This is a genomic window from Candidatus Chloroploca sp. Khr17 (genome assembly GCF_004138165.1).
GTDB lineage: Bacteria > Chloroflexota > Chloroflexia > Chloroflexales > Chloroflexaceae > Chloroploca.
In genome coordinates, this window is sequence record NZ_RYFF01000030.1 from 1 (window position 1) to 57,331 (window position 57,331).

Sequence of the window (57,331 nt, forward strand, 5' to 3'; positions counted from 1 at the left end):
ACCGCCCTCGGGGACGGTGGCCGATAGGTTGCCGGATGAACCGAGAAGCCCAATTCTTTAGAATTGGGAGTTGTCACCTTGATGCGTATCCTGCCTGGGCGCCTTCAGGTGAAGCCATCGCTTTTCGCAGCAACCGACGAGGCAGTAAAGATATCTATATTCTTGATCTTGCAACTGGGCAGACGCGCCTCTTTACGCCTCATCAGGCTGATGATGATCAGCCTTCATGGTCGCCTGACGGAACGCGGATCGCTTTTATCTCTAACCGTAGCGTTGCTGGTTCCTCAAGTGGGAGTTACGATCTCTATATCAAGAACCTGGAGGGCGGCGGTCTGGTTCAACTTACGGCAACCACCGACGATGAGCAATTTCCTCATTGGCGACCCCGTTGACGAGCAGTGCATCTTTTGCCGTTGCCGTACACGGCTTGGCTCATGGTCAGCCAAGGTTATCTTGCTGGCCTCATCACATTGGCGTAGGCCGGTTCAGAGCTATGTTTGTTGTTGCTGGGCCCCTACGCTACCCGCACGACCGGCAAATGCAGGTTGCCGCGCATCGCGAGCACGCGCAAGACGACGATCAGGCCAAAGCCTGACCAGAAGGCGATGTCGTGCGCAACGGTAAAGTAGTCAAGAGCCAGGTAGAGCACAATGCCACTGATCGCTGCCGTTGCGTAGATTTCGCGTTGCAAGATCAGTGGCACGCGCGCCGTGATGACATCGCGCAGCACGCCGCCCGCTACGCCCGTCATTGTACCCATGATGACCACGATCATCGGGGCGTGGTTGGCCGCAAAGGCCAGTGTGGCTCCCGACATAGCAAACAGGGCCAGCCCGAGCGCATCGGCAATCAAGAACAGGAACCCGGGGGCTGGCCGCCACCTCAGGTAGAGGATGGTCACGAGCGTCGCTGCAATGATCGTGGTGAGGTACCACGTATCAACGATCCAGAAGATGGGATGGCGATTGAGCAGGAGATCGCGGATGGTGCCACCGCCAATCGCGGTCAGGGTTGCCACAATGATCATCCCAAAAATATCGAGCTGACGATCACGCGCCGCCAGCACGCCACTTGCCGCAAAGACCGCCACGCCGATCAAGTCTAGATAGTAGAGTAGCACAGGATCTCCTTATTCCAATTATTTTTGAGGCGTTCCACGAATGGGGCCACGAAGGAACGAGAATCCTGCACAGAGCCGCCCATATTCGTTTATTCGTTACCAATATTCGTGGTCGGCGGTGCGACCGGGAAACTTTTGTTCCACACTGTCGAGATACGCTGCGCTCAATCGCCAATCGCCCTACCTCCTGATCACCGGCATCCACGTAAACGGTTCGTGCGCGTAGGGCACAATGTCGGGTGGCACGGCAAAGCGGATGATCGCCCCCGGGCCGACGCTGTGTGTTGCTCCATTGCTGTTCAGTTTGTAGATCGCCCGCGCCTGCGCAGTCCCGGTCTCCCCACTCACCATGCCGCTCGCCCGTACTTCAACGCGGTAGTAGCCGTCACTCGCGCTCGGGTCGGTGACAAGGATCAGTTCGACTTCGCCGTCGCCCAGGCTGGCGACGATGCCCAAGTCGCTGCCGTTAATGCTCAGCCGTAGTTCGCTGTATGGCTCGAAGTTAGTTCCCTGAACCAGAATCTCGCTGCCCGGCGTAACTTCGCTGGCACTCAAGGCAAGCACCGGTTGCACCACTGGCTCTGGCGTCGCCGTGGGCGATGGGGTCACGGTGGGCGTCGCGGTCGGCGAAGAGGCTACGGTGGGCGACGGGGTCGGCGAGGGCTCGGCAGTCACGGTCGGCGATGGGGTCGCCGTTGGTGTGGGTTCTGGTACCCCCGGCGGCTCTTGGTCAAGCCAGAGCCAGACACTTGCTACGCAGCCTTTGTACGCTCCGCCAGGCCCAGGCCCGAGCGGACACGGGTCAGGCCCTCCGCCGTACCACCCCATCGGGTTGGTCTGGCGACCACCGTAGCGGACTTCAAAGTGGATATGCGGTAGCCCGCCCGCAGTGCCGCTCAAGCCAAGCGTTTGCCCCTGCGTAACCGCCACCCCCACCTGCGATCCCGGCTGGCCGATGTAGACCGCGCTCATGTGCCAGATGACTATTTCATACGCTCCGCTAACAATGATCAGGCCGCCGTCGCTGGCGCCACTCGGGAGCCGGTTGTAGAGCAGGCCGCCCGCCGGGGCGATGATCGGTGTGCCAATCGGCATGCCAAAGTCGTCTCCGTCGTGCGTGTCGTACGAAGTTGTCGTGCGACCTAGGTAATCCAGCATCCCAGGGATGTTCGGGCTTTTGTTGTTGTCAACCGATGGGTAGGTGTGGTCATAGTAGGCCCGCGAGAGCAAGGGAACATTGTAAGGGCGGATCAAGAACGGCTCGCGGGTCTGCTGCGGCACAAATTCGTCGACCGTCGGATCGCCGAAATGGGCGCGATAGAGCGTCAGAAAGCGTTCTTGCCACGGTGCGACGTTGCCATCTTGCGTCAGTGGGCTCAGCAACAGGGCCAACCCGAGTTCAGCCGTCTGGCTGACGGGCATGATCGCGCCGTGCTCACAATCGCCTACATACACATAGGCACCTGCATGCGGGCCAAGCGCTGCCCGCGTACGGGCAATCTGCACCGCCAGCCAGCGCTGCCACGCCGCTTCGTCGTGCGCCGGTGTAGCCTGGTCAAGCACGGCCATCACCAGCAAGAGGCGGGTATTGACGCCGTGAAGGATCGCCGCTTGTTCCAGCGTTTGCAATTGGTCTGGCGTCAGATCAAGCCCAAGCTCTTGCGCCGCCCTGCTCAGTGGTTCGCCGTACCAGCCGTTGCTGTAGAGCAGCAGCGTATCGGGATAGGCCGATGCTGCACTGGTTGTTGTTTCGCTCGCGGCTGGTGCCGGTGCGGATGTGACATTGACCAGGCTTGTCGCGGGTGGTGCATTGGCCGTAAAGAGGCGTGCGGTCGGTTCGTCCCACGCTGGATCATCAAGCGGTACGGTTGGTAGGCACTGGGTCGCCTGGGTTGCGGCAACCCGCTGCATTGCGACCCGCTCGTCAGGCAAACGCAACGTGGCGACCAGGCCAACGGTAAGGAGCAGGCCGATGGTGACTGGTAGGGTGTAAGCGGCTGAAGCGAGACGTTTCATCGTTGTTATCCTGCATGTTCTTGCTTGAGCACGTGCTTCTGGACTTTGCCCATCGCATTGCGTGGCAAGGCGGTGAGAAGCCGGATTTGGCGGGGGCGTTTGTAGGCCGCCAGCCGTTCACGGCAAAAATGTTCGAGTTCGGCATCTGTCGGGGGATTGGCCGGATCACGAGGCACAACTGCTGCAACGACCTGTTCGCCAAAGGTCGCGTCAGGCAGTCCAAAGACGGCACACTCGGCAAGGCCAGGGTGATCCAGCAGCACCTCTTCGACCTCACGCGGATAAATATTGTAGCCCCCGCTGATGATCAACTCTTTGGCACGCCCGGTGATCGTATAGTAGCCATCGGCGCTACAATGACCCAGGTCGCCGGTGCTAAACCAGCCATCCTCGCCCAGCACTTCGGCGGTCGCCGCCGGGTTGCGCCAGTAGCCGGCAAAGACGTGTGGCCCTCGCACCTGAATTTCGCCAATTGTGCCCGCCGACACTGGCTGCCGACTCTGTACCTCAACAATGCGCGCCTCTTGTCCTGGGAAGGGGCCGCCCACACTGCCCGGACGACGCTCGCCCGCATACGGGTTCGTCAGGTTCATCCCGGTCTCGGTCATGCCATACCGCTCAAGGATCGGCTGACCGGCCAGCGCCGCAAAATCGGCAAAGGTCTGCGGGCTGAGCGCCGCCGAGCCTGAGACAAAGAGCCGGACATGCTTGCCTGCGTCGCGCAGCGCCTCGCCCGCCCCAACGGTGTCGATTAGTCGGGTATAGATCGTCGGTACGCCAAAAAACATCGTACACCGCCCCTCGCGCAGCGTCGCCAACGTCTCTTCAGGCTCAAACCGGGGCCGCAGCACCAGACTCGCCCCGCGCAACAGGGTGCCATGCACGCCAACCCCAAGCCCGTGAATATGAAAGAGCGGCAGCACGAGCAGCAAGCGATCACTCGCCTGCCAGTTCCAGGCCGTACACACCGCCTCGCTATTGGCAATCAGGCCACCATGGGTCAGCATCGCCCCCTTCGAGCGCCCTGTCGTCCCCGAGGTATAGGCGAGGATCGCCAGATCCTCGGGCCTGGGCAGTTCCTCGTTGATCGACAACGGTGCATGCTGCTCAAGGGCAGCAGCCAGTTGCCCCTCAGGGTCGCTCATTGAGCCCGGATCATCGACGGTATGCTCGCCACGGTGATGAGGCAAGGTGCCTGGCGCGAGCTCAACGAGCGCAGGCTTCAGCCGGGTCGGGTCGGTCAGCAATTGCGCCCAGGGTCGTGCAGCGAGTTCCCCCAGATGCATTGCCCCTTCGGCATCACACACCACCACGCGGGGTTCGCTATCGCCGAGAATATGATCCAGTTCAACCCGGCGATACTGCGTATTGATCAGCACCACCGCCGCCCCCGCCAGATGAGCACCCAGGTACGCGCCGAGAAAAGCCGGTCCACCGGCGAGATAGAGCCCAACGCGGTCGCCACGGATGACCCCGTGCTGCCGATAGTGCAACGTCCAATACCTGGCAGCTGCGATCAGATCCCCATAGGTAATCGTCGTGGCCTCCCAGATAAGACAAGGGCGTTCAGGATCAGTCTCACCATACGCGACGGCTGCCGCCAAAAGAGAGGAGAATTGGCTCATCGCTTAACCAAAATCTTGTAAAAGCTTAACAAACCGGCAAACATTTGTTAGTATGAGGCACGTAGGATTATGGTTCATGGAACTACCCCGATATGGTTATCGGGATCAAAACCTACCAGTAAAAGGGAGTATAGCATGACCAGGATGTCACGTCGCGCATTTTTGCGTGGCACGGTTGCGCTCGGTGCCGGGGCTATTCTCTATAAGTTTACCAATGGATGGTCAATTGCCACGGCGGCCAATGGTGACGAAGCCTATCAACTGCGCATTGTGCATACGAATGACCATCATGCACGGATCGAGCCGACCGCCAGTGTCACGATTGCCTCGGGGGTTACCCGGGACCTTGGCGGTGTTTCGCGCCGGAAGACACTTTTTGATCAGATTATTGCCGACAATACACCTCCTGTCGGTATTCCACGCGATCTGCTCTTCCTCGATGCTGGCGATGTCTTCCAGGGTACGCTCTATTTTAACCAGTATCAAGGCCAGGCCGATCTTGAGTTCTACAATCAGCTTGGCTATGCCGCGATGGCCATCGGCAACCACGAGTTTGACTCGGGCGATCAGGTGCTGGCCGATTTCATCGCCGGGGCGAATTTTCCTATTCTCGCCGCCAATATCACCGCCGGCGCGGCCTCGCCCCTCGCGGCGCTCTATGAAGAAGGCAGTGTCACAGGCGGCAAGTGGGGCCCCTGGACGATTATTGATAATACCACTACTGGTGGCAAGAAGATTGGTATTTTTAGCCTGACGACGGCTGATACGGCCAATATTAGCAGCCCCAGTGCGGCCGTTACCTTCAATGGCGATTATATCGCTGTGGCTCAACAGCGGATTGACGCGCTCCGCACGACCCTCGGGTGTGAAATCGTCATTGCCCTCACCCACATCAGTTACCTCGATGATGTTGCGCTCGCCCAGGGTGTGCGTGGGCTCAACCTGATCGTCGGTGGTCACTCGCATTCGTCGCTGCTCAGCGCTGCGCAGAGTACGCAACCCACCGGGGCCCCTCGGGTCGATGGCCCGTATCCTACCGTCGTTGAAGATCTCGACGGCAAGAGCGTGATCGTCGTCACCGACTGGGAGCATGGTAAGTGGGTGGGCGATCTGCTCGTCAGCTTTACCGCTACCAACGAGATCCGCGAGGTTGTCGCAGCTGACACCTTGATCCGTCCGGTCTGGGCCGGTGGAATCAGAGATGGACGCGAGCTGATCGCGGATGAAGGCGCTGAAATCGTGCCCAATGCAGCCTTCGAGACTCGCATTGCTGAACTGGCCGGTCCGCTTGATGAGTTGCGCCGCACGAAGATTGGTGAGACTACCGTGCTGCTCAGTAACGCCGCCTCGGTCGTTCGCGAGCGCGAGGCTCCGCTTGGCAATCTCGTCGCCGACGCGCTGCGCGAACTGGCGTTGGGCTTTGGCGGCAATCCTCAGAACCTTCCGATTGTGACGATCATCAATGGTGGTGGTTTACGCTCAACGATCCCGGTTGGTGATATTACCATTGGCAGCATGCTCGAAGTCTTGCCCTTTGGCAATACGGTGGCTCTGGTAGACCTGACGGGGGCGCAACTCTTGGCGGCTCTCGAGAATGGCGTCAGCGCCCTGGGCGGAACTGCCGGGACGGGACGTTTTGCCCAGGTCGCCGGTCTGCGCTTCAAGTTTGCGCGCACCCGTCTGCCAGCCATTCAGGGCAATCCCACAGGAACGCCGCCGGTCGCAGCTCAGCGTGGTGAGCGTGTGCTGAGTGTCGAGGTTCGCGAAGGCACTACCTTCCAGCCGCTCGATCTCCAGAAAGTCTATCGCGTGGTGACGAATGACTTTATGGTGCGCGGGGGCGACAGCTACTTTGTCTTCACTGAGGGTGGCGATCGCGCTGACCCGACGGTTGGGGGCGGAACCAATCAGGTTGACACCAAATTGCTGATGGTTGATGCCGTGATTGATTATATTCGCGCTCAAACAGGTGGCATCGTCAGCCCGGAAGTCGAAGGTCGCATCACCGAAATTCGGTACGCGTATCTCCCCTTCGCGGCCCAGCCGACTGTCGCTGCCCCAGAGTTTGTGACCGTCCGCTAACCGACGAGGTACGCTGACTCTACCATAAGTGACGCAGAGGTTCTACCGTTTGCTAGCACCTGTCGTTCTACGACAGGTGCTAAAATTATAACCATTTACGTGAGCGAAAAAAGATCAAAAAACCTACTCCAGTAGCAATCATTAAAGCAAGTGCCCAGAGATACCCAAAACGCCATTGTAACTCGGGCATGTGGGCAAAATTCATGCCATAGATGCCGGCGATGAGGGCGGCTGACATCAGGATGATCGAGGTGATGGTAAGGACTTTGACAATCTGGTTGAGTTGATTTGATTGCACCGAGAGGAAGGCATCAAGCGCACTGGAGAGTAGCTCACGGTAGGTGTCAATGCTATCGGTGATGCGGACGATATGATCGTAGATGTCCTGGAGATAGATAACGGTCGTGTGTTCGAAGATGGGCACGTCGCGGCGGATCAAGACATTGAGCACATCGCGTTGTGGCGCAACAATGCGACGAACATGGAGCAATTCGCGCTTGAGGGCGAAGATATCGCGCACAACGTCTTCGCGGAAACGGGCAAAAATTTGTTCTTCGATTGTCTCGATGCGTTCGGCCAGTTCATCAATCACGGGAAAATAGTCATCTACGATTGCATCAAGCAATTCGTACAAGATGCCGCCACTCCCGTGGTTGAACTGCTGTTCGTTGCGCTGCCAACGGGCAAGCGTCTGGTCAAGCACCGCCATTGTCCCGGCGTGAATGCTGACGATATAGTTTGCGCCGACGAACAGATTGAGCGCCTGCGTGACCAGTCGTGTATTTTCAGAGTCGTAACCGATCGCATAAAAGACCAGAAAATAATAATGGTCGTACGCATCGAGTTTTGGCCGTTCATGGTGGCGGGTCGCATCCTCAATGGCGAGTGGATGGAAGCGGAATTCTTCGCGCAAAAGCTGGATATCTTCTTCTTCGGGGTTTTGCATATCAACCCAGATGAAGACATCCGGATCCATCAACACATCACTAATCGTCTTGAAATCGTTTATAAGGTTGATCTGCCCATAACGCCGACAGAGCATAATCCGCCGCGGCTGTGACCGATCGGGCAACGCTGCTCGTTCGATCCTATCGGTCATATCATCCGCAAGCGACCGGCTTGTCATCGCGCGACCCTCCAACAGTGGTGGCTATGCTCTTCTGATCTACAGACGAAGCTATTTGGTACTCCGCACCAGCAACACAACCCCGCCGATCAGACTGATCAGCAAGCGAATGCTAAACACGGTGAAGGCCAGGGCGAGCGCTGTGGCATCGGGTACGCCTGCTTGCCGTAAATAGAGCGTAAAGACAAGATCACGTGCGCCAACATTGTTGAAAAAGATCGGTACCATCCCAATAATATCGGTCAAGGGTACCATCAACAGATAGAGCAACCATGCCGCCTCGATGCCAAGCGCCCGGCTTGCAATGACGTGCATACCAATCCAGAGGGCATGCACCAGCAGCGAGATCATCAGCACCGCGAGCAAGGTGCCTCGGCTGTGACGATACTCATCAAGCGCCTGCGCAATTGTGCTCAAGGGTTGCCGTACCAGCACGGGCAGCCAGTGTCCAAAGCGCCGCAGCAGCCACGGTGCCGCAAAAGCCCCGCCGGTTGCAACCAGCGCCACCAGCGCAAAGCCGGCGGTTGCTGTGATCAGGGTTGGTTCGGTGACGGGTTGGCGCGCAACAAGCGCACTTGCCCCGACCAGCAGCGCCCCGAGCGCAATCAAGCTCAATGCCAGCAAGCCCGTCAAGCGTTCCATAAAAACCGAAGCGCTCGCCTGAGCATAACTCCCGCTCTTTCGCCCCAGCGCCACGACCCTCATTGCATCGCCCCCAACCGAGGTCGGCAGAAAATTATTCGCAAAGAGGCCGAGAAATGAGGTTGCGAGCAACCAGCGATAGGGTTGGGGCCGTTGGTTCGCCTGCAACAGCAAAGCCCACTTCCAGCTACTGAGGGCAATGCCCCCCAGTTGCACCACTACCGCCAGCAGCAACAGGCGCCAATCCGCCTGCTGCCACTGAATCCAGATCGTCCGTGGATCAGCCCGCCAGACCAGATACCCCAGGAGTCCGCCACTCACGCCAAAGCGCAAGAGCAGCCAAAGCAAAGAGCGTAACGAACGACTACTCCCAGTTTGCAAACGTCAATCCCCCATCCTGCGAGCGCGGGCGTCCCGCCCGCTGGCGCTCCCGAAGCGGGCGGGACGCCCGCGCTCCCAGGAAGGCCAGAAAACTTAGGTTACAGACTACAAAACCTTGACGTGCCTAACCTCACAAACTTTGCGCCTTTGCGCCTTTGCGTCAAAAGTTGATGTTAGATCAGCTCAAAGCCAAGCTTTTGCAATGCCTCACGCAGCCGATGGCGTCCTGCTAGGCTCTCGGGGCCGGCGACCCGGCGGGCCGAATGCTCAACCCAATCACCCTCCACCTTCATCTGTTGTTCGGTGTAAAACGCGGCCATCGTCGCACTGTACGCACTGATCTGGCTATCCTGATCAGCCTGATACTGCTCACGATGGAGCACAGCGTCGAGGGGCAATCGTGGTTTGACGGCAGCGGGCCGTTCGGGATCAGGGTAGCCAACGGCCATCCCAAAGACCGCGAACGTACGTGGTGGCAACCCGAGCTCAGCCGCGACCTCTTCAGGCTTATTGCGCATCGCCCCGACATACACCATGCCAAGGCCAAGGCTTTCGGCGGCGATGGCGGCATTCTGCGCGGCAATGGCCGCATCAACCGACCCCATCAAAAAGGTTTCGAGATAATCAAGCGCCTGATGCGGCATCTCACGGGCCTCGGCGGCGCGGGCCACGCGGCCTAGATCGGTGAGCCAGACCAGAAAGAGCGGGGCGCGTGCAATGAAATTTTGCTTGCCACCGAGCTCAGCAAGCCGCGCCTTGCGCTCGGGATCAGTCACTGCGATCACACTCCACGATTGGAGATTCGACCCCGTCGAGGCCGACTGTGCGGCGGCAATCATCACTTCCAGCGCACCCTCCGGCACCGGCTCGTTGCTATATGCACGCACCGAACAATGCCCCAACAAAACATCTACCGTTTCGTTCCAGAGTTCGGCTGGCAACGCCAGGCCACTGCCGTAGCGTGCCGTGGTTGCTTCACTAACTCCCATGGTTGCATACTCCTTATCAGGCGAATTCTTCTGTTGCGCAGTATACCATAGGGCTGTTGCCCTCAAAATCCATCCCAAACCTGGCTGCTTGCGCTAAACACTAGTCAGCCTCTAAGCATCCTTCCCCACCCTGGCGGCTTGCGCTAGTACAGCGTTCCATCCGCCCGCCCGAAGTTGCTGGGAGCGCGCGCGGCCCGCCCGCGTTCCCAGGCTGCCAAGCCATCCTATGGTCGTGGCAATACGACCAGCACTCCCTCTTCGGTATGGCCTGGCACAGAACAAGCAAAGCGAAACCTTCCAGCTTGATTAATTGGAAAGGTCATAATCGCATCAACCCCTACCTCAGCTGCAACAATGCGTGTGCCGGTTGGCAACTCAAGCATTAGGGCGTGGGCAATCGTATCGCGGTTGCGAAAACGGATCGAAACAATTTCACCTACATACGCCTCGATTTCGGCTGGTTCGTAGCCTGAAGAAGTTACGGTCAATTCGATCAACCGTTCGGGTGGTAGGGCTTGACCACAACCAGCGAGCAGCATGAGCAGCATCAGACCGATGACGACACGACGGACATGGTTCACAGAGACACAAAACATAACGCAACCTCATCATGGCTTGCAAGAATACCGAAAAAGTGTAGTACAATACTGCACAAGATCCCCTTTTGACAAGAAGAAATAGTCTCAAGCAGACCGACCTCTCTGGCGGGCGCGTGTAAAGCAAAGGGTTGGTCCGTGTATGATTGTGAATGCATAGAGGATCATCATGCTGTTGTGGATTGTACTGTTTGCGTTGGTCACATCGCCGCTTGGCCTGCTCGGCCGGCGGACACCGCGTCCACTGATTGGATGGGGGCTGGCGGTGCTGCCGTTGAGCCTCTTTGTCCTGCTTGCCCTGCAGATTCCCTTGATCGCCAGTGGCGGTCGTCTTGACGAGGCGGTACCCTGGGTGCCGGCGATGGGGCTTGAGTTGCGCTTTAGCCTGGACGGGTTGGGCATGCTCTTTGCCCTGATTATTACGGGTATTGGTACGCTCATCGTGGGCTATGCCGGGGCCTATATGGCGAACGATGCCGGTCTGGGGCGTTTCCTCGTCTACATGTTCCTCTTTATGGGGGCGATGCTTGGCGTGGTGCTCGCGGGCAATATCCTGACGATGTTTGTCTTCTGGGAGTTGACCTCGATCACGTCGTATCTGTTGATCGGGTACAAACACGACTACCCCGATGCCCGGCGCGGTGCTCAGCAATCGCTCTTGATTACCGGCATTGGCGGGCTTGCGCTGTTGCTCGGCCTGCTGATCCTCGCTGCGGCAGCCCAGCAGGTCGGGGTGTCCGTCGCCGATTCTTATCGCTTTGATGCCCTGATTGCCGCTGGTGAACAGATCCGTCAGACGGCACTCTATGCGCCAGCCGTCGCGTTGATCTTTCTTGGCTGCTTCACCAAATCTGCCCAGTTCCCGTTTCATTTCTGGTTGCCCGGTGCGATGCAGGCTCCGACGCCCGCCAGTGCGTTTTTGCACTCGGCCACCATGGTCAAGGCCGGCATCTATCTGCTGGCGCGCCTCTCGCCAGCGCTCGGTGAGACGCTGCTCTGGAATGGGACGCTGGTGGCTGTTGGTGGCTTTACGTTTGTCTTTGGTTCGATTGTGGCCTTCCGCCAGTATGATATCAAGGCGTTGCTTGCCTATACGACCCTCAGTATGCTGGGTGGCCTGGTGATGATGATCGGGCTTGGGGGCAAGTATGGGGCCGAAGCCGTGGTGACAGGTATTCTCGCTCACGCGCTCTATAAGTCTTCGCTCTTTATGGTGGCGGGTATTATTGACCACGAAGCTGGCACCCGTGATCTCAATAAGCTTGGCGCATTGCGGCGCTATATGCCGATCACGATGGTCGTGACGGCGATCGCGTTGCTGTCGCAGATGGGTATTCCGATTCTGATGGGCTTTGTCTCCAAAGAGTGGATGCTCAAAGCAGCCCTTGAGAGTTCACTGCCAGCTCCTTGGCCTCTGGTGGCTCTCGTTGCCCTTGTGATTGGTGCCGTTGGCTATATTATCGCTGCATGGCGACTCTTTCGCAATGCGTTTCTCGGCGAACCTTCGCCCACGGTGCAGAAGCATCACCTCGTCGATCCGAAATGGTCGATGCTCTTGAGTCCGGCGGTGCCGTCGGCGCTCTCGCTGATCCTGCCGCTCGGGTTGTTGCCTGCCGTTAGCTCGTTGCTCAGCCCGGCCGCCTCGGCGGTCTATGGGGCTCCCTTTACCTTTGAACTCTACCTCTATCGCGAGGTCAATACGGCGTTGCTCATTAGCCTTGGGGTCATTGCGGTTGGGGCGCTGTTCGCAACCCAGCAGCAGCGTTTGGCCGCCCACAAGATCATTGCCTCGATTGATGGGGCGGTGGTCTTCGATAAAATGATCGAAGGGTTGCTGGCCTTCGCGACAGGCATGACGCGGATGATCCAGTCGGGGCGCCTGCGTACCTATCTGCTCTACGTTGTCCTTGTCTTTATGCTCTTTGTCGGAACACCTTTTGTGGCCTATGGCCTTGATGATATTCGTTTTGTCCTTGATGAGAATCTGCGCTTCTATGAGGTGGTGATAACCGCCTTGATTCCGATCTCGGTAATTGCTACGATTGCGGCCCGCTCACGCCTTGGGGCGATTATTGCGATCGGGGTGGCCGGGGCGATGGTTGCCCTGATCTTTGTGCTCTTTAGTGCGCCTGACCTCGCGCTGACCCAGTTGCTGATCGAGGTGCTCTCGACCGTCTTTTTGCTCTTTGTCTTTTCGGTTTTGCCCTCGCGCTTTGCGAGTTTGTCACCTGCGTGGGTGCGCTGGCGCGATGCAGTCATCGCGACGGTGTTTGGGGTGATGATGGCGCTGCTGGTGCTGGCTACCTCATCAAATACCGACTTCCCGTCGCTGGCACCCTGGTTCCTCGCCAATAGCCTGAGCGAAGGCAAAGGGGCTAATGTCGTCAATGTCATCCTGGTCGATTTCCGTGGTTTTGATACCCTCGGTGAGATCACGGTGCTCTTTATTGCTGTGCTTGGTATCTATGGTTTGTTACGCTTCCGACGAGTAAAACCGGATGAGCGTGCTTCGGGACGTGATGCGCAGACGATTATGCCCGGCGAGGATCTGAATCTCTAGTCCAGAGAAGGACGCAAACGATGTATGAGTCAGTGATTTTGCGTACGGTCGCCCGCGTGATGATGCCGTTGCTCTTGCTTCTGTCGGTCTTTATGTTGCTGCGTGGTCATAATTTGCCTGGTGGGGGTTTTATTGGTGGTCTACTCGCTTCTGCGGCCATTATTATGCAGATTATTGCCTTTGGGCCGACGTTTGCGCGCAAGGTCATCCGCGTTGGCTACCTAAATATGGCCGCTTTCGGAGTCTTTTTTGGGGCGATCTGGGGCCTTCCCGCGCTCTTCTTCAATCTGCCCTATATGGATGCCTTCTGGATTAATGACCCGATCCCTGGGATTGGCAAGATTGGTACACCCGTACTCTTCGATCTCGGGGTCTTTTTTACGGTGGTTGGGGTGACAACCCGCGTTGCGCTCTTGCTCGCTGAAGAACCTGAACTCTTTCCAATGTATGTCCAGGCTGAAACTGAAGAGTAGTCAGAATAAGAAGAGGCATCTCGATGAGTATTTTGCTTCCCATAGCGATTGGCTCCCTCTTTGCCGGCGCAGTCTATTTGCTCTTACGCCGTAGTGTCGTCAAGCTCTTCCTGGGCCTGACCCTCTTGAGCCACGGCGTTAATCTGTTGATTTTTAGCATGGGTGATGGCCTCCGCCGTGGTGTGCCACCGATTACCGCCGCTGATGGTACGACTCTTCCAGGTACCACCGATCCGCTGGTGCAGGCCCTGATCTTGACGGCAATTGTGATCAGTTTTGGCATCTTGGCCTTTATCCTCGCCCTGGCCTATCGGGCCAATCAGGCGGTGAAGAGTGACGATCTTGACGATATGGTGACAACGGATCGACTGTAACTACGGAATTTTGATCTATGGCAAATCACCTGTTTCTTCCAATTGTTTCATTGATGGTCGGGGCTTCACTGACGGTGCTCTTTGCGCGCCAGCGTTGGCTTGCCCGGGGCATTGTTGTCGGCAGTGTGCTCTTTCACTTGATCTATAGCCTCCGGTTGCTCTGGGTTGTGGCTGCGCACGGCCGTCAGGTGAGTCAGGCGGGTGGCTGGCTGGCCCCCTTTGGCATTACGTTCGTCGCCGATGGTGCGACGGCGATTATGCTCGCAGTGGCCTCGCTCTTGACGCTGATGACGGTGTTGTATAGTTTTGCCTCCCTCGACGAGGGCTACGAGCGCTATTTTTACTATCCGTTGATCTTGCTCCTCTTGCTGGGGGTCAGTGGCGCCTTTATGACCGGCGATCTCTTTAACCTCTATGTCTGGTTTGAGGTGCTGCTGCTTGCGTCGTTTGGCCTGATTACGCTTGGTGGTACCCGCGCCCAGCTCGAAGGTGGCCTCAAGTATGTGGTGCTTAATCTGATGGGTAGCATTGCCTTCCTGATTGGGTGCGGTCTGGTCTATGGGGTTGTCGGTACCCTCAATATGGCCCACATTGCCGAACGAATGCAGACGATCCAGCAACCAGGGATTATGACGGCGATTGCCTGTATCTTTCTCTTTGCTTTTGGTAGCAAGGCCGCCATCTTGCCACTCTTCTTCTGGCTGCCGACTAGTTACCATACGCCTCCTGTGGCCGTTACTGCGATTTTTAGTGGCTTACTCACCAAGGTTGGCGCGTATTCACTCTATCGCGTGTTTGGTACGGTGATGCAGAATGAGTTGATTCACCTCGCGCCCTGGATTCTGACGATTGCCTGGCTCACGATGCTCGTCGGGGTCTTTGGGGCAATGGCGCAGATGAATGTGCGCCGGATCCTCAGTTTCCATATTGTGAGCCAGATTGGCTATTCGGTGATGGGCCTTGGCCTTGCGAGTTCGCTCGGTCTCGCCGCTGGTCTGCTCTTTACCGCCCACGTGATGATTGTCAAAACGGCGCTCTTCTTCATTGGTGGCGCCGCCGAGCAGATCTATGGCACCGGTGATATCAAAAAGATGGGTGGCCTCGCCCGCCGTGAACCGGCCCTCGCGATGTTCTGGTTCCTTGGCATTATCTCGTTGGCTGGCCTGCCACCCATGAGTGGCTTCTTTGGCAAGCTTGCCCTCTTGCAGGCTGGGGTGACCCAGGGGGCCTGGCTCGTAACCGGTGTGGCAACCCTGACCGGCATCCTTACCCTCTTCTCGATGCTTAAGATCTGGAATGAGGTCTTCTGGAAGAAGTCCTATGCCGATGTAAGCAAGTTGCCCAGGGTTTCACCTGGTTTGCTGCTGCCCGGGGCGCTGCTTGTGATCGTGAGTCTTGCCCTCGGTCTCGGGGCCAGTGTGCTGGTTGATTATACGACGGTTGCTGGGATGCAACTCTTTGATCAGGCCGGCTATATTCAAAGTGTCTGTGGCCTTGATGGCTGTGAGGCTGTCTTTCAGGCGGCAATCAGGTGATCCTGCGCTAGTGGTGGAGGCGAATTGTGCTGGTATTGAATTTTGTCTTTGCGCTGATCTGGATGGCCCTCAAAGAGGAGTTTAGCTTTATCGACTTCATTGTTGGCTTTAGCCTTGGCTTTGCCATCATTGCTCTCTCGCAAAAGGTGCTGCAAGATCAGATTATCCGTACCACCAAATTACGCTCTGATGGCAGCTATATCAGCTATCCCGAGCGCACGATGAAGACGTTTAGCCTGATGGTCTTTATGTTCTGGAGCATCATCAAGGCGAATATTGACGTTGCCCGCATTATTATTCGCCCGCGTCTTGATATTCAACCGGGGATCCTCGCGATTCCGCTTGATGTCCAGAGCGAGATTGGCATCACGTTGCTCTCGAACCTGATTACGCTCACCCCCGGTACGGTGACGCTCGATATTTCGCATGACCGCAAGACGCTCTACGTCCATGTTATGGATATCAAGGATCCCGATGCGGCTCGGAAAGAGATTAAAGAGGATTTCGAACGTCGGGTGATGGATATCTTTCCCTAAGATGGGCCTTCGCGCTATGCGCTATGGTTTCAGGCTACTTTAGAGTTCTGAGGGAGACATCGTATTCTGATGCGTTCGGCCTATTTTCTCTTTGCTAGCTCCTACATTCTTGTCTGAGGTGAAGCATGTCCCTCTTTGAGACTATTATTGCTGTCTTGATGGCGATTACGTCGATCTCGCTGGTGATGACGACGATACGCCTGTTGCTCGGGCCGACCATTCCCGATCGGGCCGCCTCATTTGATCTGGTGATGAGCCACGTGGCCGCGCTCGTTGCGCTCTATGTGATCTTTGTGCGCCAGGAGATTCTGATTGATGCCTTGATTGTCATCGCGATCCTCGGTTTCCTCGGTACGGTTGCCGTTGCTCGCTATATTGAGGAGGGACGTAGCTAATGACCATTCTTGAGATGCTAACGGTCTTTTTTGCTACGGTCGGGGTTGCTTTTATGCTGCTCGCCTCTTTTGGTGTGCTGCGCCTGCCTGACCTCTATACGCGTGTCCACGCGGTTGGTAAAGCAGGTACCCTCGGGGTGATCGGGGTGCTGCTTGGGGTCGGTTTTTATTTTGGCAGTCTGCTGGTGCTCGCCAAGATGCTGGCGCTGATTGGCTTTTTTCTCTTGACGTCACCCGTTGCGGCGCATATGGTTGATCGGGCTGCCTATCTGACGAAGGTCAAGGCTATGCCAAGCAAGGCCCCCGATGAGCTTGCCGGTCGTTATGATGAGCGTGGCCGTTTGTCGTAGGGGCGCTTTATCGGCGGCAGGTTATTGTACCGCGCTGCGCCCTGACCTGCTTGGCGGTCGCCGCCAGTGATTGATCAGCAAACCGACGACGCCTGCACTCATCAGCACCAGGCTGATGACCTGCGCTGCGCGCAATGGCCCGAGATAGAGGCTGTCAAGGCGTAACCCTTCGATCCAGAAGCGTCCCGCTGAGTAAAAGATGGCGTAGATGAAGAAGAGATCGCCCGGGCGTAACCGGCGCTCCTTGACAGGCGCACCATGGCCGAGCCGCTGATCGAGCAACAACAACAACCCGAGCCCGATGAAACTCCAGACCGACTCGTAGAGGAACGTTGCGTGAAAAACGGTGTCGAGCGGGTATTCTTGCAGGTTGGTGTAGGGCGGTAGCCGATAGTTGGCGTCAATCCGTACCCCAAACGGCAGATCCGTCGGTCGCCCGTAGGCCTCCTGGTTAAAGAAGTTGCCCCAGCGCCCGATCGCTTGCCCGAGCACAAAGCCGGGTACGCAAAGATCCAACCACTCCCAGAAGGGCAGGCGGTTCCAGCGCGTGTAGATCAAGACCGAGAGCACCGCGCCAATCAAGCCACCGTGAATCGCCAACCCACCTGTCGTCAGGTTGAGCACACTCCACGGATTCGGCGCAAAGCGATCCCATTCAAAGATGACATAATAGATGCGTGCCCCGGCGATGCCCATGATCAACCCGAGCATCAATTGGTTCCAGACATGATCGGGGTCATAGCCACGGGCTACCGCCCGACGCGAGGCCAGGTAGGCCCCGAGCAGCGCCCCACTCATAATCAAGACGCCATACCAACGCACTGCGATGGGCAGACCAAAGAGCGTAAAATAAAACAGAAATGGATCGTCAGGCGGATAGAGTATCATAGCCTCGTCTATAAAGCTGCGGCGTAGCGCACCGCATTGCGAAAGAGCAGCAAGCCGTCACCTTCGTCGCGGGCCTCTTCACGGGTCCAGCGTGGATGTTGTTGTGGCAAAATGGCATTTTCGGGATGCGGCATCAGGCCGAGCACATTGCCCTGCGCATTGCAAAGCCCGGCGATATGGCCGACCGAGCCATTCGGATTGGCAGGATAGCTGATGGCTTGATCGCCCATTGCGGTCGTGTAGCGCAACGCAATCAACCCCTGAGCTTCAAGCAGCGCCAGCGTGGCTTCGTCGCGTAGGGCGATCCGGCCCTCGCCGTGCGCGACAGGAACTTCGATTGGGCACGTGAGATCGCGGACAAACGAGCAGCGTGTCCCAGGGTTGGCTTCAAGCGTCACCCAACGGCACTCAAACTGTTCCGAGGCATTGTCGGTCAACGTAACCGCCGGCGCACAGTCAGGCTCAGCAAGGCATCCCGGCAACAGGCCCGCCTTGACGAGCACCTGAAACCCATTGCAGATCCCGATCACGGGGCGACCATCCTCAACAAAACGGTACAAGGCTTCACCAAGCCGATGCACCAGATCAATCGCGAGGAGCCGACCGGCCCCCAGATGATCGCCATACGAAAACCCACCAGGGATCAGCACCATCCCATAATCGGCGAGGCGAACAGACCCCTCGGCCAACTGGTTAATATGAATGCGCTCAGGGGATGCCCCAGCCAATTCACAGGCAAGCGCCGCATCGCGATCACGGTTGATGCCAGGGGCGCGTAGGATCAAAGCTCGGACTTGCATAATTAACTCCAGCGGAACTCGATCTCAACTTCACCAATCTTGATCCGATCACCCTGACGCAACCGATGCGCAATGCGTGGGGTGATCAAGGTGCCATTGACCAGGGTGCCATTGGTACTCCCCAAATCAGTGACCGTATAAAAATCACCATCGCGCCGGATCGTAGCGTGGTGGCGTGAGGCAATGCCGCGGTCATGCTCGGCGAGATCAATTTCAGGATAATGATTCTGGCGTGGGTCACGGCGCCCAATCCGCATAGGCGTACTGCCGAGCTTCAACTCCCAGGTGCGATGGGGTGAACTGACAAGCAGGCGGGCGGTTGCCGGCGGCGCGAGCGGTGTGCCACAGGTTGCGCAAAAACGGGCGCGGGGCTTATTCAACCGCCCACAACTCGGGCAGGCAGTGGTGGTTGCTGTGTCAAAGACCGGGACTGGTTGCGGTGTAGGTGCTGTTACCGGCGGGATCGGCAGCGGTGCTGGTCGTGGGGGCACCGGGGGCGCAGTTTGTGGTGCCGGGGGGGGCGTGGCTGGCACAGGACGAACCCGCTGCGTCGGATCAACAAAAGGCCCATCGAGGCACTGCAAGAGTGCCTGTTCGACTTCGACACAACTCGCAAAGCGGTTCTCGGGCTGCAAGGCCATTGCCTTGATCACCACCGCCTCGGTGCGCTCGTCCACCGAAGGATTCAGCTTGCGGAGCGAACCCGGCAGGGGGCTTTGCAGGGGTACCGGCGGCAGGTTGGTCAACAGATGCAACAGGGTCGCACCCAGCGCATAGACATCGCTGCGCGCATCAGTCTGCCCGCGCCCATACTGCTCGGGTGGTGCATAGCCCGCCGAGCCCATCGCAATTGTATCCTTCTTTTTGCCCTGCTTGTGGGTTCGCGCCACCCCAAAATCAAGCAACTTGAGCACGCCCTCAGGGGTCAACATCACATTCGAGGGCTTCAAATCACGATAAATGATTGGTGGCGTCTGGCGGTGAAGATAGGCCAGCACCCGGCAAAGCTGGATGCCAAAGCCAATGACGTCACGCCTGAGCAGCGGGGCATTGGCATCGTGGATGCGTTTCTCGAGCGTCTGCCCGGGGACAAACTCCATCACCATGGTTGGGCGTCCCGTGTGCTCAAAGAGTTCCAGCACGACAGGCAAGGCCGGATGCTGCAGCGACTTGAGCAGCAGCGCCTCACGCTCAAACAACTGGCGATTATCCGCTACCTCTTCGGGCGAAGGTTCCCCCTGGGGGCGCATCTCTTTGAGTGCCCAGATGGTACCATCGCTCGCACGGGTGACGCGATAGACAACCCCCATCCCGCCACGACCAATCGTATGAAGGATCGTATAACGATCAATACCACCCTGTACCACCGTGTTTGGGGCAAGCTGATCCAGTGTTATCAAAGCTCTCGTCCCGGGCATAGACTGACAATGGGCAACTCCGCGGGCATTATACCATGCCCCTTCTGGGAAGATAAGCCGCTGAAGGCCTTTGCCTAGGGGGATTGCCGATTGCCGATTGGGCGCAGCGCATCTGTCGCCAACCTAGGGCAATTGCATCTTGCGTTGGTGCGTGCCACCATGCTCGCGGATTGCCTCCATCCACCCCACCGTCGCCGTCAACGGCTCGGCTACCGCATACGAAGCCGGCCTTTGCCGACTGGATCAGGCCACGCAGGTGGCCTTCGCTGCCTAAGAGCCGAGCCGTGTATGGCGATGGCAGAAGATGCAAGCGCCCTGTGACTCCCTCATCTTTGAAACCTTGCCTGCGCTAACTTCGCGTATAATGCATTGATATGCTACCACCTGTGCTATCGGAGCCTGACATATGTATCGCCAGCATAGCTATTGCTCATTTTGCGGACGCCCCTTCCTTGACGGTCAGCGCTGGCCCCGTGTCTGTGCGCACTGTAGCAGCACGACCTATCGTAATCCACTGCCGGTGGCCTTGATTCTTCAGCCCGTAGATGATGGCATTCTGGTGATTCGCCGTGCGGCAACACCTCGGCAAGGGCAACTCGCCTTGCCAGGCGGCTTTATCGAGATGGGCGAGAGTTGGCAACATGCGGCGGCCCGCGAACTTCGCGAAGAGGCTGGCGTTACGGTTGCGGCGGAACAGATTACCGATTTTGGTACCCGCAGTACCCCAGATGGGTATCTCCTCGTCTTTGGCCTGGGGCCACAACTCCACAATAGCGATCTGTCACCCTTCCGGAGCAATCGCGAAGCCGAAGCACGCCTGATCATCACCAATCCGGTCGAACTGGCTTTTCCATTGCACACCGAAATGGTGCATCGTTTTTTTGCCCGTCGTTCCTAGTAGCGGCACGGCGGCGCCGTGCCCCCCGTGCCCTGGCCCCCGCCCCACGGTCACGGCGCCGCCCCCTGTCGCGTTACGTCACTGACTGCTCAAGCGAGCTACTGTTTGTTTCACTCCAGATCCGTACATTATTCCGTCCGGCATCTTTGGCAGCATAGAGCGCTTGATCAGCCCGGTTGATCAGTTCATCGAGGTGCGTATTGTGGAGGCTTGTCTCCACGACAACGCCAATACTCGACGTGACCTGGATCTCGTGTTCGTCGACCGAGACACGCAGGCTTTCGATCGCGTGCCGAATCCGCTCAGCCACGCGGGCGGCTCCTTCAAAATTGGTATTGGGCATCAAGACGGATAATTCTTCCCCTCCATAGCGCCCGACAAGATCGTCGGCCCGTACGCACGCCTGACAGGTCTGGGCAACACTCTGTAAGACGCGATCGCCTGCCTGGTGCCCATAGGTGTCGTTGATGAGTTTGAAGTGATCAAGATCGAGCAAGAGCAGCGCAAGCGGCTGGCGTTGTCGCCGTGCGGTCAAGATGGTCTGCCACATCACGGCGAAAAAATGGCGCCGATTCGCTAGGCCCGTCAGCGGATCGGTCGTTGCAAGCCGCTCGACCTCGGCAAAGAGCGTGCAATTCTCCATCGCCGTTGCTACATGCGAGGCAAGCAGATCAAAGAGGGCCAGATCATCGTCAGTATACGCAAAAGCCTGCGGGTTATGAATGACCATCATGCCGATGACATCTTCGCGCCCATGCAGCAGCGTGGCCAGCACGGTGCGGCTCGTGAGCCTGAAGCCTGGGAGTTCGGGGTGGAACTCGGTATCATTGAGATGTGTGAGGCACCAGGTTTGACCGCGAGTCACCAGGGTTTCGGCAAAACTATTGGCAAAGGCATAACAACCGCCCTCGCGACTTTCACGCGGATCAGCGATATAGAGATCGCAAACCTCACTGCACGCGAGGTCAAAACGGCTGATCACGAGGACTTCAGCCCCCAGGAGGCCCTCGACCGCACGATAGACTTCGTGAAAGAGGGCCGCCGGGTTGGCGCTATGGGCCGCAATCTGGCGGGCCGCCTGTTGCAATTCGGTCAGGCGGCGCTGCATGCGCACCTCACGCCCGTACATCTGGGCTTGCTCAAGGGAGACCGCGACGTGGCTGGCAAACATCCGCCCGATACTCGCGTCTTCTTCGGTGAAAAAATTCGGCTGCTGGCTGTCAATCGTCAGAATGCCGATCACCCGCTCGCCAACAATCAGGGGCAAGGCGAGCCACGAGCGGATGATCATATCAGGCGGATGGGTAAACTCAGGATGTTCTAGTTTGGTGTCGGCCAGTCGGATTGTCTCGGCTCGCTCGTAGATGGCCTCTTCATAGCTCCCTGGTTTGATCGGAAAACGCAGGCCTTTGACCTGCGCTGGATGGGCAAAACCGCGGCAATCGAAGATTTCACTGTATCCGCCGCGCCGGAGTTGCACCGATGCGCTGTCATAAGGCACGACGTGGGCCAGTTGCTCCATCATCCGGCCAACGGCTTCGTTAGCATCTAGGGTGGCGGCGACCGTGGCGACAGCCTGCCGTAAGGTTTCGACCTGATCGGCCCGCTTCTGGGCCTCTTCATAGAGACGGGCATTCTCAAACGCGAGTTCACGAAAGGCTCCTTCACTCTCCCGCAGCGCCTCGTTCGCTTCGGCCTGCGTCGTAATATCGCGCAGCACGACCAACATCCCTCCGACCCTGCCCCAACGGTCGTGTAGGCGCGTGACAACGGCTTCATAGAGCACCCGTTCGCCGCTGGCTTCCGTATGGTTCAGGTTTGTGACGAGCAGATCGCTGTTGTTCGGCTTCGTCGTCGGCCCGAGCTCTGGCAGCAGGCTCGTTAGGCTGACGGGTAGGCGTTGTTTTGCCCCCAGGCGCTCGTATCCCTTTTGATTCATTGCCACGACCTGGTTGTGCTCATCAAGAATGAGCACACTATCAGGCAATTTCTCAAAGAGCATATCATAGGCAATGGGCATCAACTCAAAGAGCCGTTTGTAAAAGATGCTCCAGGCCATAATCGGGTGGGCCACCAGAAAACTGATTGGTGAAACCTCAAAGTCGGGGATGGCTGGCATCGGGACGATCTGCATCACGACCAGGATCGAGATCAAGGCGGGCAAGAGCAGGCTCAAGGGCAAGGCCCAGGCTTCCAGTCGGGCATGGCGCGTTGCCTTCGCCGCAGCCTCGGCAAGAATCAGAATGGCTGTACCAATTAAGAGGTATTGATAGCTTGTTATGACCCAGAACCATGGACCGTAGCTGTAGAAGAGCCAGGGGAACGCGCCATCAGTGAGCATCGTAACATGAGTGCGTACCAGGCCGTGGAACGCATCCGTCCAGATGATCAGGACATTGAGGAATGGAATGATCATCAGCAGGTAGCGTAGCTGACGGGCCAGTTCTTGACGCCCAGTATAGCTGAGGGCAAAGAGCAAGGCCCCGACAACCGTCAGGTCAACCGCGAGAAAGATCAGGTTATCCCAGATGATCTGTCCTGTGAGGGTAGGGGTTAAGGTTTTGCCGAGGGCAAAAGCTGCCCACGCGCTCTGGCCGCCGAGCATCAAGCTAAACGAGACGGCGCCGGGCATCGCCCGGTGGCGTAGGGTATAGAGGGCCAATAAAAAGGCCACGATGGATGATAAGGTAAGAAGTAAGATGATCATGCTATTGATTGACATGGCCTCAACCTTGGTTTGCCAAGACTGTGCCTATTGTAACATATGGCCTTTACCACAACATAATTCCTTGTGAAAAAAGGTCTTTATTATGAATAGTAGCAAGCCCTAAACATTGGTTTACCTCGTCAGAATGGCAAATAGCATCTGAGGATGAACCTTGCACAGGTTTTGCATATACACATGCAATGTTGACTATAGTGCTATAATCTTGTTGCACGAACGTAGTTTGCAGTCTGCACTACGAAACCTGTCTGGAAGTGTGGGTGGTCTATGGATCTGGTTCGGCACAAGGCTCAGTTGCGCCAGTATTTCAATGGAGTAGGTTTTGAACGCTGGTCGGCAATTTATGGCCAGGCCGAACTTTCACCGATTCGACGGTCGATTCGGCAAGGCCATACCACCATGCTTGCCGTTGCTAGTCAGTGGCTCGACGCAACGGCTATGCCGGCTGATGCGACAGCCCTTGACGCAGGTTGTGGCACCGGGCTCTTTACCCTCGAGCTAGCCCGCCGTGGTTTTCAGGTCACGGCGACTGACCTGGCCCCTCAGATGGTCGCGGCAACCGCCGAGGCCGCAACTCAGGCAGGCCTCGCTCAGCGCGTCACGACTCGCGTGGCCGATGTCGAAGAGTTGCAGGAACGCTATGACGTGGTTGCCTGTTTCGATGTCCTCATTCACTATCCAGCCCAACCCTTTGCCTTGATGTTGGCCCAGTTGTCCAATTGCTGCGAACAGACTCTCCTCTTTACCTATGCACCTCACAGCACGCTGCTCGCTGCACTCCATCGTGTTGGTGGGTTTTTTCCCCGCAGTCAGCGTCGCACGACTATCCAGATGATCCCTGATGCGCTGGTGCGCTCAACCCTTGCTGATGCCGGAATGAAGGTGTGTCGCGCCCAGCGCATTAGCTGTGGTTTCTATCACGTAACGCTGGTGCAGGCCCAGCGCTAGCCGGGGTTCCGTCGGATTGATAGACCTTTTCAGGCGAAATAATCATTGGCTTAAAATGTTGCTGTAGTTCACAGTCTGAACTACGATCATCCTCTCGGGGAAGGGTTTGCGCATGCGGATTATCTTTCTCACCATTGATGGCAATCACGCCGCGGCTCTGCACGCTGCCGCTGCCCGGATCAAGGCCGAGCACGGCGTTGAGGTGCATGCCGCCTGTTACGACGCCGCTTCGCTTCGCGATGAGTCGGGTTGGCAGCGCCTTGAGCGTGATCTCAAGGGGGCTGCGTTGGTCTTTGGGGCACGCCTTTTTGGTGAGGAGTATGTGCGCCCCCTCGAGCGTTTGCTTGGCGCGGCGTCGTGTCCGGTGCTGGTTATTACGTCCAATCCGGCGCTGATCCGTCTGACCCGCATCGGCAAGTTTAGCCTTGCCCCCCAAGCCGAAGAGTCGGGCGGCATGCTGCGTCAGTGGGTCAAAAAGCTTCGTCCTCAGGGTGGGGCCGGCGAGGCTCGTCGCCAACTGGCGGTGCTCCGCAATCTCAGCAAGGTGCTCAAGCTCATTCCCGGCAAGGCGCGTGATCTCTATACTTATATTGTTGCGCATCAGTACTGGACGAATAGCTCGCCCGAGAATGTCTATCGCCTCGTCTGTCTCTTGATCGAGGCGTATGTGCCAGGCTATAAGGGTAAGTTGCCCGTGCTCGATCCTGTGACCTACCCCGACCAGGCGCTGATCCATCCTGATGCCCCGGCCCCCTTTGCGACGCTTGAGGAGTATCAGAAGTGGCGGCGTTCGCTGCGAGGCAATAAGCGGGTTGGTGAGCAGGGCAGTGTGGGGATTCTGGCGATGCGTACGGTGGCGCTCAGTGGCAATACGGCCCACCTCGATGCGCTGGTACGTTCACTTGAAGCCCGTGGCATCGAGGCGCGGATGGCCTATGCGACCGGCCTTGATATGCGGCCTGCCATCACGACCTTCTTTCAAGCCCACGGCCATAGCAAAGCGAAAAAGGCTGCCCCTACGACCAATGGACACGCTGCGACTGTCGATCTCCTGGTGAATGCGAGTGGTTTTGCCCTCGTCGGTGGCCCCGCCGAGAGCCGTCCCGCCGATGCCCGCGCTGCGCTCGGCGCACTCGATGTTGGCTATCTTGCGCCGGTGCCGCTTGCCTTTCAGCGGGTGGAGGATTGGCGGAGTGACTGGGCCGGGCTGTCACCGGTGCAAGCGGCACTGAGTGTGGCGGTGCCTGAACTCGAAGGGGCCGCTGATCCGCTGGTCTATGGTGGGCCCACCGCGGCTGGTGATGGCTTTGTCCCGGCGACGGCTGAGGTTGAGTTGCTCGCCGGGCGGATTGCCCGCCGTTTGGCGCTGCGCCGTACCCCTAACCATGCCAAACGACTCGCTCTGGTGCTCTTTAGCTTTCCCCCTAACCTGGGTAACCTCGGCACCGCTGCTTACCTTGATGTCTTCCGTAGTCTCCATAAGCTGCTGCAGGCGCTCAAGGAGGAAGGCTATCAGGTGGAGGTGCCTGACGATGCCGAAGCCCTGCGCAATCTGGTGGTTGGCGGCAATGCGCTGGCGCACGGGGCTGATGCCAATGTGGCGGCGACCTTCCCCGTCGAACACTATATGCGCCTCTTCCCCAGTTATACCGAGATTGAGCCATGCTGGGGGCGGGCACCGGGTGAGTTGTTGAACGATGGGCGCCGCTTCCGCATCCTCGGGCGGCAATTGGGCAATATCTTTATTGGGGTGCAGCCGCCGTTTGGCTACGAGCGCGATCCGATGCGGATGCTGATGGCTCGTGATGCGGCCCCCAACCATGCTTTTGCCGCTTTTTATACCTGGTTGCGCCATACGTTTGACGCGCATGCCGTGGTGCATATCGGTACCCACGGGGCGCTCGAATTTATGCCCGGCAAGCAGGTTGGCCTCGGTGCTGATGATTGGCCTTCACGCTTGATTGGCGAACTGCCCAACTTCTACCTCTATAGCGTCAATAACCCGAGTGAGGCCGCGATTGCCAAGCGTCGCAGTGCGGCTACACTCGTCAGTTACCTGGTGCCCCCCTTGCAGCAGGCCGGTCTCTACAAGGGGCTGCGTCAACTTAAGGATAGTATCGACGCCTATCGCCAGCGGCCCGACCCCGGGATGCTCGACGTGATCCGTGAGCAGGCCGCTAAACTGGGCATGCAGCAGGCCAAGGCGACCTTGCAGCACGGTGTTGGTGAGGCGCACGCGACGCTTGAGGTTGCGCCAGATACCTACCTGGCCGCGTTGAGCCACGAGTTGCTGCAGATCGAAGAGCGCATGATCCCTGCTGGCCTGCACGTCTTTGGGCAACCCCCCGAACCAGTGGAGATGGTTGATCTGCTGAGTCTGACCGCCACCTTCCATCAGTTCCCGTTGCGGGGTGCGCTCGTGACCTTCCCAGCGTTGATCGCACGCAGCCTCGGCCTGGAATATGCTGCCCTCCGCGAACGCCTCGCAACCGATCTTGAGGCACAGACTGACTGGCAGCGGATCGAAGGACTTGGCAAGGACGCGATCCGTCGGTTTGTCGAGGGGGGGCCGTTTCACGTGCCCGGTCTTCATCATCGCGATCTTGATCCGCTCGCTGATTTCCTTGGCGATCTCCTCAATCGCCTCAGTAGCGATAATGAACTCGCCGGTTTGTTGCACGGGCTCGAGGGTGGCTTTGTGACGCCATCGCCGAGCAACGATATTGTGCGCGATCCGTCGGTGGTGCCAACGGGGCGCAATGTCTATAGCCTCGATCCATCGCGTGCGCCAACAGCCCAGGCGGTCGAGAAGGCCGAGCGCCTGACCAATGAGTTGCTGGCTCGTGCCGTTGCTGATGCTGGTGCCCCGCCCGAAAGTGTGGCGGTGGTGCTCTGGGGGAGTGACAATCTCAAGAGTGACTGCGAAGGCGTGGCGCAGGTGCTGGCCCTGATGGGTGCACGCCCGGTGCCTGACGAACTCGGCAACATTTCGGATGTCACCCTCATTCCGCTCATTGAACTGGGTCGCCCCCGCGTTGACGTGGTCGTGACGGTGAGCGGCATCTTCCGCGATCTCCTTGGGCATCAGATGCGCCTGATTGACAAGGCGGCCCGTCTGGCTGCCTGTGCCGATGAGCCCCTCGAGGGCAACGCGGTGCGGCGCCACGCGCTGGCAACCGCTGCCGAACTTGGCCTTCCTCTGGAAGAGGCCGCTATCCGCGTCTTTGCCAATGCGCCTGGCAGCTATGGTGCCCATATTAACCACATGGTCGAGAGCGGTTCGTGGGAAGATGATGAGCAATTGAGCGAGACCTTCCTCAGTCGCAAGGGTTTCACGATGGGCAAAGGTGGCGAATGGAACGACTCGCGCCCGTTACTCGAAAAAGCCCTCGCTAATGTCCAGGTTACCTTCCAGAATGTCGATAGCTTCGAGGTGGGTATCTCGGATATTGACACCTATTACGAGAGCCTGGGCGGCGTTACCAAGAGCATTGAGCATCTGCGTGGCGAGCGCCCCTCGATCCTTGTCTCGGACGCGGTCAGCACGGGGGCGAACCGGGTCGGCTCGCTAGACCAGATGGTACGCTTGGAGACGCGGGCCAAGTTGCTCAATCCGAAGTGGTACGAAGCAATGCTGGCCCATGGCTACGAAGGTGCCCGCGAAATCGAGGCGCGCCTGAACAATACCTATGGCTGGAGTGCGACGACCAATGCGGTGGAGGGCTGGGTCTACCAGGGGGTTGCCGAGACGTACGCACTCGACGACGAGATGCGCGAGCGCCTGGCGAAGTTGAACCCGCACGCTGCGGCTGGCATGGTTCGCCGTCTCCTTGAAGCCAATGGCCGCGGTTTCTGGGATGCGGATGAAGCAACCATCGAGCGGCTGCGCACGCTCTATGAGGATCTGGAAGACCAGCTAGAGGGTATCGGAGTAGCGCAGGCATAAGTGGCATAAGATGAGGAGTTTGTGATGAACCGTGTGCGCGTGACGCCCGAACAGATCGATCACTACAATAAGCCCGGCCCCCGCTACACCAGTTACCCAACGGTACCTGTCTGGGATCAGACTTTTGGTGAGGCTGACTATCGTGAGGCGCTGGCTGCGGTTGCAACCCAGCCTGATGATGGACTATCGGTCTATGTTCACTTGCCTTTCTGTGCCGAGCGCTGTGCTTACTGTGGCTGCAACGCAACCGTGACCCGCCACCCCCATGTGGTCGATGCCTATCTTGATCGTGTCGAGCGCGAGCTTGCGCTGGTGGCGCCCCAACTTGGTGGGCGACGCCAGGTGGTGCAGTTGCACTGGGGTGGTGGCACCCCGAATTTTCTGAACGAAGCCCAGACGCGGCGCTTGATGGCGATGCTTGACGAGGCCTTTCTTATTGACCGCAATGGCGAAGTTTCGCTTGAGATGGATCCCCGGATCGGTAGCCGCGCCCAGGTTGAACTCTACCGTGAGCTTGGCTTCAATCGGGTGAGCCTCGGTGTGCAGGATATTGACGCGCAGGTACAGGTTGCGATTGGGCGGATTCAGCCTTTCAGCCAGACCGAGGGCCTCTATGAAGCCTGTCGTGAACTTGGCTTTGCGAGTGTCAACGTTGATCTCGTCTATGGCCTGCCTTATCAGACGGCTACGGTCTTTGGACGGACGCTTGATGCCATTATCGGGTTGCGGCCTGACCGGTTAGCCTGCTTTAGCTATGCGCACTTGCCCCAATCGCGCTCTAATCAGAAGCAGGTTGATACCAATGGCCTGCCCGAACCCTACGCCAAGTTTGGGCTCTTCCAGATGGCGATCGAGCGCCTGACTGATGCGGGCTACGATTGGGTCGGGATGGATCATTTTGCACTTGAGGCTGATGAAATGGCCGTGGCCGCCCGTGAACTCAGGCTGCACCGCAATTTTATGGGCTATACCACCCGCCCGGCGATGCACATGGTGGCCTTTGGGGTCAGTTCGATCGGTGATATGGCTGGCTACTATGTGCAAAATGATGTCGGTCTGGGGCGCTATCAGAAGAGTCTTGATGCGGGCAAATTGCCGGTTGTCCGGGGTATGAAGCTCACCGAAGATGATCAGCGGCGGCGAGCGGCGATCACCCATCTGATGTGCAACCTCGAATTGCCTTTTGCGATGGCGGCTGATGACGCCATGCACGCATCCTTCTTGCGGGTGGCCCGGTACGCTGATGAAGGCCTGGTCATTGTCCATCCTGATCGGCTTGTCGTGACCCCGCTCGGGCGGTATTTTGTTCGCAATCTCTGCATGGAACTGGATGCCCATCTGTCGCAGACGGCTGGTCGTCCGATCTTCTCCAAGACGGTGTAACCTTGCTCGGCCTGCCCCTTGCTGCAAGGGGCAGGCCGCTTGCGCTTCCAACCACATGCAGATCAGGCATCTTCGGGGAAGGTTGGTTGGACGTAGCGTTCAGGTGCCCTGACCTTCCCGCAAGATGTCACGGATAGGTGTCTAGTGTGGAGAGAGTTATGCGAACGTTTCGTGTGGTGTTATCGCTCGTTGTTTTGCTGGTGCTGGTCGCCTGTGGCAGTGCCCCGGTGGCCGCCCCGACTGCGGCCCCGACAGATGCTCCTGTGGCTGAACAGCCGGCCACAACCGTCCCCGAGGCTACCATTGCGCCGACCGAAGTGCCCACGCAAGAGCCCCAGGTGCAACCAACTGGGCCAGTGCGTGGTGGGTTTGTCACCCGTGCGTTGACGACCGAGCCAACCGGGCTCGATCCAGCAGGTGCACAGGGTTCTGGTCAGAATGTTGTTTTGCCCTACCTCTTTGATACGCTGGTCGCGGCTGATGTGACGAACACAACCCAGCCGTTGCTCGCGGAGAGTTGGGAAGTCAGTGAAGATGCTTTGAGCATCGTCTTTACGCTACGCGAAGGCATTACCTTCCACGACGGGACGCCGCTGGATGCTGCGGCGGTGGTCTACAGCTTCGAGCGCCTGCGTGCCCCTGATAGTACCTCGCCAATGGCGGCTAGCCTGCAGAGCGTCGCAGCGATTGAAGCGGTTGATGCACGGACGGTGCGCTTTGATTTTAGCGAACCCTCGGCGGTCTTTTTTGCGACGATTACCTCGCCGTATGCCAGCATCGTCAGCCCCACGGCGGTCGAGGCGCTCGGCGAAGGCTTTGCGCAGCAGCCCGTTGGCAGTGGTCCCTTCAAGCTGAAAGAGTGGAACCAGGGCATCGCGATTACTCTTGAACGCAACGAGGATTATGCGTGGGCTCCCCCAATGGTGACGAATGAGGGCGCTCCCTACCTCGACGGTGCCATCTTCAAAGTTGTCCCTGATGCCTCGACCCAGTTGACTGCCCTCCAGGCAGGTGAGGTTGACCTGATCTTCCTCAATTTGCCCGATCAGATTGCTCGGCTTCGTCAGGATACCACGATCAATCTGCTCCCCCTGACGCTCAACAGCTTGACCTATATGGGCTTTAACATGGTGCGAGCGCCTTTTGACGACCTGCTGGTGCGTCAGGCCGTTGCGCACGCGATCGATAAAGACGTTATTGTCCAGGCTGCTGCCGGTGGCGAAGGTACGCCTGCCTTTGCGCCGATGGCGGTAACGCTACCCGGTTTTGACCCGAGTTTGCAGAGTGGTGAACTGGCCTATGACCCCGAGGCGACCGCAACGCTCTTGACTGAGGCTGGCTTTGTGCAGGAGAGTGACGGTTCCTGGAGCAAAGATGGGACGCCGCTGGCGTTGACGTTGCTCACCTTTACGCGCGCACCAAACCAGGATATTGCGACGGTTATTCAGGCTCAACTTCAGGACGTTGGCATTCCGGTCGAGATTCAGCAACTTGACGCACCGGCGGCGGGCCGCCAGGCCGTCGAGGGTCAGTATGACCTGTTGCTCTGGCGCTACGACTGGAATGACCCGGATGTGTTGAATATCAACCTCAGTTCGAGCCGGATTGGGAGCACGAATCGGGTGGCCTATAGCAACCCCGAGGTTGATGCGCTGCTTGATGCCGCCAGTCGTGAGCTTGATCCGGCGGCACGCGCCCAGATCTATGTTGAAGCGCAACGGCTGATTATGGCCGATGCCCCGTGGCAGCCACTCTATACGCCAGTCGATATGCTAGCTGTGCATGGACGGGTCAACAATGTGGTGCTGTCGGCGATGGGACGGGTGTTGTTGAACGATGCCACGGTAGAAGAGTAAGAGGATTGCGCTTATGCTGCGTTTTCTCGTCCGTCGTCTGCTTGGTGCGTTGGCAGTCTTGCTGGCGGTCAGTTTCTTCACCTTTGTGATGCTGGAACTGGCCCCTGGTGATGCGGCCGATACGCTGGTGGGTGAAACCGCCAGTGCCGAGCAGATGGCGGCGATCCGCAGCAGTATGGGGTTGGATCTGCCGTTGCTGGTACGGTACAGCAATTTTCTGACGGCGGCCGTCTTTGATGGTGATCTGGGGCATTCGGTGATCTCGGGGCGTCCGGTGGGCACACTGGTAGCCGAGCGGTTCAAGTACACGTTTGTGCTTGCGGTGACGGCGATGAGTGTCGCCGTTGCCGTTGGTGGACTGGCTGGTGCCGTCGCTGCGGCGCGCCCGCGGGGTTGGTTTGATCTGCTGGTGATGGGTTTTATGACGCTGGGGCAGGCGCTGCCGACCTTCTGGATTGCCCTGTTGATGATCCTGGTCTTTGGCCTGCATTTGCGCTGGTTACCTGTGCTTGGTGCAGGCACACCACAGCATCTTATTTTGCCGACGATCGCGCTGGCCTTGCCAGCGGCGGCGGTGGTGGCACGGCTGGTGCGGGCTAGTCTGCTTGATGTGAAGGGTGCCGATTATGTGCGTACCGCTCGCGCCAAGGGGCTCGGGCCAGTTACGGTCTGGGGGCGGCATCTCTTGCCCAATAGCCTGATGCCAGTCATTACGCTGATCGGGCTTTACCTTGGGCAAATGCTCGGCGGGGCCTTTGTGATCGAGACGATCTTTGGGTGGCCTGGGTTGGGGCGGTTGCTCGTGCAGGCGGTCTTTGACCGTGATTTGCCGGTGGTGCTTGGGTCGGTGCTGTTGATTGCGGTGATCGTTGTGTTCCTGAATGTGCTGGTAGATGTTGTCCATGCGTTGCTTGACCCACGCATCGGGCACGAGGCAGTCTGACGATGACAGTGCGAATCGAGCCAGGCCTTCATCAGGGTGAGCAGGCGCAAGCCTCGTTAGGGCGGGGGTTGCGCCGTGTGCGCACCCGGCAGCGGCGTGGTCTGATGTGGGCACTGCAACGGTTGAACCTGACGGTTGGGGGCCTCTTGATTGGGACACTCCTGCTAACGGCGCTTTTTGCGCCGCTCCTTGCGGTGGCATCCCCTGATGCGATCGCTCCGGCGAGCCGCTTTCAGCCGCCCGGTCTGGCGCATCCGTTTGGCACGGATGGCCTCGGACGAGATCTTTTTAGTCGGGTTGTCTATGGTGCGCGGACGGCCTTGCAGATGGCGGTGCCGGCAGTGATGATCGGTTCGTTTGCAGGGATCATCCTTGGTTTGCTGGCTGGGTACTATTGCGGCACGCTTGATCAGATCCTCTCGCGGATGATGGATGCCTGGTTGGCCTTGCCGGGCCTGCTGCTGGCGATTGTCTTTGTGGCTCTGCTCGGGCCTTCGTTGCAGACGACTGTCATTGCGCTGGGGCTTGTTGGTATCCCTGGGTACTATCGTATGGTACGGAATGGTACCCTCTCGGCGCGTGAGATGCTCTATGTCGAGGCGGCCCGTACGCTGGGGCTTGGTGATGGGCGTATTTTGCTGCGTCACATCTTGCCCAATCTTACCTCGCCCCTGGTTGTGCTCATTACCCTGCGCCTGGGGACGGTCATTCTGGCGGGAGGCGCGTTGAGCTTTATTGGCCTTGGGGCGCAGCCACCAACCCCCGAATGGGGGGCGTTATTGGCCTCGGGGCGGGATAGCATGGATCGGGCCTGGTGGGTCGCTTTCTTTCCGGGGATGGCAATTACGGCTAGTGTGATGGGGTTCAATCTGCTGGGCGATGGCTTGCGGGATCTACTTGCTCCCGAAATGGCGCAGGAATATCGGACGCACGCCGGGGCGGATGAAGATGAAGGTCGATCTTAGGGTGGAGTAGCAAGATGCATACGTATGATGCGGTCATTGTTGGCGGTGGAATCAGTGGTTTGAGTGCAGCGTATACGCTCTATAAGCGCGGCTTTGAGGTGCTGGTCATTGAGGCGCATGCTGAGGTTGGCGGCTCGATGCAGAGCATGACGACTCGTGATGGCTATGTGCTCGATTGCGGCCCCAATACGGTAACCACCAAAGATGCCCGTCTGTGGGCTGAGTTTGCTGATCTGGGGCTGCTTGATTCGCTGATCGCGGCTGATCGCAGTGGTACCAAGCGCTATATTCTGCTTGATGGCAAGCCGGCCATTATCCCCTCCTCGCCCCCCGCGCTCATCAAGACCCCGCTGCTCTCGACGGCGGCTAAGCTGCGTTTTGTTCGCGAGCCGTTTGTCCCGCGCAGTGGTGCTCCCGATGAGAGTGTCGCTGATTTCTTTACCCGTCGGCTTGGCCCTGAACCGACCGAACGTCTGATTGATCCGTTTGTTTCGGGCGTCTATTCGGGTGATCCGCGCAAGATGTCGGTCAAGGCGGCTTTCCCTTCGCTCTGGGAGGCCGAACAGCGTGGCGGCAGCATTGTGCGTGGCATGCTGAAAGGACGCCAGCGACCAGCCAAGGGTACCCCCAAAGACCCGAAGATGCGCAGTGTGCTTTTTGGCTTCCCCGGCGGGATCGCCGATTGGCCCAAGGCAATTGCGCGGACGCTTGGGCCAAACCGAGTCTGGTCTTCAGCCAGAGCAACCGATCTCTTCCAGGAAGGGGCAAACTGGCGGCTGGTGGTCGAGCGCGATGGGCGTACCGAGCCGGTCGTGGCGCGGGCGGTGGTGCTGGCTATCCCGGCCTTTGCTGCCGCTGACCTGATTGACGCCATTGCGAACTCGGCGGCGGCGGCGCTGCGCGAAATTCCGTATGCCCCCGTCAATGTGGTCCATCTTGGCTATCGGCGAGACCAGGTCGCTCACCCGTTGGACGGCTTTGGCGTCCTGGCTCCCTCGTGTGAGCAGCGCAATTTCCTCGGCATCCTCTGGTCCTCCACGCTCTTCCGTGGACGCGCCCCCAAGGGCAAGGTCTTGACGACAACGCTGGTTGGTGGCTCGTTGCGGCCTGATCTGACCGAACTGGACGATGCCAGTCTGGTCAAGACGATTGCCGCCGAGAATGCCGCTGTGCTGGGCATCACCGGTCTCCCCGCGATGAGTAACGTCGCACGTTGGCCGCACGCGCTGCCGCAGTACACTTTTGGGCATACCGAGCGCATTGCTGCCCTCGAAGCGACTGAGCAACGCTTGCCAGGACTCTTCTTTGTTGGCAACTATCGGGGTGGGGTTGGGGTGCCGAAATGCTGGAAGAACGGGGCCACGATGGGCGAACGGGTCGCCGCAGCGTTGCACGCTCAGCCCGCCCATGTGGCGGTAGAGAAATAAGCACTGAAGGCTCTCGTATGGCCTACGATGAGGCAAGGATAAGGATCGCAGGGAGAAGTGTATGAACATCGTCAAGAACTTTCGCCTGGGGTTGCTCCATATGGCTGTGGCTGTCTGTCTCGTGCCGATTACCGGCATCCTCAACCGGATTATGATCCACGAGATGCAGTTGATGGCAACCCTGGTCGCGGGCCTGATTGTTTTGCCTAACCTGATGTCACCGTTGCAGCCCTTTCTCGGCCAATATTCTGATCACCATCCTCTTTTTGGCTATCGGCGTACGCCCTATATTGCGTTGGGCCTGTTGCTCTGCATTACCGGCTCGGTGCTGACCCCGATGGCTGCGCTCACAATGGATGCAACCTTTTGGCCTGGCCTGGCCTTCTCGATTCTTGCCTTTGCGCTCTGGGGGGTGGGTTATAACCTTTCGGTGGTCTCATACCTTTCCCTTGCTAGCGATATGTCGGGCGAAAACGATCGCTCGCGTACGATTGCGGTCATGTGGTTTATGATGATCACCGCGGTCATTTTGACGGCGACGATCACCGGACGTGCGCTGGAAAACTATAGCTCTGAGGCGCTGGTTCGTGTCTTTATGGCATGTGGCTTGGTGGCGTTTGTGTTGAGTGCAATCGGCCTGATTGGCCTTGAGCCGCGCAATGCGGTGGTTGATGAACAGGCGCGACATAGTGTGCGCGAAGCGGTCGGCGCCGTGGTGAGCAATCCCCAGGCTCAGGTCTTTTTTGTCTATCTGATGCTGTTGCTCGCCGCCATCCTTGGTCAGGATGTTTTGCTTGAGCCGTTTGGGGCGCAGGCGTTTGGCATGAGTGTGCGTGAGACGACGCAGCTCACGGCGATCTGGGGGAGTGCGACGCTCTTCTCACTGTTGCTGCAAGGGCTCTTGTTGAGCCGCTTTCTGGCCAAAAAGACGGCGGCGACGATCGGGGCGGCTGTGGCGGCCAGTGGTTTTATCCTGATCGCTTCCAGTGGTCTGTTGCATATACAACCCTTGTTCATTGCCGGCATCGTCGTGCTTGGTCTGGGGACGGGCATTGCGACGACGACCAATCTGGCCTTGATGCTCGATATGACCACCCCGGCGAATGTTGGTCTCTTCATTGGCGCTTGGGGCATGGCCGATGCCGCTGCACGAGGCGTCGGCAATGTGATGGCCGGGGCAGTGCGTGATGTCATGAGCGCCACTCTCGGTAGTGCGGTTGGCGCGTATGTTACGGTCTTTACCCTGGAGGCGCTGATGCTCTGTGCGGCGCTGCTCTTGCTCCGACGGATTGATGTGTCGGCGTTCCGTAGCGAACAGCAGAAGATCACGACGCTGATTGCTGTGGCCGGCGATGCGTGAGTAGGTAGAGGCGCAGGGTTTTTTTAACGCAGAGGCGCAGGGGCGCAGAGGTCGGTTGATTGGCTTGACTGGTGTCTAAGGTTTGGAGGATGGCATGGATCCCAATTCCGAAAAGCTGAATGTGCTGCGGACGTTCAAGATTGGCTCGTTTCACATCGGGTCGGCCTTTGCCGATATGCTTACCTCGGCAGTCTGGAACCGTATTCTCATCAGTGATCTTGGCATCGTCGCGACACCGGTGGCACTGCTTTCGGCCTTGCGTTACCTGCTGGCCCCCCTGAGCATCTGGGCAGGCAATCGCTCCGATACCAAACCAATCTTTGGTCGCCACCGCCTGCCGTATATCTGGGGGGGCAGACTCTTGATGGCGCTTAGTCTCCTGCTCTTGCCCTTTTCGGTTGTGCTTTTGGCTGAAAACTCTTCTTCGGTTGCGGGATGGGCAGTGGCTGCTCTTATGTTCTTTATCTACGGGATTGGAACGCTGCTTTCGGGAAGCCCCTTTATGGCGCTGATCCGCGATCGTACACCGCCAAGCAAACGCGGTCAGGCTCTCAGCATTGCCCAGATTATGCTGCTTGTCGCGATGGCCGTGGTGCCTGGCATTTATGGGGTGATGCTGCGTTCGTATAGCCCTGAAGCCTTCTTCCGTACCGTCTTGATCGGGGCGGGTCTGGCCTTGCCCTTCTGGTTCTTCTCGGTGGCCGGTGAAGATCGCCGGGTGCTCCCGACGACTGAGGCGACGTCCGAGGGCGCTGCGGCAGAACCTGCGCCCTCTTTCCTCGTCTTGCTGCGTGAGATCTGGGCTGATCCGCGGGCGCGGGCTTTCTTTTTGCTGCTCGCCCTCGGTTCGATCAGTGCCTTTGCCCAAGATGCCCTGCTTGAACCTTTTGGCGGTGATGTCTTTGGTATGGATGTTGGTGAAACAACCCGCTTTAATGCCTTCTGGGGCGTTGGGGTGCTGATCAGCATGATTGTCACCACGGTCTTGACCCGTAAACGCGCACCGCACGAGCAGACCTCGACGGCCCGGATCGGGTTGATGCTCAGTGCTGTCCCGATGGCCTTGCTTGGCCTGGTTGCCGTCTTTCAGCTTGAAGCGTTGCTCATCCCAGCGATCCTGCTCTTTGGGGTCGGGTTTGGTGTCTATACCGTCGGGGCGATTGGTCTGTTGATGGCAATGACGTCAGATAAACATGCCGGAGCCTACCTGGGGTTATGGACGGTGGCGCAACTTGTGTTCCGTGGGGTTGGCATGGCGCTTGGTGGCATTGTCTTTGACCTTGCCAATCTGATCACCCGCGGGCCCCATCTTGCCTATGGCTCGGTCTTTTTGCTGTCAGCAGTTGGTTTTGTGGTCTGTATCGGCATCCTGGCACGGGTCGATGCCCCTGGTTTCGCCGCTGGACGTGTCTCGATACACGAACCAGCGCTCGCGATGGCTGACGGATAAACAAACCTGTATACGCACAGCGAGAAGCGCACGTACCACAAGAGAGTGATCGACTCTCCAGTACGTTCTGTGTTTCTTGTGTGCCTAGATTTGCGTAGATTTATTAAGAAATACTGAGGATCTCAGGTATGAAGCTTCTCCTTGCTGGGCTCGATCATACAACGGCACCGGTGGAGATTCGCGAACGGCTGGCCTTTAGCACGACGGACATTCCGGCGGCACTGATGCAATTGACAACCGCTCACGATGATTGTCCCGCACTGCTCTCTGAAGCGGTGATACTCTCGACTTGTAATCGGGTTGAGATCTATGGCGTTACGCACGGCGCAACGACAGCACAGAGTCTTGTGCGCTTCCTGGCCGATTTTCACGGCCTGGAAGAAGAGCAATTTGCCCAGGCGCTCTTCTTTTTCAGTGGCGAAAGTGTTGCGCGCCATCTCTGTGCGACGGCGTCTGGGTTGCGTTCACTCGTGCTGGGTGAGGCGCAGATCCAGGGTCAGGTACGAACGGCGTTTGAAGCCGCTCAGTCAGCGGGGAGCATTGGGCCGATTCTGCACCGGCTCTTCCAACATGCGTTGACGTCTGGCAAGCGTGTCCGTAGCGAGACGGCCCTCGGGCAGGGGGCGGCCAGTGTGTCGCAGGCGGGGGTTGAACTCGTGCGCCATCGTCTGGGCAATCTGGCCGGATGTCGGGTTTTGCTTGTCGGTGGCGGTGAGGTGAGTGAACTGGCTGCCCAGAATCTGCTCGCCAATGGCGCCGAATCGCTCATTATCGTGAACCGTACGTCAGCGCGCGCCCAGCAACTGGCCCGGCAGTACAACGCGATGGCGATGGGGTTCGATGATCTGCCCGAGGCACTGTCGCTGGCTGATATCGTGATCAGTTCGACGGCAGCACCTGTGCCGATCATCTATCGTGAGCACGTTGTGAATGCGATGACGACCAAGACGCAGGCGCGAGCCGTTGGTGTGTCGGGCCCGCGCGAACAGCCCTGCATGCTCCTGATTGACCTGGCTGTCCCACGTGATATTGCCGGTGATGTCGCCTCTGTGCCTGGTGTCCATCTCTGCACGGTTGATGATCTGCAAGAGGTGGTACGGGCGACGCTGGGGCATCGCGCCGGGGCTGTCAGCACGGCCGAGGCGATTGCGACGGCCGAGGTGGCGGCGTTTCAAGCTTGGTGTCAAACCCAGGATGCCGTGCCAGCTTTGACGCGCCTGCGCGAACGGGCCGAGACGGTGCGCAATGCCGAGCTTGATCGCGCCCTGCGTCGCCTGCGTGATCTCTCGCCCGAGCAGCGCACGGTGGTCGAGGGCCTGACGCGCAGCCTGGTGAACAAGTTGTTGCATCCACCCACCCGTTGCCTTCGTGATGCTGCGGCGCACGGTGATGGGCAGCGTTATGCCGCAATGGTGACGGAACTCTTTAATCTTGAGACGATGTAACACCATCTGGCAAGGACAGAATGCGTATGGAACGTCCGCTTATTCTTGGCACGCGTGGTTCACGACTCGCTCTGGCGCAGTCAGAAATGATGGCAGCAACGCTTCGGATGTTGCACCCCGGTCTGGTGATCGAGTTGAAGGTGATTTCGACCAAAGGCGATCGGGTGCTCGATGTGGCCCTCTCGGCGGTTGGCGATAAGGGTCTCTTTGTGAAAGAACTCGAGCAGGCCCTGCTCGATCACGAGGTGGATCTCTGTGTGCATAGTTGCAAAGATCTGCCTTCCCTGGTTCCTGATGGGTTGACCCTGGCTGCTTTCCCCGAGCGGGTGTCGCCACTTGATGTGCTGGTGGTGCCTGACCGGGGGCAGGGCTCGCTTGATGGGGTGCTCGGGTTGGCGCGGGGCGCTGTGGTCGGGACGAGTTCGCTGCGGCGTGCCTGCCAGTTGCGGGCGATCCGGCCTGATCTTGATCTGCGCGATGTGCGCGGCAATGTTGATACGCGCCTGCGCAAATTGGCCGAGGGTCAGTATGATGCGTTGATCCTTGCGGCGGCTGGTCTGGCTCGTCTTGGCCTACTCGAACCAGATGGTTCGCTCGAGAGCGATGGTGTGGCGTTTGTCGCTTACCCGATCCCTGCCGAGATGATGCTGCCTGCCGTAGCCCAGGGGACGCTGGCCATCGAGTGCCGCGCCGATGATCACGTGACCCTCGATCTGCTTGCGCCCCTTGATCATGCCGTCACCCGGGCGACGGCGCTGGCTGAACGCGCCTTCTTGCGTCGGCTCGAGGGCGGTTGCCAGGTGCCGATGGCTGCCTATGCTGAACGTGAGGCCGATGGAACCTTGTATATGCGTGGTCTCGTTGGTTCGATTGATGGCACCACCGTTGTGCAAGGCGTATGCTATGGGTCGCCTGACGAGGCCGCAACGCTTGGACTGGCACTGGCTGATGACCTGCTGGCACAAGGGGCGGCGGCAATTTTGCAGCAGGTCGTCGGTGGCTAGCGGGAAGAAGGGACGTCAACGATGAGCGTTGCACAACCGATGCCCCTGGATGGGGTGCGTGTGCTGGTGACGCGGGCGGCAGAACGCTCGGATGGCCTGGTTCAACGTCTGCGCAACCTGGGCGCCATCCCCGTGGTGCGTCCAACCATCGCCTATGGCCCTCCCGCCGAGCCAACCATGCTCGTCGAAACGCTGAGTCGCTTGGCGGCAGGCACCTATCACTGGTTGCTCTTGACGAGCGTGACTGCGGTCGAGGTGGTTGCCCGTGGTCTGGGTGATCAGGTGGATCAACTGCGTGCGCAGCCACTGTTGCAGATCGGGGCCGTTGGCCCAGCGACTGCCGATGCGTGTCAACGGTTATTGGGGGTGACCCCCGCTGCTATGCCCGAGCGCTTTCTTGGTGAAGAATTGGCCGGGGTGATGGGGGAACTTGCCGGACGCCACGTCCTCTTACCCAACGCCGACCTGTCGCGCCCGGTGCTCGAAGAACGGCTCCGGGCTGCCGGGGCAAGCGTTGACCGGGTGATTGCCTACCGCACTATCCCGGCCCCTGGTGGCGAGGAACTGGCGGCCCTGCTTGCTGCAGGCGAGCTGGAGGTCATTCTTTTTACCAGTGGCTCGACGGCACGCTATTTTGTCGAACAGATCGGCGTGCATGGCCTTGACGCAGCTCGGCATACGAAGATCATCTGCATTGGCCCGGCGACCGCCGCTGTCTGCCGTGAATTGACCCTCATCCCCGCCGCCGTCGCTGACCCATATACCGAAGAGGGTTTGATCGCGGCGTTGCTTGCCTTGAAGGGCCAGCAGCCTGCTTGCTGTTGAGATTGTTCTCCCTCCCCCTGCTTCTTCCGATGGGGGTGGGAGATGTCCGCCTCTGCGGTGAAAATAAGCTGGGTGCGCGGGCCTCCGACCCGCATGCGAACCGGAGGTTCGCGTACCCAGGCCCGTTTTCATCGCGTGTTGTGCGCCCCGCGTATGTCTGCCTGCGGCGTCGGAGGAGGAAGCCCGCCTCCTCAGCGTGCCAGCAAAGAAACGAGTCGTAGGGCGACCGCTCTGCTAAAAGAAAGGTTCACCGCATGGCTGGATATCCCCACATTCGCCCGCGCCGCTTACGGCGGACAGACGCCCTGCGCCGGATGGTGCGTGAGACGACTGTCCGGGTTGATCAGTTGATCGCGCCGCTCTTTATTCGTCATGGGACGGGCGTGAGTCGCTCGATTGGTTCGATGCCCGGGCACGCGCAACTGTCGGTTGATCGTGCGGTGCGTGAAGCCGAGGAGTTGGCTGAGCTTGGTTTGCCGGCAGTTTTGCTCTTTGGCATTCCCAACCACAAAGATGCATGTGGCAGTGAAAATTTTGATCCCGAGGGCATTGTCCCACAGGCAGCCTATGCCATCAAGCAAGCCGTGCCGCAGTTGATCGTGATTTCGGATATGTGCTGCTGCGAATATACCGACCACGGCCATTGTGGTCTCATTAACCAGCCCGGTATGCCTGGGTATGATGAGCACGAGAGCGAAGGTTATCTGCTCAACGATGCAACGCTTGAACTTCTCGCCAAGGCGTCGGTTGTTCATGCGCAGGCCGGGGCTGATGTCATCGCCCCCTCGGGCATGATCGACGGCATGATCCGTACGATCCGTACGTCACTTGACGAGGCCGGCCTGATCAATACAGCGATCATGAGCTACGCTGCCAAATATGCCTCGGGCTTCTACGGTCCCTTCCGTGACGCCGCCGAGAGTCCTCCTGGCTTTGGGGATCGCAGCCAGTACCAGATGGATCCGGGCAATGCTCGCGAGGCCATGCGCGAAGTCCGCCTTGATGTCGAGGAAGGGGCCGATATGCTGATGGTCAAACCGGCCCTCGCCTACCTCGATATTATCAGCAAGGTCCGCGACAACTTTGATCTACCGCTGGCGGCCTACCAGGTGAGCGGTGAATACAGCATGGTCAAAGCCGCCGCCGAGCGTGGCTGGATCGACGAGCGCCGTGTCGCCATGGAGAGCCTTACCTCGATTGCACGCGCCGGGGCCGATATGATCATCACCTACTGGGCAAAAGATGCCGTTGGATGGCTCCGTGCCGGGGGCTAATCTTTCGTTTTTGCTTTCACTGGCGAAAACAGCCAGCTTCGCTGGCTGTTTTCGCCAGTGAAAGCATAGGTTTTGAGGGCGTCAGCCCTCAAAAAAAGACAAAGGACACTACATGACCAGGTTACTCATCCGTGCGTGTCGGCGCGAGCCGGTCGAACGCACTCCAATCTGGCTGATGCGCCAGGCCGGACGCTATATGTCGGTCTATCGGGCGGTGCGCGAGCGCCACGGTTTTCTGCAGATGGTCAAGCAACCCGATGTGGCTGCTGAGGTGACGTTGCAGCCGATCGAGGCCTTTGGTATGGATGCGGCGATTATTTTTGCCGATATCCTCCCGCCCCTCGAGGGTTTGGGCTTGCAGTTGACCTTTGAAAAGGGCGAAGGCCCCGTTATCCATAATCCCATTCGGGTACCGGCTGATATTGCGGCGCTGCGCCCCTACGAGCCCGAGGCGGTTTCGGGGTATACCCTTGAAGCGTTGCGCATCGTCCGGGCGGCCCTTCCCGAAACAACCGCACTCTTTGGCTTTAGTGGCGCGCCATTTACGCTGGCGAGTTACGCGATTGAGGGCGGTGGTAGCCGCGAGTACCGGCGTACCAAGCTTATGATGTACCGCGACCCGGCTTCCTGGCAGACCCTGATGACGAAGCTGACTGATCTTGTCGTGGCCTACCTGATTGCCCAGGCTCATGCCGGGGCCGATGTGGTGCAGATCTTTGACTCGTGGGCAGGCGCGTTGAGCCCCGACGATTTCGCCGAGTATGTGCTGCCCTATGTGCAACGGGCCGTCGCTGAAACCCGTGCGGCAACCGGCGTGCCGATCGTCTATTTTGGCACCGATATGAATGGGATGCTGCCTCTCCTGCGGGCGACTGGGGCCGATGTACTTGGGCTCGACTGGCGCATCAGGCTCGCCGACGGATGGGCACAGTATGGCTACGATGTCGCCGTCCAGGGCAATCTTGACCCGACGACGCTCCATGCGCCCTGGCCTGAAATTGAGCGACGGGCGAAAGCGATCCTCGATCAGGCCGCCGGTCGTCCAGGCCACATCTTCAATGTTGGTCACGGTATCATCACCGAGACCCCCGAAGAGCACGTCGCACGCCTCGTTGAGTTTGTCCAGAACTATCGTTATGCGGGAGAGGCCTGATCATGTCTGAACGCTATACGCGCTCGCAAGAGCTCTTTGCCGCCGCGCAGCAGGTGATCCCTGGTGGGGTTAATTCGCCCGTACGTGCCTTTCGCGGGGTTGGTGGCACCCCGATCTTCTTTGCCAGCGGTGCGGGAGCTTGGCTCACTGATGTTGATGGCAATCGTTACCTCGACTATGTGCTTTCGTGGGGGCCGCTCTTGTTGGGCCACGCCCACCCGGTTGTCGTCAAAGCGATTGCTATGCAGGCGGCGCACGGCACAAGTTTTGGTGCCCCGACCAAGCAGGAGACCGAGCTTGCCGAAGAAGTGATCAAACTCATGCCGGGGATCGAGCAGGTCCGTTTCGTCAATTCCGGTACCGAGGCGACGATGAGCGCCTTGCGCCTGGCGCGGGCCTATACCGGGCGCGAAAAGCTCCTCAAGTTTACCGGATGCTACCATGGTCATGCCGATATGCTGCTGGTACAGGCCGGTTCGGGCGTCGTAACCCTCGGCCTCCCTGATAGCCCTGGCGTCACCGCAGGTGCCGCAGCGAACACGCTGACTGCCGAATACAACGATCTCGAGGCGGCCACCGCGATCTTCCGCGAACAGGGCAACACGATCGCCGCGATCATTGTCGAGCCGATTGCGGCGAATATGGGCTTTGTCTTGCCCGAACCGGGCTATCTCGCAGGCTTGATTGAACTCGCCCACAGCTATGGTGCGTTGCTGATCCTCGATGAAGTCATGACCGGCTTCCGTGTGGCCCCCGGTGGCGCCCAGGGTCTCTGGGGGCTCAAACCGGATCTGACCTGCCTCGGCAAAGTAATCGGCGGCGGTTTGCCCGTGGGTGCCTATGCTGGGCGGCGCGAGATTATGCAGCATGTTGCGCCGGCTGGCCCGATGTACCAAGCTGGCACCCTCTCGGGCAACCCACTGGCGATGGCGGCGGGCCTGGCGACGTTGCAGACGGCGTTTGGCCTCCACGGTGATGAGCAGGCAAGCCCTTTTGCACAGGCCGAGGGGCGGGCGCGAGCACTCGCCGAGGGTATGCGGAAGATCGGTGAAGAACTCGATGTGCCTTTGCAAGTCGGCCAGGTTGGCACCATGTTTGGCTTCTACTTCCTCAAAGAGCCTGGCCTTCACGTGCGCTCATACGCCGAAGCCAAACAGATGGTCGATCCGACTCGTTACGCCAGTTTCTTCTGGGCCATGTGCGAACGTGGTGTCTACCTGGCCCCCTCACAATTCGAAGCAGGCTTCATCAGCGCTGCCCACACCGACGAAGATGTTGCCCGTACCCTCGATGCCGCCCGCGAGGTCTTGAAGGCGTAGTAGTCCCATGCACGTTTAGCTTCTGGCTGGGGTTTTGCGAGCCGTAGGCCCGCAAAACCCCAGCCAGAAGCTAAATATAGTACATCACATTGCCCGTACGCTGGCGCTTGCGCTGACACAGATCATCAAGCGTCGTTTCGCGGAGCATCCGTTCCATCCGCGTGCGGAGATCAACCCAGACTTCACTCACTACTTCGTGATCCTCAGGCACAGTAGGCGCCAGATCCTCACGTGTTGGTTCATCAGGCAACAGTGGGCCTTCAAGCGCGGTCAGGATCTCAAAAAGATTGATTGTCTCGGGGGCACGGGCGAGCATATGGCCGCCCTGCGGCCCGCGGACGCTCTCGATCAAGCCGGCGCGGCGCATCGTGATCAGCAACTGATTCAAATAGTTGACCGGAATCCCCTGACGGTTGGCAATTTCTTCGCTCTGCACAAGACCTTTGCCATATTGCTGGGCTAGATCAAAGAGTGCCCGCAGGCCATAATCACCCTTGCTTGAAATACGCATTGTCTCACTTCTTGGCTCGCTTTTTCCGTGTAGCTCTTTCTATGATAGCATAGCTATGGGCTCTGGTCTTTGGGCAATGCAGCTCAGGGTTCGCGCACCTACACGAAAACCGTTGCGCCGTTGCGCCTTTGCGTCAAAAAAACCGCCTTATTTGAAAGCTATGGCACTTAGCTCTCGACTAGCGCGGCTACCTGGGTATTGATGGCCTCAATGATCGAGCTAAGGCGTGCGCTCGCCTTGGCGTGCGTTGTCCGCTGGTCATGATGGATCTGTTCCCATGTAGGTCGGTAGCGCTCGGGAATGTCATTCCTCAATTCATCAAGCACCGCCTGGTGCAAGTGGTCAAAATCGAGTAGCCACCAGCGAAGCAGGCGCGGGCCTGCTTGGCGCCCCGGTGGGCCAAAGTCGGCCAGGATGCGCCGCAAGACGGCCTCTTCTAATTCATCAATCTGTGAGGCGAGATGTGCTGCTTCAAGGGCGAGACCCGCAAGGTTGCCCTGGGTTGGTCCTGGTAATTCGGGAATCTGCAATGCGGCTAGTGAAATCCCCTTGCGTAGCGCAGCCTGCCCGGTTGCCGATCCGAGCCATGCCAGCCAGAAGGGGTCGGCATCCGCGATGATCTGGGTCGGTCCGGCGATCATGGCCGTTGTGTCATCCCACGCAACGGTTGCCTCATCCTCACGCACAAGAATGCGTGGGGCAGCGACTGGACGTAGTGCCTCATCAGGAAGAACCCACCAGGGGGGCGCCGCGCCTGCCTTTTCTCGTGGCGGCGTCAGGCTATCTAGATGACGCGCCAGTGCCGTGTACTGCTGTATCGTTGCGGCCTGTGATGCTGGAATCGCGATAATCCAGCGCTGTTCTGCGCGAACCCGCCACGGCAACACCGCTTCAGCGCGTATCAGAGGCCGCAGCAGCTGTGCCGACGCTGGATCAAAGATAACCAGACGATCGCGTGTGGCCCGGTCGATACTCAGGGTTTGTGCGAGCGCTGGCTCAAGCCCATGATACAAGCGCTCTATGCCAGGCGTGTGACGTAACGTTTTATCATGCATAACAGATCTATCGCCTTCATAAAGCATTTGCGCAGGTGCTGTGTGCTTGCTCGTGGCGTAGCCACGAGCAAGCACACAAACACTTTTACAAACTCGTTCGGATTGTTCTATTATACCAGTTTCGTTGTGTGCGCCGCTTGCACGTTCGCATAGATTGCCTCGATCTGCTGGGCAGCGCGATCCCAGGACAATTCCGCCACGGCACGCTCACGTGCCGCCTGACCAAGCCTGGCCGCCAGCTCGGGCTCATCAACCAAGCGTTCAAGCTTGGCCCCCAGATCCTCGGCGCTGCCGTGGCGCGCATAGACCCCTGTGTCGCCCAGGATTTCGCGTGCGACCGGCGTGTCAAAGGCAACGGTTGGCAGGCCCATTGCCATATAGTTTGCGATCTTGCCATTGCCTTCGGTCAGACTCATCTTGGGGGCCACAGCAAGCTCACCAAGGGCCAGGTAGCTGTGCAGATCACGGTAGATAATCCGTCCAGGCAAGGTCACGTGGTCCTCGATCCCCAGACTCGCCGCATAACGACGGTAACTCTGCGGATCAGGATGGCCCATAATTAAAAAATGGACATCGGGACGACGGGCAACGAGCAGGCGTGCGGCCTCAAGCAAGACGTTCGTTCCTTGGTACGGGGCAAGTAGGCCAATATACACCACCACCCGTCGCCCGTCGGGAATGCCCAGTTGTTGCCGCAATTCTTGTCGTTGCGCAGCCCATGCCGATGAATGATCGTATGGCCGAAATCGTTCGGTGTCAACGCCATCAGGAACGGCATGCAACTGGTCGTCGGCCAGACCCCCATCGCGCCGCAAGAGTTCCGCCGCATTATGGGTTGAGGTCAGGACGGCATCAGCCTGTTGATCAAGCAGTCGTTCGAGGCGTACGAGTGGTAGATAGAGGGGGCTCGTCTTGCGCAAAAAGCCGTGATCGAGCATCTCGCTGGTCATGCTCCCCTGATAATCGAGGATCAGCGGAACCTTCAAGAGCCGCTGCAGAGGCAAGCCAATTGCGGCAGCCTCGTGGGTATGAGCGTGAATAACGGTCGGACGCTCTCGGAAGGCCACGCGGAGGGCGCGCCAGGCTAGACCAACATCAAGATAGAGCTTGTGGCGCGAAGAACCGACCACGGCGCGTTTGATCCAGGGCACATCCCACGAACGCCGAATGTCAAGCCCGGGCATATTATCGCCGTTATGATAGGTTGCTAGGATGACTCGATGGCCGCGGCGTTGAATGGCCCGCACCTCTTCCCAGATGCGCACATGGTTGCCATAATCCGAGAAGAAACTCGTCGAGGCAAGCATAAGAATGGTCTGCAACATAACAGGCTATCACGATTCCTACTATAGAGCGCTCGCATAGCGCCGCGCCATTGTACGGCAGCCACGCGCCCTCTGCAACTCGGATTATCCTGGGGTATACTATGGAAGGGTCATCCCTGACCGTAATACGCATAGCGCCTGCGACCCCCAGGCATCTCATAACCACGAGTTTTTACCGATGCAAGAGCTCCGCAAAGAGTATACCCTGCGTGGGTTAGCCGAACATGAAGTTGCGGCTGATCCAATCACGCAGTTCCAACGTTGGTTCGATGATGCCATTGCCTCAGGTCTCCGTGAACCAAATGCGATGACGTTGGCAACGGTTGATCGTGATGGTCGCCCCTCGGCGCGCATTGTCTTGATGAAAAGCTTTGATCAGGCTGGCTTTACTTTTTTTACCAACTATGCCAGTCGTAAAGCACAGGCCCTCGATGCTTCCGGTCTGGCCGCACTCATTTTTTACTGGACTGACCTCGAGCGCCAGATTCGTATCGAAGGTACGGTTACTCGTCTCGACTCTGCTGCATCAGATGCCTATTTCGCTGAACGCCCCCTTGCGGCGCGCCTCGGAGCCTGGGCTTCATCGCAGAGCCAGGTGGTCGCTGATCGCGCTGAACTTGAGGCCCGTTTCAATGCGGTGGCTCAACAATTCCACACCCAAGATCCGCCACGTCCATCCTTCTGGGGTGGCTATCGAGTTACCCCCGATCGGTTGGAGTTTTGGCAAGGCCGTCCCAGTCGCCTGCACGACCGGATCCTCTATCAACGCATCGCTCAGGGTTGGCAGATCGTTCGCCTTGCGCCTTAGAGAACGTGGTAAGCCTGTTCACACTTCTCCTGGGAGCGCGGGCGACTCGCCTGCTCTGGTCTGGATGCGGGTGAGCCGCCCGCGCTCCCAGGATGGTGCTTTGCCCCAAGTTTGAACAGCTACTATGCCCACTTCAGTTGCTGGTTAAAGCCAGGTAGATTATAATAGATCACGCTGCATACCATTGATCTGCGCATCCTCATTGCCCTCAGCCCTGATCGCATCCCCAACTCATAGGTGGCACGTGTATGCAGCACCAGCGAGGAGGTTCCGTCTATTATGTTTGGCAGTTCGAAAAAAAATCAGCCGACGCCGTCAACAATGAATAGTAAGCCCGAAACTATTATCGGTGCCAATACGCGTTTTCAGGGTACGCTTACCTCTGATGGCAATGTGCGTATTGATGGTTCGGTTGAGGGCGATGTCGAGATCTTGGGTAACTTGATCGTTGGTGAGACCGGGCGGGTTGTGGCGATGATTAAAGCGCAAAACGTTCACGTCTCTGGTGCCGTCAAGGGCGAAATTACGGTGATTGAGCAGCTCGAGATTTCACCGACGGGTAAAGTCTGGGGTGATATTACTGCAGGCGCGTTGCATATTGAACCCGGTGGTCTCTTCCGTGGGCAGAGTTCGATGGTCAGCAATATTGATGAGCCATTGATGCTCGAAGCGCCGCGCCCAAGCGAAACATAGGATGTGGATGAAGCGACGGTTACAGCATGCGCGTCGGCGCCTCTTTGGACGTCCGCACGTACGACGCCAGACGACAGGCTTGCGCCTACGCACTGACTCGATGCTTGGCATGTTGCACTTGAGTGGCAAAAGTGCGCTCACGGTTGGTCTGGCACTGGTGATGATGACCTTCATCGCCTTGCTCATCGTCAATTTTGTCGGTCAGGTGATGCAGAGTGGGCGTCTTGAAGCACAGCGCATCGACAGTGAAGCTGAGCTCCAGCGTATCTATGCCGAAAACGCACGGCTCGAAGGAGCCGTTGCGTTTACCGAGTCTGATGTGTATGTGGAGCGTGCCGCCCGCGATCACCTGAGCTACGCCTATCCCGAAGATACGGTCATTTTACCGCGCCTCGTGACCCCTGTGCCTGCTGATAATTCAGCCTCAGAAGCACCTGAACCTTCTGTCCTCTTAGAAACGGTGCGTCGTGAAAACTGGCGCCTCTGGTGGGCGGCCTTCTTTCCAGCAGAATCCTAAGCTACGATCACGCACGCTATCTGCGGAACCTTGGCCCGTGCAATAGGCTCTCCCAGAGCCTCGTCATGCTCTAGTATCGGCAGCACCACAAGTTCGCCGCTGTACTGGTTGGCAACGATGAGAAAGTTGCCTTCTGGGCTGAGCGTGAAGTTGCGGGGCCAGTTGCCGCCGCATGGCTTGAGCGTGGCTAAATGCAAACTACCGTCACGTTCAACCCCAAAGATGGCAATAGTGTTGTCGCCCCGGTTTGAAACATAAAGCCGCGAGGCTTGTTTGTCGAGGTGAAGATCCGCAACCTGGTTTGCGCTTGTCTTGCCCAGAAGCGTGCTGATAATCTGGCGCTCAACCAGGGTGCCTTTGCCTGGATCATACCCGTAGACGGCAATGGTGTTGTCCAGTTCATTCGCGACATAGAGGATGCGCCCGTTTGGGTGCCAGCACAGGTGCCGTGGGCCAGCTCCGCGACGGGCCAGTGTATGGCTGTGCGGTGTGAGACATCCGTGCGTGGTGTCAAGCGTATAGATCCGTAGCTGATCGATCCCGAGATCAGTCGCAATGACAAAATGTCCATCCGCACTCACAATACTAGCATGCGGATGGGGATGTTGTTGCCGTTCAGGATCAACACTGCGCCCCTCGTGTTGCGCTACATCACGCAGCGGCCCAAGCACGCCTTCGGCTGTGAGAGACAAGAGGCCAAGGCTGCCCCCTCCGTAGTTGGCAACAACCGCCCATGCCCCACGCGGATCTAGCGTGACATGGCACGGCCAATCGCCACCCGAGCGTTGCCATCCGAGGATCGCCAGGGTCTGTGTGGCCCGATCAAGCCGCAGGGTTGCCACTCCTCCTGGGTTGCCATCCCCCGCCCCGGTCTCACTTGTTGCCAGTACAAGGTCGCCCCCAGGGTGTAAGGCGAGAAACGAGGGATTTGTTACCCCGGCACACGCTCCAAGTGGGGTCAGTTCTCCTGTTGTGCTGGTAAGTGCGAAGAGATAGATCCCAGGCTGATCAGCGGCAGCATAACTACCTGCAAGCAACAAGACATGTTCTGATGCCATGCGTACTCCTTAGACAAGGTTTCAGGTTACTTTACAGTTCGAATGCCTCCATCGCGTTCTGATGCGCTCGGCTATTCCCTCTTTTCTAGCTCCTAAATCCTTGTCCTGGCGGGGTACCACCCCTGAAGGTGCTGCGACCGTGTTATTATGCAGGAGTGTTGTGCAGGCCGAATAAGGTGTAGGTGCAAGTCTAGATGGAGGATGGAACAATGATGAAAGGATCGAGTGCAAACTGGTTGGAAGTCTTTCCTGGCGTACGGCGTCATCGTCTGCTTGCGACCGATCAGGCCTATCTGATGGAGGTTGCGCTCGAAGCAGGGAGTACTGTCCCGGTACATCAGCACCCACAAGAGCAGATCAGCTATGTGGTACGTGGGCGGTTACGTTTCCAGGCTGGTGATACCATTACCGAAGCTGGACCTGGTGAAGCGGTTGCCGTGCCTGGCAACACCCCCCACGCCGTCTGGGCTCTGGAAGATGCACTGGTTATTGATACATTTGTTCCGCCACGAGCAGAGTATCTGGCGGCTGATGGTGACTAAAGTGCCATCAGGACAGGCTTATTCAGTTTGACTGGCACCAGTCGGCCCTGATCTGGAGCCATCGTACGACTGGTTTGAAAAAAAGCTCTGGCCTGTCATACAGGCCAGAGCTTGAACATGGCTCAACAGCGTAAAGGTGGATTGCAATGATGGGATCGTTTTCCTACGCAGCGTTATTCACTCGCGGTCGCATGCGCATCAAGATACATGAGTGCGTCTTCAACGCTCAGGATCTTCTCGGCCTCGGCATCACTAATCTCAACCCCGAACTCTTCTTCGATTGACATAATCAGTTCAACAAGATCCAACGAGTCCGCATTCAGATCTTTCGCAAACGAAGCACTGGGAACGATTTTGCTCTCGTCCACCCCCAACTGCTCAGCGATAATCTTCTTCAGACGCTCCTCAACTTCAGGTGAAGCCATAGATATGTTACCCTTTCTACAATTCGTCAGGTTCTGGCCGATAGCGGTTGACCACAGTTCCAAGAACCCCATTCACAAAACGACTCGAATTATCGCTTCCAAACTGTTTGGCAAGTTCAACCGCTTCGTTGATCACTGCTTTTACAGGGGTCTGCTCAACCTCATCGAGCAGAAGTTCAAACAGTGCGATTCGCAAAATCGCTTTATCAACACCTGGCATCTGAAGCAAAGGCCAGTTAGGGGCCGCTTCTTCAATAATGCGATCAAGATACGAGCGATGTTCCCAGACACCAAAAACCAGACGATGCAGAAACTCCACCCCATCACCGGTCACGTGATCCTCTTCGCGACGACGTTCATAAACCACATCGAGTGCATGATCCGTCGCATCAACCTCAAAAAGGATCTGGAGCGTGGCTACCCGCACGCGATGACGTAGACTACCCACAGGGAACCTCCCCGATCAGGGACAGACGTACCATCAGGCGTCGACCTGCCAGTTGATGCAACCACGTACGGTCACAGAGACAGATGACAGTTGTTAAGCAACAGGTCACAATCACACCAGCGTTGCTGCGCGCTCTTCTTTCCACTGGCGCAACAGATCTGCGACGTAGCCAGTATGATGGCGGGCCGCCCGAAATTCCGGATCATCAATCAAGACTAATTGGAACGGAATCGTTGTCTTGATCCCCGTAATAACACACTCGTGCAAGGCTCGCCGCATACGATTGAGCGCATCGTCACGTGTTTCGCCAAAGGTGATAATTTTGGCAAGCAACGAGTCGTAGTTGCCTGGAGGTGTATACCCAGCATAGAGATGCGAATCAATACGCACACCAGGACCACCAGGCGGCAGATAAAACTCGATTTCACCGCCAGCTGGCAAAAAGTCGCGCTCAGGATCTTCGGCGTTGATGCGACACTCCACCGCATGCCGAGCTATTGTAATATCTTTCTGTTGGAGCGTCAAGCGTTCGCCGGCCGCAATCATCAACTGCCAGCGCACGAGATCGACCCCGGTGACCTGTTCCGTCACCGGATGCTCGACCTGGATGCGGGTATTCATCTCGATAAAATAGTAATTGCCCTCTTGATCCATCAGAAATTCCAGGGTACCTGCATTGACGTACCCGATCGAGGTAATGCCACTCAACGCATCCCGGCCCATCCGCTCACGTACTTCGGGGCTCACAATTGGTGAAGGAGCTTCTTCGAGGATCTTCTGGTGGCGCCGCTGGGCTGAACAATCGCGTTCACCGAGATGGATCGCGTGGCCGTACTTATCGGCAAGTACCTGGATCTCGACGTGGCGCACTTTGGTCAGAAACTTCTCGAGCAAGAGATCGCCGCGCCCAAAGGCTGCTTCAGCTTCAGCACGTGCGGTGGGAAACGCACGCACGAGGTCGCTCTCGTCATTGGCGACACGCATCCCTCGTCCACCGCCGCCAGCCGATGGTTTGAGCAAGACCGGATAGCCGATCTGACGGGCAAGCTCAACCGCTTCTTCCACGCTCTTGAGTTCTCCCTCCGAGCCAGGTACTGTGGGGACGCCGGCTGTGCGCATCGTTTGGCGTCCAATCGACTTATCACCCATCAGTCGCATTGTCTCGGCGGTTGGCCCGATAAATTCAAGGTTGCAGTCGGTACACATCTCGGCAAAATAGGGGTTCTCCGAGAGGAAGCCGTAGCCGGGATGCACTGCATCGCACCCGGTGATCAGGGCTGCACTGATCAGGGCCGGTGGATTAAGATACGAACGCGCAGGAGGCGGTGGCCCGATACAAATTGCCTCGTCGGCCATACGTACGGCCAATGAGTCGCGATCAGCCTCACTAAAGGCCGCGACGCTCTTGATGCCCAGTTCCTGACATGCCCGTATGATCCGAACTGCGATCTCGCCCCTGTTTGCTACCAGCACTTTGTTAAGCATTGTTCCGCCATTTCTGACAAGCTAGGAATGCATCACCATGCCGCCATCAATTGTTATTGTTTGCCCGGTCAGATAGGCTGCCGCATCAGAAGCCAAAAAACAGACGAGTTGCGCTACCTCACGGGCCTGACCAAAACGCCCGAGGGGAATTGTCTCAAGAATTGCTGTGCGCGTTTCGTCATTCAAGACATTGGTCATCTCAGTTTCGATAAAACCTGGGGCAACCGCATTGACCGTCACGTTGCGCCCGGCTATTTCACGGGCTGTTGCTTTGGTAAAGCCAATGATCCCCGCTTTTGCGGCGCTGTAGTTCGCCTGTCCGGCATTGCCGATTAATCCGATCACCGAGGCGAGGTTGATAATTCGCCCGCTGCGCTGTTTGCTCATCTGGCGCAACACGGCGCGTGTACAGATAAACACGCTGCGCAGGTTGGTGGCGATCACTTGGTCAAAGTCCTCATTCTTCATCCGCAAGAGCAGGCCATCACGTGTGATGCCCGCGTTGTTGATGAGAATGTCGAGCCGTCCATAGGTCGCAAGCACTGTCTTGACCATCGCCTCAACCGCGTCGCTCTCACTCACATCGGCCTGAAGCGCCATCGCTTGCCCGCCGCTGGCCGTAATGGCCGCCACAACCTCGGCGGCTCCAACGGCACTCTCACGATAGTTTACCACGACTGTTGCCCCTGCTTCGGCCAGTTCAAGCGCAATCGCCCGCCCAATGCCACGGCCTGCGCCAGTCACCAGGGCAACTCGTCCTGTCAGGTCTACCTTCATCCGCGTTAGCTCTCCGAGATATCAAAGAGGGTTTGCCCATCAATCAAGATGATATTTTTGCGATCACGCCCGCTCTTCAGCGCATCGGGCGTGAATTCGGTTGATGTGATCACCAGGCCTTTGTTGATCGAGCGTCGGCGCATATCCTGGATCAGACTCTCGAGTGTACCGGGGCGGACTTTGTCGACAACGGTCAAACGTAAGATATACGGCTCACCTTCATACACCATATCGAGATCGAGGTGTTTATCTTTATCGGTAAACCGATAATCCGTAAATTCAAAGCCCTTCTTGCGATACAGGTTCAGCACAAAGGAGCCGAGTTGGGGCAACGAGAGCCCGCGCAGATCTTCCAACGTCCGCACGACGCCCGGTCGTTCGAGCCGCCCACCACGCTCCGCAACCTCTTGCTGCAGTTGGCGATTGCGCTGCTCGGCACGCCCCGACATGACGGTGCCAAAGGCTGGAAAGGGGATCAGGGCAAAGACCGAGAAGGTGGCATAGAAGAAGAGCAACTCTTGCATCGTGACCTGCGTGGGTTCACCCTCAGGACTGATTTGCAAGGATGGCAATTCAACAAAGCCTGCCTCGCCGAGCCCACCGTAGATCAAAACAACAATCAGGCCAAAGAAAAATCCGCTCACACCCAGCACCAGTCCGTGCATTAACCAGTCACCTTTGACCCGACGACCAAGGTAGAGCCCCGCCATGACCGGCACAATCCCCGCAAGAATCTGCAAGATACTGCTTCCGAGAAAGAGCGCACACCAGCCAATTGCCATCATCAGGGCAATCAGGAGGGTCTGCTGCCACTCGACACGTTTGAACGAGCCGACAACGCGTTCACTCCAACTGGGCCCAGGGGTGCTTGCCTCGGGCGTCCTCTGCTCGCGCTGCTCGGGCGTGGTATCAACACTCATCCGACATTGCTCCCAACATTATGAATTCTCTAAGAGTTCATCAACGGCTTCACGGAGTTTGCCAATATCGGCAAACGAGCGATAGACCGAAGCGAAACGGATATAGGCTACATCATCGAGTTCACGAAGGCGGCGCATCACCTCATCACCGATCGCAGTACTGCTGATCTCTTGGTCGTCAATCGCCATGATCGCATTTTCCACATCGTTGACAAGTTGTTCCATCCGGGTTACGGCAATCGGGCGACGATAACAGGCGGTGCGTATCCCCCGCATCATCTTTTCGCGGTCGTACGGTTCGCGTTTGCCGTCTTTTTTGACGATCGTCAAACTGACGGTCTCGACCCGTTCATAGGTCGTGAAACGCCGTCCACAGGCGCGACATTTGCGCCGACGACGGGTCATCTCACCGTCATTCAGCTTGCGCGTGTCCAGAACTTCAGTTTCAGCATACGAGCATGAAGGGCAGCGCATAGGCTATCCGTAAACCGCACAGTGTCCGCCATCCTGTGCATTATAGCACAGGCCCTGAGGTCACAACATCAGCCCTGCACAATCTCAACGTCGCGCTCGAACGCTTTGCGAAAAAGGCCGGTGCGCCGGTTGGCATCCCAGATGCCCACTGAGGCATCACCATCGGCTTCAACCACGATGCGGATGCTTTCGCCCAGTTCAACGCGCACGGATACGACAACCTGGCTTTTGCTGCGTTCCAGATACTCGGCAATGCGCAAGAGCGAACTCAGCCGGGCAATGCGCTGACTATCATCGGCTGCGAAGATCTGGGCATACGGCGAGAGATCAGCCTGGCCTTTGCGGTGGTTGCGCACCAGCGCCCCAAGAATGGCAATCTCGCGATGGGTAAAGCCCAGCAAGGTTCCGTTATGCACCAGATATTCGCTGTGTTTGTGATGGTCGTAATAGCCAACGGCTACGCCGATGTCATGAATGATCGCGGCATACCCAAGTAATTCACGTTCCCAGGCCCCGTAGCCGTGCAACGGGGCGAGTTGATCAAAGAGGCTCTGGCTCAGCGAACCAACCTTGTCGCAGTGAGCCTCTTCATAGTTGCTTAGGCGGGCCAGGTTTTTGATGCTAAAAGTCCGGGGATTAGCGAGCAGTGGCGGTTCAATTCCCTGGAGGAAATGGGCATAGAAAAGCCCCTCGCGCACGCCCTGACCACTGACTGTCAGGCTCTCAAAGCGGCCACAAGTCATTAGTTGTTCAATGATGATCGCTCCGGCCAGGGTGACGTCGGTGCGATCCGTTTTGAGCCCCGGAATCTGCTCGCGTTCGCGCCGATTCGAGCGACTCAAGACTTCAATGATGTTGCTCAGCGCTTCGCGACTCAACTCATATCCGTGAACCCGATCAAGAGGGTACTGTCGCTGTTTCTGGTCAATCCGGGCCAGGGTACGAATAGTTCCCCCCATCCCAGCCAGGCGATAATTGGGCTGAGCTTGCAACCATGTCAGGTTGGCAAATGACTCTTGCGCACCCTGGCGGAGGTTGCGCAGATCGCGTTTGCTAATCGGATCACTGGTGACATACCGCTCGGTAAACCGCACTACGCCGGCCTGCACCGAATAGGTCTCGGTTGGTTGCCCATTGCGCACGGCCACAACCTGGGTCGAGCCGCCACCGGTGTCAAACGTGAAGCCATTGCGCAAGCCGAGCGCATTGGCCGTGCCGACAAAGCCGTAAAAGGCTTCTTCTTGGGCGCTGATGATGCGTAAATCAAGCGTTGTTTCGGCCCTGAGCGCGTCCCAGAATTCCTGCTGATTCTCGGCTTCCCGGATGGCGCTGGTGCCCACGGCAATGACCTGATCCACCCCCGTGCGGCGGCACAGCGTTTCAAACATGCTCAGGGCAACGACGGCTCGCCGAATAGGTTTTGGTTGAAGCCGGCCCGTCGCTCCGACCCCTTCGGCAAGGCGGAC

General features: G+C 58.1%; 51 protein-coding genes (1 of these 51 cut by a window edge). 29 read left to right on the plus strand and 22 right to left on the minus strand.

The window, feature by feature from the left end:
- The coding region (locus EKD05_RS16480) for a DPP IV N-terminal domain-containing protein (RefSeq protein ID WP_205703964.1) at positions 1-392 on the plus strand (392 nt) is incomplete at its 5' end.
- 122 nt (positions 393-514) lie between these two features.
- On the opposite strand, the gene EKD05_RS16485 is transcribed toward EKD05_RS16480, so the two are convergent.
- The 3 genes from EKD05_RS16485 to EKD05_RS16495 all read right to left on the minus strand — a co-directional run bounded on the left by EKD05_RS16485 (position 515) and on the right by EKD05_RS16495 (position 4,761).
- Entirely contained in the window at positions 515-1,120 is a 606-nt protein-coding gene (locus tag EKD05_RS16485) for a trimeric intracellular cation channel family protein (RefSeq protein WP_129674696.1), read from the minus strand.
- 180 nt (positions 1,121-1,300) lie between these two features.
- Positions 1,301-3,136 (minus strand): M23 family metallopeptidase, encoded by a 1,836-nt coding sequence (locus tag EKD05_RS16490; RefSeq protein ID WP_129674698.1) that lies wholly within the window; start codon positions 3,134-3,136, stop codon positions 1,301-1,303.
- 5 nt (positions 3,137-3,141) lie between these two features.
- Positions 3,142-4,761, minus strand: a complete 1,620-nt coding sequence (locus EKD05_RS16495; protein ID WP_129674700.1) for an acyl-CoA synthetase — start codon at positions 4,759-4,761, stop codon at positions 3,142-3,144.
- Positions 4,762-4,896: 135 nt separating this feature from the next.
- Between EKD05_RS16495 and EKD05_RS16500 the strand changes: the two genes are divergently transcribed.
- Positions 4,897-6,843 carry a bifunctional UDP-sugar hydrolase/5'-nucleotidase gene (locus EKD05_RS16500; protein WP_165360770.1) on the plus strand — a complete coding sequence of 649 codons (1,947 nt, stop codon included), beginning with the start codon at positions 4,897-4,899 and terminating at the stop codon, positions 6,841-6,843.
- Positions 6,844-6,928: 85 nt separating this feature from the next.
- Here the strand turns inward: EKD05_RS16500 and corA are convergent, their stop codons facing one another.
- The 4 genes from corA to EKD05_RS16520 form a co-directional block, all read right to left on the minus strand.
- The gene (gene corA, locus EKD05_RS16505) at positions 6,929-7,942 is read right to left on the minus strand and encodes a magnesium/cobalt transporter CorA (RefSeq protein ID WP_129674704.1); all 1,014 of its coding nucleotides are present in this window, start codon (positions 7,940-7,942) and stop codon (positions 6,929-6,931) included.
- Between the two features lie 78 nt (positions 7,943-8,020).
- Positions 8,021-8,992 (minus strand): lysylphosphatidylglycerol synthase transmembrane domain-containing protein, encoded by a 972-nt coding sequence (locus EKD05_RS16510; protein ID WP_129674706.1) that lies wholly within the window; start codon positions 8,990-8,992, stop codon positions 8,021-8,023.
- A 173-nt stretch (positions 8,993-9,165) separates the two neighbouring features.
- Positions 9,166-9,981: an NADPH-dependent oxidoreductase gene (locus EKD05_RS16515; protein WP_129674707.1), complete on the minus strand. Its 816-nt coding sequence runs from the start codon at positions 9,979-9,981 to the stop codon at positions 9,166-9,168.
- A gap of 224 nt (positions 9,982-10,205) precedes the next feature.
- Positions 10,206-10,577: a cupredoxin domain-containing protein gene (locus EKD05_RS16520; RefSeq protein WP_129674709.1), complete on the minus strand. Its 372-nt coding sequence runs from the start codon at positions 10,575-10,577 to the stop codon at positions 10,206-10,208.
- Between the two features lie 169 nt (positions 10,578-10,746).
- Between EKD05_RS16520 and mbhE the strand changes: the two genes are divergently transcribed.
- From mbhE to mnhG, 7 genes are all read left to right on the plus strand, one after another.
- Entirely contained in the window at positions 10,747-13,137 is a 2,391-nt protein-coding gene (gene mbhE / locus EKD05_RS16525) for a hydrogen gas-evolving membrane-bound hydrogenase subunit E (RefSeq protein ID WP_129674711.1), read from the plus strand.
- 20 nt (positions 13,138-13,157) lie between these two features.
- Positions 13,158-13,610 (plus strand): Na+/H+ antiporter subunit B, encoded by a 453-nt coding sequence (locus tag EKD05_RS16530; RefSeq protein ID WP_129674713.1) that lies wholly within the window; start codon positions 13,158-13,160, stop codon positions 13,608-13,610.
- Between the two features lie 23 nt (positions 13,611-13,633).
- Positions 13,634-13,984: a sodium:proton antiporter gene (locus tag EKD05_RS16535; RefSeq protein WP_129674715.1), complete on the plus strand. Its 351-nt coding sequence runs from the start codon at positions 13,634-13,636 to the stop codon at positions 13,982-13,984.
- Positions 13,985-14,001: 17 nt separating this feature from the next.
- Positions 14,002-15,519, plus strand: coding sequence for a proton-conducting transporter membrane subunit (locus tag EKD05_RS16540; RefSeq protein ID WP_129674717.1), 1,518 nt, complete (start codon positions 14,002-14,004; stop codon positions 15,517-15,519).
- Positions 15,520-15,545: 26 nt separating this feature from the next.
- A complete protein-coding gene (locus tag EKD05_RS16545; protein ID WP_129674719.1) occupies positions 15,546-16,055 on the plus strand; it encodes a Na+/H+ antiporter subunit E in 510 nt (169 codons plus the stop codon).
- A 125-nt stretch (positions 16,056-16,180) separates the two neighbouring features.
- Entirely contained in the window at positions 16,181-16,450 is a 270-nt protein-coding gene (locus tag EKD05_RS16550; protein ID WP_129674721.1) for a monovalent cation/H+ antiporter complex subunit F, read from the plus strand.
- Positions 16,450-16,800, plus strand: coding sequence for a monovalent cation/H(+) antiporter subunit G (mnhG, locus tag EKD05_RS16555; protein WP_129674723.1), 351 nt, complete (start codon positions 16,450-16,452; stop codon positions 16,798-16,800). Before EKD05_RS16550 ends, mnhG begins: the two co-directional genes overlap by 1 nt.
- Before the next feature lie 21 nt (positions 16,801-16,821).
- On the opposite strand, the gene lgt is transcribed toward mnhG, so the two are convergent.
- Genes lgt through EKD05_RS16570 form a run of 3 tightly spaced genes read right to left on the minus strand, consistent with a single transcriptional unit; the run spans position 16,822 to position 19,888 of the window.
- Positions 16,822-17,688 carry a prolipoprotein diacylglyceryl transferase gene (gene lgt / locus EKD05_RS16560; RefSeq protein ID WP_129674726.1) on the minus strand — a complete coding sequence of 289 codons (867 nt, stop codon included), beginning with the start codon at positions 17,686-17,688 and terminating at the stop codon, positions 16,822-16,824.
- 8 nt (positions 17,689-17,696) lie between these two features.
- Positions 17,697-18,488, minus strand: coding sequence for a phosphoribosylformylglycinamidine synthase I (gene purQ / locus EKD05_RS16565; protein WP_129674728.1), 792 nt, complete (start codon positions 18,486-18,488; stop codon positions 17,697-17,699).
- A 2-nt stretch (positions 18,489-18,490) separates the two neighbouring features.
- Complete coding sequence (locus EKD05_RS16570) at positions 18,491-19,888, minus strand: protein kinase (protein WP_165360771.1); 1,398 nt, start codon at positions 19,886-19,888, stop codon at positions 18,491-18,493.
- A gap of 424 nt (positions 19,889-20,312) precedes the next feature.
- Between EKD05_RS16570 and EKD05_RS16575 the strand changes: the two genes are divergently transcribed.
- A complete protein-coding gene (locus EKD05_RS16575; RefSeq protein ID WP_129674732.1) occupies positions 20,313-20,804 on the plus strand; it encodes an NUDIX domain-containing protein in 492 nt (163 codons plus the stop codon).
- Positions 20,805-20,877: 73 nt separating this feature from the next.
- Here EKD05_RS16575 and EKD05_RS16580 read toward each other — a convergent pair whose 3' ends face one another.
- Positions 20,878-23,526, minus strand: coding sequence for a diguanylate cyclase (locus EKD05_RS16580; RefSeq protein ID WP_129674734.1), 2,649 nt, complete (start codon positions 23,524-23,526; stop codon positions 20,878-20,880).
- A gap of 270 nt (positions 23,527-23,796) precedes the next feature.
- Here EKD05_RS16580 and bchM point away from each other — a divergent pair, with 270 nt between their 5' ends.
- The 15 genes from bchM (at position 23,797) to hemL (ending at position 44,827) form a co-directional block, all read left to right on the plus strand.
- Complete coding sequence (bchM, locus tag EKD05_RS16585; protein WP_129674737.1) at positions 23,797-24,477, plus strand: magnesium protoporphyrin IX methyltransferase; 681 nt, start codon at positions 23,797-23,799, stop codon at positions 24,475-24,477.
- A gap of 112 nt (positions 24,478-24,589) precedes the next feature.
- The gene (gene bchH, locus EKD05_RS16590) at positions 24,590-28,423 is read left to right on the plus strand and encodes a magnesium chelatase subunit H (RefSeq protein WP_129674740.1); all 3,834 of its coding nucleotides are present in this window, start codon (positions 24,590-24,592) and stop codon (positions 28,421-28,423) included.
- Between the two features lie 24 nt (positions 28,424-28,447).
- Positions 28,448-29,806 carry an oxygen-independent coproporphyrinogen III oxidase gene (hemN, locus tag EKD05_RS16595; protein ID WP_129674742.1) on the plus strand — a complete coding sequence of 453 codons (1,359 nt, stop codon included), beginning with the start codon at positions 28,448-28,450 and terminating at the stop codon, positions 29,804-29,806.
- A 158-nt stretch (positions 29,807-29,964) separates the two neighbouring features.
- Complete coding sequence (locus tag EKD05_RS16600) at positions 29,965-31,662, plus strand: ABC transporter substrate-binding protein (RefSeq protein ID WP_129674744.1); 1,698 nt, start codon at positions 29,965-29,967, stop codon at positions 31,660-31,662.
- Between the two features lie 13 nt (positions 31,663-31,675).
- A complete protein-coding gene (locus EKD05_RS16605) occupies positions 31,676-32,605 on the plus strand; it encodes an ABC transporter permease (protein ID WP_129674746.1) in 930 nt (309 codons plus the stop codon).
- 2 nt (positions 32,606-32,607) lie between these two features.
- Entirely contained in the window at positions 32,608-33,570 is a 963-nt protein-coding gene (locus tag EKD05_RS16610; protein WP_240695822.1) for an ABC transporter permease, read from the plus strand.
- Between the two features lie 14 nt (positions 33,571-33,584).
- Positions 33,585-34,997 (plus strand): protoporphyrinogen oxidase, encoded by a 1,413-nt coding sequence (gene hemG / locus EKD05_RS16615; RefSeq protein WP_129674748.1) that lies wholly within the window; start codon positions 33,585-33,587, stop codon positions 34,995-34,997.
- Positions 34,998-35,058: 61 nt separating this feature from the next.
- Positions 35,059-36,357 carry a BCD family MFS transporter gene (locus EKD05_RS16620; RefSeq protein WP_129674750.1) on the plus strand — a complete coding sequence of 433 codons (1,299 nt, stop codon included), beginning with the start codon at positions 35,059-35,061 and terminating at the stop codon, positions 36,355-36,357.
- 94 nt (positions 36,358-36,451) lie between these two features.
- Entirely contained in the window at positions 36,452-37,807 is a 1,356-nt protein-coding gene (locus EKD05_RS16625) for a BCD family MFS transporter (protein WP_129674752.1), read from the plus strand.
- A 128-nt stretch (positions 37,808-37,935) separates the two neighbouring features.
- Entirely contained in the window at positions 37,936-39,252 is a 1,317-nt protein-coding gene (gene hemA / locus EKD05_RS16630; protein ID WP_129674754.1) for a glutamyl-tRNA reductase, read from the plus strand.
- 26 nt (positions 39,253-39,278) lie between these two features.
- Complete coding sequence (gene hemC / locus EKD05_RS16635) at positions 39,279-40,256, plus strand: hydroxymethylbilane synthase (RefSeq protein ID WP_129674756.1); 978 nt, start codon at positions 39,279-39,281, stop codon at positions 40,254-40,256.
- A gap of 21 nt (positions 40,257-40,277) precedes the next feature.
- Complete coding sequence (locus tag EKD05_RS16640) at positions 40,278-41,081, plus strand: uroporphyrinogen-III synthase (RefSeq protein WP_129674758.1); 804 nt, start codon at positions 40,278-40,280, stop codon at positions 41,079-41,081.
- A gap of 254 nt (positions 41,082-41,335) precedes the next feature.
- Positions 41,336-42,355, plus strand: a complete 1,020-nt coding sequence (gene hemB / locus EKD05_RS16645; RefSeq protein WP_129674760.1) for a porphobilinogen synthase — start codon at positions 41,336-41,338, stop codon at positions 42,353-42,355.
- Positions 42,356-42,467: 112 nt separating this feature from the next.
- The gene (hemE, locus tag EKD05_RS16650; protein ID WP_129674762.1) at positions 42,468-43,508 is read left to right on the plus strand and encodes a uroporphyrinogen decarboxylase; all 1,041 of its coding nucleotides are present in this window, start codon (positions 42,468-42,470) and stop codon (positions 43,506-43,508) included.
- A 2-nt stretch (positions 43,509-43,510) separates the two neighbouring features.
- Complete coding sequence (gene hemL, locus EKD05_RS16655) at positions 43,511-44,827, plus strand: glutamate-1-semialdehyde 2,1-aminomutase (RefSeq protein ID WP_129674764.1); 1,317 nt, start codon at positions 43,511-43,513, stop codon at positions 44,825-44,827.
- 70 nt (positions 44,828-44,897) lie between these two features.
- Here the strand turns inward: hemL and EKD05_RS16660 are convergent, their stop codons facing one another.
- The 3 genes from EKD05_RS16660 to EKD05_RS16670 form a co-directional block, all read right to left on the minus strand.
- Positions 44,898-45,338, minus strand: a complete 441-nt coding sequence (locus EKD05_RS16660; protein ID WP_129674766.1) for an Rrf2 family transcriptional regulator — start codon at positions 45,336-45,338, stop codon at positions 44,898-44,900.
- 167 nt (positions 45,339-45,505) lie between these two features.
- Positions 45,506-46,393, minus strand: coding sequence for a hypothetical protein (locus tag EKD05_RS16665; protein ID WP_129674768.1), 888 nt, complete (start codon positions 46,391-46,393; stop codon positions 45,506-45,508).
- A 110-nt stretch (positions 46,394-46,503) separates the two neighbouring features.
- Positions 46,504-47,718: a glycosyltransferase family 4 protein gene (locus tag EKD05_RS16670; RefSeq protein ID WP_129674770.1), complete on the minus strand. Its 1,215-nt coding sequence runs from the start codon at positions 47,716-47,718 to the stop codon at positions 46,504-46,506.
- Positions 47,719-47,896: 178 nt separating this feature from the next.
- On the opposite strand from EKD05_RS16670, the gene pdxH reads away from it, so the two are divergent.
- The 3 genes from pdxH to EKD05_RS16685 all read left to right on the plus strand — a co-directional run bounded on the left by pdxH (position 47,897) and on the right by EKD05_RS16685 (position 49,736).
- Positions 47,897-48,526 (plus strand): pyridoxamine 5'-phosphate oxidase, encoded by a 630-nt coding sequence (pdxH, locus tag EKD05_RS16675; protein WP_129674772.1) that lies wholly within the window; start codon positions 47,897-47,899, stop codon positions 48,524-48,526.
- A gap of 279 nt (positions 48,527-48,805) precedes the next feature.
- A complete protein-coding gene (locus tag EKD05_RS16680) occupies positions 48,806-49,219 on the plus strand; it encodes a polymer-forming cytoskeletal protein (protein ID WP_129674774.1) in 414 nt (137 codons plus the stop codon).
- Between the two features lie 7 nt (positions 49,220-49,226).
- Entirely contained in the window at positions 49,227-49,736 is a 510-nt protein-coding gene (locus EKD05_RS16685; RefSeq protein ID WP_165360772.1) for a septum formation initiator family protein, read from the plus strand.
- On the opposite strand, the gene EKD05_RS16690 is transcribed toward EKD05_RS16685, so the two are convergent.
- On the minus strand, positions 49,733-50,794 hold the full coding sequence (locus EKD05_RS16690; protein ID WP_129674778.1) for a lactonase family protein: 1,062 nt from the start codon (positions 50,792-50,794) through the stop codon (positions 49,733-49,735). The two genes, EKD05_RS16685 and EKD05_RS16690, sit on opposite strands and share 4 nt — an antisense overlap.
- A 209-nt stretch (positions 50,795-51,003) precedes the next feature.
- Between EKD05_RS16690 and EKD05_RS16695 the strand changes: the two genes are divergently transcribed.
- Positions 51,004-51,336, plus strand: coding sequence for a cupin domain-containing protein (locus EKD05_RS16695; protein ID WP_240695823.1), 333 nt, complete (start codon positions 51,004-51,006; stop codon positions 51,334-51,336).
- A gap of 173 nt (positions 51,337-51,509) precedes the next feature.
- Here EKD05_RS16695 and EKD05_RS16700 read toward each other — a convergent pair whose 3' ends face one another.
- The 7 genes from EKD05_RS16700 to EKD05_RS16730 form a co-directional block, all read right to left on the minus strand.
- Positions 51,510-51,761, minus strand: coding sequence for an acyl carrier protein (locus EKD05_RS16700; protein ID WP_097652926.1), 252 nt, complete (start codon positions 51,759-51,761; stop codon positions 51,510-51,512).
- Positions 51,762-51,777: 16 nt separating this feature from the next.
- Positions 51,778-52,209 carry a transcription antitermination factor NusB gene (nusB, locus tag EKD05_RS16705; protein ID WP_097652925.1) on the minus strand — a complete coding sequence of 144 codons (432 nt, stop codon included), beginning with the start codon at positions 52,207-52,209 and terminating at the stop codon, positions 51,778-51,780.
- Positions 52,210-52,320: 111 nt separating this feature from the next.
- Entirely contained in the window at positions 52,321-53,694 is a 1,374-nt protein-coding gene (accC, locus tag EKD05_RS16710; protein ID WP_129674780.1) for an acetyl-CoA carboxylase biotin carboxylase subunit, read from the minus strand.
- Positions 53,695-53,715: 21 nt separating this feature from the next.
- The gene (fabG, locus tag EKD05_RS16715; protein ID WP_129674782.1) at positions 53,716-54,471 is read right to left on the minus strand and encodes a 3-oxoacyl-[acyl-carrier-protein] reductase; all 756 of its coding nucleotides are present in this window, start codon (positions 54,469-54,471) and stop codon (positions 53,716-53,718) included.
- A 5-nt stretch (positions 54,472-54,476) separates the two neighbouring features.
- Positions 54,477-55,391, minus strand: coding sequence for a restriction endonuclease (locus tag EKD05_RS16720; protein ID WP_129674784.1), 915 nt, complete (start codon positions 55,389-55,391; stop codon positions 54,477-54,479).
- 18 nt (positions 55,392-55,409) lie between these two features.
- Complete coding sequence (nrdR, locus tag EKD05_RS16725) at positions 55,410-55,865, minus strand: transcriptional regulator NrdR (protein ID WP_129674786.1); 456 nt, start codon at positions 55,863-55,865, stop codon at positions 55,410-55,412.
- Positions 55,866-55,933: 68 nt separating this feature from the next.
- On the minus strand, positions 55,934-57,331 hold the 3' portion of the coding sequence (locus tag EKD05_RS16730) for a Ppx/GppA phosphatase family protein (protein WP_129674788.1). The gene runs 108 nt beyond the window's last position; the window shows 1,398 of its 1,506 coding nt (coding positions 109-1,506); its start codon lies beyond the right edge, outside the window — the gene reads right to left on this strand; it ends in the stop codon at positions 55,934-55,936.

What these genes read in the sequence shown, in the direction of transcription:
- EKD05_RS16490 (WP_129674698.1), bottom strand. Translation starts at nt 3,136, where the DNA reads ATGAAACGTCTCGCTTCAGCCGCTTACACCCTACCAGTCACCATCGGC.
- EKD05_RS16495 (WP_129674700.1), bottom strand. Translation starts at nt 4,761, where the DNA reads ATGAGCCAATTCTCCTCTCTTTTGGCGGCAGCCGTCGCGTATGGTGAG.
- EKD05_RS16500 (WP_165360770.1), top strand. Translation starts at nt 4,897, where the DNA reads ATGACCAGGATGTCACGTCGCGCATTTTTGCGTGGCACGGTTGCGCTC.
- corA (WP_129674704.1), bottom strand. Translation starts at nt 7,942, where the DNA reads ATGACCGATAGGATCGAACGAGCAGCGTTGCCCGATCGGTCACAGCCG.
- EKD05_RS16515 (WP_129674707.1), bottom strand. Translation starts at nt 9,981, where the DNA reads ATGGGAGTTAGTGAAGCAACCACGGCACGCTACGGCAGTGGCCTGGCG.
- EKD05_RS16520 (WP_129674709.1), bottom strand. Translation starts at nt 10,577, where the DNA reads ATGTTTTGTGTCTCTGTGAACCATGTCCGTCGTGTCGTCATCGGTCTG.
- mbhE (WP_129674711.1), top strand. Translation starts at nt 10,747, where the DNA reads ATGCTGTTGTGGATTGTACTGTTTGCGTTGGTCACATCGCCGCTTGGC.
- EKD05_RS16530 (WP_129674713.1), top strand. Translation starts at nt 13,158, where the DNA reads ATGTATGAGTCAGTGATTTTGCGTACGGTCGCCCGCGTGATGATGCCG.
- EKD05_RS16535 (WP_129674715.1), top strand. Translation starts at nt 13,634, where the DNA reads ATGAGTATTTTGCTTCCCATAGCGATTGGCTCCCTCTTTGCCGGCGCA.
- EKD05_RS16540 (WP_129674717.1), top strand. Translation starts at nt 14,002, where the DNA reads ATGGCAAATCACCTGTTTCTTCCAATTGTTTCATTGATGGTCGGGGCT.
- EKD05_RS16550 (WP_129674721.1), top strand. Translation starts at nt 16,181, where the DNA reads ATGTCCCTCTTTGAGACTATTATTGCTGTCTTGATGGCGATTACGTCG.
- mnhG (WP_129674723.1), top strand. Translation starts at nt 16,450, where the DNA reads ATGACCATTCTTGAGATGCTAACGGTCTTTTTTGCTACGGTCGGGGTT.
- lgt (WP_129674726.1), bottom strand. Translation starts at nt 17,688, where the DNA reads ATGATACTCTATCCGCCTGACGATCCATTTCTGTTTTATTTTACGCTC.
- purQ (WP_129674728.1), bottom strand. Translation starts at nt 18,488, where the DNA reads ATGCAAGTCCGAGCTTTGATCCTACGCGCCCCTGGCATCAACCGTGAT.
- EKD05_RS16575 (WP_129674732.1), top strand. Translation starts at nt 20,313, where the DNA reads ATGTATCGCCAGCATAGCTATTGCTCATTTTGCGGACGCCCCTTCCTT.
- EKD05_RS16580 (WP_129674734.1), bottom strand. Translation starts at nt 23,526, where the DNA reads ATGTCAATCAATAGCATGATCATCTTACTTCTTACCTTATCATCCATC.
- bchM (WP_129674737.1), top strand. Translation starts at nt 23,797, where the DNA reads ATGGATCTGGTTCGGCACAAGGCTCAGTTGCGCCAGTATTTCAATGGA.
- bchH (WP_129674740.1), top strand. Translation starts at nt 24,590, where the DNA reads ATGCGGATTATCTTTCTCACCATTGATGGCAATCACGCCGCGGCTCTG.
- hemN (WP_129674742.1), top strand. Translation starts at nt 28,448, where the DNA reads ATGAACCGTGTGCGCGTGACGCCCGAACAGATCGATCACTACAATAAG.
- EKD05_RS16600 (WP_129674744.1), top strand. Translation starts at nt 29,965, where the DNA reads ATGCGAACGTTTCGTGTGGTGTTATCGCTCGTTGTTTTGCTGGTGCTG.
- EKD05_RS16605 (WP_129674746.1), top strand. Translation starts at nt 31,676, where the DNA reads ATGCTGCGTTTTCTCGTCCGTCGTCTGCTTGGTGCGTTGGCAGTCTTG.
- EKD05_RS16610 (WP_240695822.1), top strand. Translation starts at nt 32,608, where the DNA reads ATGACAGTGCGAATCGAGCCAGGCCTTCATCAGGGTGAGCAGGCGCAA.
- hemG (WP_129674748.1), top strand. Translation starts at nt 33,585, where the DNA reads ATGCATACGTATGATGCGGTCATTGTTGGCGGTGGAATCAGTGGTTTG.
- EKD05_RS16620 (WP_129674750.1), top strand. Translation starts at nt 35,059, where the DNA reads ATGAACATCGTCAAGAACTTTCGCCTGGGGTTGCTCCATATGGCTGTG.
- EKD05_RS16625 (WP_129674752.1), top strand. Translation starts at nt 36,452, where the DNA reads ATGGATCCCAATTCCGAAAAGCTGAATGTGCTGCGGACGTTCAAGATT.
- hemA (WP_129674754.1), top strand. Translation starts at nt 37,936, where the DNA reads ATGAAGCTTCTCCTTGCTGGGCTCGATCATACAACGGCACCGGTGGAG.
- hemC (WP_129674756.1), top strand. Translation starts at nt 39,279, where the DNA reads ATGGAACGTCCGCTTATTCTTGGCACGCGTGGTTCACGACTCGCTCTG.
- EKD05_RS16640 (WP_129674758.1), top strand. Translation starts at nt 40,278, where the DNA reads ATGAGCGTTGCACAACCGATGCCCCTGGATGGGGTGCGTGTGCTGGTG.
- hemB (WP_129674760.1), top strand. Translation starts at nt 41,336, where the DNA reads ATGGCTGGATATCCCCACATTCGCCCGCGCCGCTTACGGCGGACAGAC.
- hemE (WP_129674762.1), top strand. Translation starts at nt 42,468, where the DNA reads ATGACCAGGTTACTCATCCGTGCGTGTCGGCGCGAGCCGGTCGAACGC.
- hemL (WP_129674764.1), top strand. Translation starts at nt 43,511, where the DNA reads ATGTCTGAACGCTATACGCGCTCGCAAGAGCTCTTTGCCGCCGCGCAG.
- EKD05_RS16660 (WP_129674766.1), bottom strand. Translation starts at nt 45,338, where the DNA reads ATGCGTATTTCAAGCAAGGGTGATTATGGCCTGCGGGCACTCTTTGAT.
- EKD05_RS16665 (WP_129674768.1), bottom strand. Translation starts at nt 46,393, where the DNA reads ATGCATGATAAAACGTTACGTCACACGCCTGGCATAGAGCGCTTGTAT.
- EKD05_RS16670 (WP_129674770.1), bottom strand. Translation starts at nt 47,718, where the DNA reads ATGTTGCAGACCATTCTTATGCTTGCCTCGACGAGTTTCTTCTCGGAT.
- pdxH (WP_129674772.1), top strand. Translation starts at nt 47,897, where the DNA reads ATGCAAGAGCTCCGCAAAGAGTATACCCTGCGTGGGTTAGCCGAACAT.
- EKD05_RS16680 (WP_129674774.1), top strand. Translation starts at nt 48,806, where the DNA reads ATGTTTGGCAGTTCGAAAAAAAATCAGCCGACGCCGTCAACAATGAAT.
- EKD05_RS16685 (WP_165360772.1), top strand. Translation starts at nt 49,227, where the DNA reads ATGAAGCGACGGTTACAGCATGCGCGTCGGCGCCTCTTTGGACGTCCG.
- EKD05_RS16690 (WP_129674778.1), bottom strand. Translation starts at nt 50,794, where the DNA reads ATGGCATCAGAACATGTCTTGTTGCTTGCAGGTAGTTATGCTGCCGCT.
- EKD05_RS16695 (WP_240695823.1), top strand. Translation starts at nt 51,004, where the DNA reads ATGATGAAAGGATCGAGTGCAAACTGGTTGGAAGTCTTTCCTGGCGTA.
- EKD05_RS16700 (WP_097652926.1), bottom strand. Translation starts at nt 51,761, where the DNA reads ATGGCTTCACCTGAAGTTGAGGAGCGTCTGAAGAAGATTATCGCTGAG.
- accC (WP_129674780.1), bottom strand. Translation starts at nt 53,694, where the DNA reads ATGCTTAACAAAGTGCTGGTAGCAAACAGGGGCGAGATCGCAGTTCGG.
- fabG (WP_129674782.1), bottom strand. Translation starts at nt 54,471, where the DNA reads ATGAAGGTAGACCTGACAGGACGAGTTGCCCTGGTGACTGGCGCAGGC.
- EKD05_RS16720 (WP_129674784.1), bottom strand. Translation starts at nt 55,391, where the DNA reads ATGAGTGTTGATACCACGCCCGAGCAGCGCGAGCAGAGGACGCCCGAG.
- nrdR (WP_129674786.1), bottom strand. Translation starts at nt 55,865, where the DNA reads ATGCGCTGCCCTTCATGCTCGTATGCTGAAACTGAAGTTCTGGACACG.